This is a genomic window from Bradyrhizobium sp. USDA 4341, from assembly GCF_054063755.1.
In genome coordinates this window covers 7,399,731-7,457,401 of sequence record NZ_JBSSGO010000002.1, presented here as the reverse complement: position 1 = coordinate 7,457,401, position 57,671 = coordinate 7,399,731, and the positions used below count along the sequence as shown (strand labels likewise).

At 57.9% G+C, this 57,671-nt stretch carries 46 protein-coding genes and 3 pseudogenes (2 of these 49 cut by a window edge); 13 read left to right on the top strand and 36 right to left on the bottom strand.

What is annotated here, in order from left to right:
• Together ACVIGB_RS41245 and ACVIGB_RS41240 are read right to left on the bottom strand one after the other, a co-directional pair.
• Positions 1 to 465, bottom strand: partial view of a hypothetical protein gene (locus ACVIGB_RS41245; protein WP_456718338.1) — the 5' portion only. 354 nt of this gene lie to the left of the window's left edge; 465 of the gene's 819 nt are visible here — the first part of the coding sequence; the start codon lies at positions 463 to 465; its stop codon lies off the left edge, out of view.
• 75 nt (positions 466 to 540) lie between these two features.
• The gene (locus ACVIGB_RS41240) at positions 541 to 1,749 is read right to left on the bottom strand and encodes a recombinase family protein (RefSeq protein ID WP_456718339.1); all 1,209 of its coding nucleotides are present in this window, start codon (positions 1,747 to 1,749) and stop codon (positions 541 to 543) included.
• Positions 1,750 to 2,260: 511 nt separating this feature from the next.
• Here ACVIGB_RS41240 and ACVIGB_RS41235 point away from each other — a divergent pair.
• The 4 genes and pseudogenes from ACVIGB_RS41235 to ACVIGB_RS41220 all read left to right on the top strand — a co-directional run.
• Positions 2,261 to 2,358: pseudogene (locus ACVIGB_RS41235) on the top strand (ATP-binding protein); the annotation flags it as partial.
• Positions 2,359 to 2,620: 262 nt separating this feature from the next.
• A complete protein-coding gene (locus ACVIGB_RS41230; protein ID WP_456718340.1) occupies positions 2,621 to 3,964 on the top strand; it encodes a hypothetical protein in 1,344 nt (447 codons plus the stop codon).
• A 24-nt stretch (positions 3,965 to 3,988) separates the two neighbouring features.
• Positions 3,989 to 5,164, top strand: a complete 1,176-nt coding sequence (locus ACVIGB_RS41225; RefSeq protein WP_456718341.1) for a trypsin-like serine protease — start codon at positions 3,989 to 3,991, stop codon at positions 5,162 to 5,164.
• Positions 5,131 to 7,089, top strand: a complete 1,959-nt coding sequence (locus ACVIGB_RS41220; RefSeq protein ID WP_456718342.1) for a caspase family protein — start codon at positions 5,131 to 5,133, stop codon at positions 7,087 to 7,089. Before ACVIGB_RS41225 ends, ACVIGB_RS41220 begins: the two co-directional genes overlap by 34 nt.
• A 117-nt stretch (positions 7,090 to 7,206) precedes the next feature.
• On the opposite strand, the gene ACVIGB_RS41215 is transcribed toward ACVIGB_RS41220, so the two are convergent.
• The 4 genes from ACVIGB_RS41215 to ACVIGB_RS41200 all read right to left on the bottom strand — a co-directional run bounded on the left by ACVIGB_RS41215 (position 7,207) and on the right by ACVIGB_RS41200 (position 10,341).
• Positions 7,207 to 7,611: a hypothetical protein gene (locus ACVIGB_RS41215; protein ID WP_456718343.1), complete on the bottom strand. Its 405-nt coding sequence runs from the start codon at positions 7,609 to 7,611 to the stop codon at positions 7,207 to 7,209.
• A gap of 605 nt (positions 7,612 to 8,216) precedes the next feature.
• Positions 8,217 to 8,807: a Cap15 family cyclic dinucleotide receptor domain-containing protein gene (locus ACVIGB_RS41210; protein ID WP_456718344.1), complete on the bottom strand. Its 591-nt coding sequence runs from the start codon at positions 8,805 to 8,807 to the stop codon at positions 8,217 to 8,219.
• Positions 8,804 to 9,259 (bottom strand): hypothetical protein, encoded by a 456-nt coding sequence (locus ACVIGB_RS41205; protein WP_456718345.1) that lies wholly within the window; start codon positions 9,257 to 9,259, stop codon positions 8,804 to 8,806. The genes ACVIGB_RS41210 and ACVIGB_RS41205 overlap by 4 nt, the downstream gene beginning before the upstream one ends.
• Positions 9,260 to 9,336: 77 nt before the next feature.
• Positions 9,337 to 10,341: a CBASS cGAMP-activated phospholipase gene (locus ACVIGB_RS41200; RefSeq protein WP_456718346.1), complete on the bottom strand. Its 1,005-nt coding sequence runs from the start codon at positions 10,339 to 10,341 to the stop codon at positions 9,337 to 9,339.
• A gap of 136 nt (positions 10,342 to 10,477) precedes the next feature.
• Here ACVIGB_RS41200 and ACVIGB_RS41195 point away from each other — a divergent pair, with 136 nt between their 5' ends.
• From ACVIGB_RS41195 to ACVIGB_RS41185, 3 genes are read left to right on the top strand one after another with little or no spacing between them, the layout of a single operon-like run.
• Complete coding sequence (locus ACVIGB_RS41195) at positions 10,478 to 11,641, top strand: CBASS cGAMP synthase (RefSeq protein ID WP_456718347.1); 1,164 nt, start codon at positions 10,478 to 10,480, stop codon at positions 11,639 to 11,641.
• Positions 11,634 to 13,322 (top strand): ThiF family adenylyltransferase, encoded by a 1,689-nt coding sequence (locus ACVIGB_RS41190; protein WP_456718348.1) that lies wholly within the window; start codon positions 11,634 to 11,636, stop codon positions 13,320 to 13,322. Before ACVIGB_RS41195 ends, ACVIGB_RS41190 begins: the two co-directional genes overlap by 8 nt.
• Entirely contained in the window at positions 13,319 to 13,783 is a 465-nt protein-coding gene (locus ACVIGB_RS41185) for a Mov34/MPN/PAD-1 family protein (protein ID WP_456749299.1), read from the top strand. The genes ACVIGB_RS41190 and ACVIGB_RS41185 overlap by 4 nt, the downstream gene beginning before the upstream one ends.
• Positions 13,784 to 14,184: 401 nt before the next feature.
• Here the strand turns inward: ACVIGB_RS41185 and ACVIGB_RS41180 are convergent, their stop codons facing one another.
• From ACVIGB_RS41180 to ACVIGB_RS41160, 5 genes are all read right to left on the bottom strand, one after another.
• Positions 14,185 to 14,310, bottom strand: a complete 126-nt coding sequence (locus ACVIGB_RS41180; RefSeq protein ID WP_456718350.1) for a hypothetical protein — start codon at positions 14,308 to 14,310, stop codon at positions 14,185 to 14,187.
• Between the two features lie 40 nt (positions 14,311 to 14,350).
• Positions 14,351 to 14,803: a hypothetical protein gene (locus ACVIGB_RS41175; RefSeq protein WP_456718351.1), complete on the bottom strand. Its 453-nt coding sequence runs from the start codon at positions 14,801 to 14,803 to the stop codon at positions 14,351 to 14,353.
• A 27-nt stretch (positions 14,804 to 14,830) separates the two neighbouring features.
• Entirely contained in the window at positions 14,831 to 15,208 is a 378-nt protein-coding gene (locus ACVIGB_RS41170; RefSeq protein WP_456749298.1) for a hypothetical protein, read from the bottom strand.
• A gap of 492 nt (positions 15,209 to 15,700) precedes the next feature.
• The gene (locus ACVIGB_RS41165; RefSeq protein WP_456718353.1) at positions 15,701 to 16,438 is read right to left on the bottom strand and encodes a hypothetical protein; all 738 of its coding nucleotides are present in this window, start codon (positions 16,436 to 16,438) and stop codon (positions 15,701 to 15,703) included.
• 393 nt (positions 16,439 to 16,831) lie between these two features.
• Positions 16,832 to 17,755: an ArdC family protein gene (locus tag ACVIGB_RS41160; RefSeq protein WP_456718354.1), complete on the bottom strand. Its 924-nt coding sequence runs from the start codon at positions 17,753 to 17,755 to the stop codon at positions 16,832 to 16,834.
• Positions 17,756 to 18,156: 401 nt separating this feature from the next.
• Here ACVIGB_RS41160 and ACVIGB_RS41155 point away from each other — a divergent pair, with 401 nt between their 5' ends.
• On the top strand, positions 18,157 to 21,678 hold the full coding sequence (locus ACVIGB_RS41155) for an NACHT domain-containing protein (RefSeq protein ID WP_456718355.1): 3,522 nt from the start codon (positions 18,157 to 18,159) through the stop codon (positions 21,676 to 21,678).
• A gap of 48 nt (positions 21,679 to 21,726) precedes the next feature.
• Here the strand turns inward: ACVIGB_RS41155 and ACVIGB_RS41150 are convergent, their stop codons facing one another.
• A complete protein-coding gene (locus tag ACVIGB_RS41150; protein WP_456718356.1) occupies positions 21,727 to 22,545 on the bottom strand; it encodes a hypothetical protein in 819 nt (272 codons plus the stop codon).
• 315 nt (positions 22,546 to 22,860) lie between these two features.
• On the bottom strand, positions 22,861 to 23,448 hold the full coding sequence (locus tag ACVIGB_RS41145; RefSeq protein ID WP_456718357.1) for a hypothetical protein: 588 nt from the start codon (positions 23,446 to 23,448) through the stop codon (positions 22,861 to 22,863).
• Between the two features lie 346 nt (positions 23,449 to 23,794).
• Between ACVIGB_RS41145 and ACVIGB_RS41140 the strand changes: the two genes are divergently transcribed.
• Entirely contained in the window at positions 23,795 to 24,154 is a 360-nt protein-coding gene (locus tag ACVIGB_RS41140; RefSeq protein ID WP_456718358.1) for a hypothetical protein, read from the top strand.
• Here ACVIGB_RS41140 and ACVIGB_RS41135 read toward each other — a convergent pair.
• The 4 genes from ACVIGB_RS41135 to ACVIGB_RS41120 all read right to left on the bottom strand — a co-directional run bounded on the left by ACVIGB_RS41135 (position 24,151) and on the right by ACVIGB_RS41120 (position 29,200).
• Complete coding sequence (locus ACVIGB_RS41135; RefSeq protein WP_456718359.1) at positions 24,151 to 26,817, bottom strand: hypothetical protein; 2,667 nt, start codon at positions 26,815 to 26,817, stop codon at positions 24,151 to 24,153. The genes ACVIGB_RS41140 and ACVIGB_RS41135 overlap by 4 nt on opposite strands.
• A 12-nt stretch (positions 26,818 to 26,829) precedes the next feature.
• Positions 26,830 to 27,747: an SIR2 family protein gene (locus ACVIGB_RS41130; protein WP_456718360.1), complete on the bottom strand. Its 918-nt coding sequence runs from the start codon at positions 27,745 to 27,747 to the stop codon at positions 26,830 to 26,832.
• 100 nt (positions 27,748 to 27,847) lie between these two features.
• Complete coding sequence (locus ACVIGB_RS41125; RefSeq protein WP_456718361.1) at positions 27,848 to 28,462, bottom strand: hypothetical protein; 615 nt, start codon at positions 28,460 to 28,462, stop codon at positions 27,848 to 27,850.
• Positions 28,463 to 28,483: 21 nt separating this feature from the next.
• Entirely contained in the window at positions 28,484 to 29,200 is a 717-nt protein-coding gene (locus ACVIGB_RS41120) for a nucleotidyl transferase AbiEii/AbiGii toxin family protein (protein WP_456718362.1), read from the bottom strand.
• On the opposite strand from ACVIGB_RS41120, the gene ACVIGB_RS41115 reads away from it, so the two are divergent.
• The gene (locus ACVIGB_RS41115) at positions 29,194 to 29,418 is read left to right on the top strand and encodes a hypothetical protein (protein WP_456718363.1); all 225 of its coding nucleotides are present in this window, start codon (positions 29,194 to 29,196) and stop codon (positions 29,416 to 29,418) included. The genes ACVIGB_RS41120 and ACVIGB_RS41115 overlap by 7 nt on opposite strands.
• Here the strand turns inward: ACVIGB_RS41115 and ACVIGB_RS41110 are convergent.
• From ACVIGB_RS41110 to ACVIGB_RS41085, 6 genes are all read right to left on the bottom strand, one after another.
• A complete protein-coding gene (locus tag ACVIGB_RS41110) occupies positions 29,382 to 30,692 on the bottom strand; it encodes a tyrosine-type recombinase/integrase (RefSeq protein ID WP_456718364.1) in 1,311 nt (436 codons plus the stop codon). The two genes, ACVIGB_RS41115 and ACVIGB_RS41110, sit on opposite strands and share 37 nt — an antisense overlap.
• Positions 30,693 to 30,952: 260 nt before the next feature.
• Positions 30,953 to 32,365 (bottom strand): pyruvate kinase, encoded by a 1,413-nt coding sequence (pyk, locus tag ACVIGB_RS41105; RefSeq protein WP_456724954.1) that lies wholly within the window; start codon positions 32,363 to 32,365, stop codon positions 30,953 to 30,955.
• A gap of 57 nt (positions 32,366 to 32,422) precedes the next feature.
• Positions 32,423 to 32,953, bottom strand: a complete 531-nt coding sequence (locus tag ACVIGB_RS41100; protein ID WP_456718365.1) for an Lrp/AsnC family transcriptional regulator — start codon at positions 32,951 to 32,953, stop codon at positions 32,423 to 32,425.
• A gap of 350 nt (positions 32,954 to 33,303) precedes the next feature.
• The gene (locus tag ACVIGB_RS41095; protein ID WP_456718366.1) at positions 33,304 to 35,082 is read right to left on the bottom strand and encodes an FAD-dependent oxidoreductase; all 1,779 of its coding nucleotides are present in this window, start codon (positions 35,080 to 35,082) and stop codon (positions 33,304 to 33,306) included.
• 30 nt (positions 35,083 to 35,112) lie between these two features.
• Complete coding sequence (locus ACVIGB_RS41090; protein WP_456718367.1) at positions 35,113 to 35,943, bottom strand: phosphoenolpyruvate hydrolase family protein; 831 nt, start codon at positions 35,941 to 35,943, stop codon at positions 35,113 to 35,115.
• Positions 35,930 to 37,180 (bottom strand): Tm-1-like ATP-binding domain-containing protein, encoded by a 1,251-nt coding sequence (locus ACVIGB_RS41085; protein WP_456718368.1) that lies wholly within the window; start codon positions 37,178 to 37,180, stop codon positions 35,930 to 35,932. The genes ACVIGB_RS41090 and ACVIGB_RS41085 overlap by 14 nt, the downstream gene beginning before the upstream one ends.
• A 166-nt stretch (positions 37,181 to 37,346) precedes the next feature.
• Here ACVIGB_RS41085 and ACVIGB_RS41080 point away from each other — a divergent pair, with 166 nt between their 5' ends.
• Positions 37,347 to 37,901, top strand: coding sequence for a hypothetical protein (locus ACVIGB_RS41080; protein WP_456718369.1), 555 nt, complete (start codon positions 37,347 to 37,349; stop codon positions 37,899 to 37,901).
• Positions 37,902 to 39,296: 1,395 nt separating this feature from the next.
• Here the strand turns inward: ACVIGB_RS41080 and ACVIGB_RS41075 are convergent.
• From ACVIGB_RS41075 to ACVIGB_RS41050, 6 genes are all read right to left on the bottom strand, one after another.
• Complete coding sequence (locus tag ACVIGB_RS41075) at positions 39,297 to 40,265, bottom strand: ABC transporter permease (protein ID WP_456718370.1); 969 nt, start codon at positions 40,263 to 40,265, stop codon at positions 39,297 to 39,299.
• A 40-nt stretch (positions 40,266 to 40,305) separates the two neighbouring features.
• On the bottom strand, positions 40,306 to 41,847 hold the full coding sequence (locus ACVIGB_RS41070) for a sugar ABC transporter ATP-binding protein (protein WP_456718371.1): 1,542 nt from the start codon (positions 41,845 to 41,847) through the stop codon (positions 40,306 to 40,308).
• Positions 41,844 to 42,806 (bottom strand): ABC transporter permease, encoded by a 963-nt coding sequence (locus tag ACVIGB_RS41065; protein WP_456718372.1) that lies wholly within the window; start codon positions 42,804 to 42,806, stop codon positions 41,844 to 41,846. Before ACVIGB_RS41065 ends, ACVIGB_RS41070 begins: the two co-directional genes overlap by 4 nt.
• A gap of 66 nt (positions 42,807 to 42,872) precedes the next feature.
• Complete coding sequence (locus ACVIGB_RS41060; RefSeq protein ID WP_456718373.1) at positions 42,873 to 44,048, bottom strand: sugar ABC transporter substrate-binding protein; 1,176 nt, start codon at positions 44,046 to 44,048, stop codon at positions 42,873 to 42,875.
• Between the two features lie 212 nt (positions 44,049 to 44,260).
• Entirely contained in the window at positions 44,261 to 45,775 is a 1,515-nt protein-coding gene (locus ACVIGB_RS41055; protein WP_456718374.1) for an amidase, read from the bottom strand.
• 558 nt (positions 45,776 to 46,333) lie between these two features.
• Positions 46,334 to 46,741, bottom strand: coding sequence for an SgcJ/EcaC family oxidoreductase (locus ACVIGB_RS41050; protein ID WP_456718375.1), 408 nt, complete (start codon positions 46,739 to 46,741; stop codon positions 46,334 to 46,336).
• 1,499 nt (positions 46,742 to 48,240) lie between these two features.
• On the opposite strand from ACVIGB_RS41050, the gene nodU reads away from it, so the two are divergent.
• Complete coding sequence (gene nodU / locus ACVIGB_RS41045; protein ID WP_456718376.1) at positions 48,241 to 50,019, top strand: nodulation protein NodU; 1,779 nt, start codon at positions 48,241 to 48,243, stop codon at positions 50,017 to 50,019.
• A 113-nt stretch (positions 50,020 to 50,132) separates the two neighbouring features.
• Here the strand turns inward: nodU and ACVIGB_RS41040 are convergent, their stop codons facing one another.
• The 6 genes and pseudogenes from ACVIGB_RS41040 to ACVIGB_RS41015 form a co-directional block, all read right to left on the bottom strand.
• On the bottom strand, positions 50,133 to 51,893 hold the full coding sequence (locus tag ACVIGB_RS41040; protein WP_456718377.1) for a phosphoenolpyruvate hydrolase family protein: 1,761 nt from the start codon (positions 51,891 to 51,893) through the stop codon (positions 50,133 to 50,135).
• A 49-nt stretch (positions 51,894 to 51,942) separates the two neighbouring features.
• Positions 51,943 to 52,931, bottom strand: a pseudogene (locus ACVIGB_RS41035) (ABC transporter ATP-binding protein).
• Positions 52,931 to 53,758 (bottom strand): HAD-IIA family hydrolase, encoded by an 828-nt coding sequence (locus tag ACVIGB_RS41030; RefSeq protein ID WP_456718378.1) that lies wholly within the window; start codon positions 53,756 to 53,758, stop codon positions 52,931 to 52,933. The pseudogene ACVIGB_RS41035 and the gene ACVIGB_RS41030 overlap by 1 nt, the downstream one beginning before the upstream one ends.
• Positions 53,751 to 54,521 (bottom strand): SDR family NAD(P)-dependent oxidoreductase, encoded by a 771-nt coding sequence (locus tag ACVIGB_RS41025; protein ID WP_456718379.1) that lies wholly within the window; start codon positions 54,519 to 54,521, stop codon positions 53,751 to 53,753. Before ACVIGB_RS41025 ends, ACVIGB_RS41030 begins: the two co-directional genes overlap by 8 nt.
• Positions 54,518 to 55,459, bottom strand: coding sequence for a ribokinase (locus tag ACVIGB_RS41020; protein ID WP_456718380.1), 942 nt, complete (start codon positions 55,457 to 55,459; stop codon positions 54,518 to 54,520). Before ACVIGB_RS41020 ends, ACVIGB_RS41025 begins: the two co-directional genes overlap by 4 nt.
• Before the next feature lie 16 nt (positions 55,460 to 55,475).
• On the bottom strand, positions 55,476 to 55,724 hold the full coding sequence (locus tag ACVIGB_RS41015) for a hypothetical protein (protein ID WP_456718381.1): 249 nt from the start codon (positions 55,722 to 55,724) through the stop codon (positions 55,476 to 55,478).
• A 1,147-nt stretch (positions 55,725 to 56,871) separates the two neighbouring features.
• On the opposite strand from ACVIGB_RS41015, the pseudogene ACVIGB_RS41010 reads away from it, so the two are divergent.
• Positions 56,872 to 57,344, top strand: a pseudogene (locus ACVIGB_RS41010) (IS1 family transposase); the annotation flags it as partial.
• A gap of 33 nt (positions 57,345 to 57,377) precedes the next feature.
• On the opposite strand, the gene ACVIGB_RS41005 reads toward ACVIGB_RS41010, so the two are convergent.
• Positions 57,378 to 57,671: the final stretch of a YecA/YgfB family protein gene (locus ACVIGB_RS41005; protein ID WP_166213761.1), read on the bottom strand. It continues 297 nt past the right edge of the window; only the last 294 of its 591 coding nucleotides appear in the window; its start codon lies off the right edge, out of view — the gene reads right to left on this strand; the stop codon is at positions 57,378 to 57,380.

Sequence of the window (57,671 nt, the reverse complement as noted above, 5' to 3'; positions counted from 1 at the left end):
ATCCATTTTGTGTTCAGCATTCAGCTCGACGATCCGTCGCCGCAACCGATCAATGTCGATGTAATCGCGGTAGGTGTGGACGCGCCGTTGTACGCGATGCTCGCTGGTTGCACCGGTCTGCCAGACGATCTTGAGCCACACCTGACCTCGGGTCCGCTTCTGATCAAGAACGACTTCGCGGATCACAAATCGCAGAATGCGCTTGCGATCGGCTGCCGACGTGGTGGCCGCGTTCCAAATCCGCGGCAGGTTCTCGCCGAGCGCTTGTAGCCCTGCGCATTCCGCCGGGCCAATCAGAAGCGGCTCTTGCACGAGCCAACGCGCATGCTGCTGCTCGATCGCCTCGACGACACGCAGCTTGTCTTCCCAAGCCCGCTCAAGTGAGCGCGCCACAAGACGGTTCTCGGGCTCTACGGCGTCATACTGACGCCGAGCGCGCTCGGCCTCGTAGCGGGCGCGCTCCACGCGAAGCGCCCACTGGCGCTCGAGCTGACGGCTCTCCTGCTCCAGTTGGCCCGCGGCTGCGAGTGCGATCTCAATCTAATCCGGCACCAGGGCGTCGAGGACTATCCGCTCGACCAGCGCGTCAACCGCCAAGGCCCGGACTTCCTGGCACATTGCACTGCCTTGCTGGTCCCGATCCGAGCGGCAGCAATAGACCGGATAGTCGGCATTCGGGCCCGTGTAGCGCATGCTCATGCGCCGTCCGCAACGGCCGCAGATCGCAATTCCTTGTAACAGGGCTGCCCCCTTGCGCGGTACGCCAGAATGTCCTGCCTCATAGCGGAAGATGTTATCTGCCAGTCGCCCCTGGTTGGCCATGAACTCCTCCCAGCTGATATAGCCTGGGTGAGCGGCGTGGAGGCAAACCGCCCAATCCCCGATCGCCACCTTGACCGTTCCCGTCAGCGATCCCGGCCGGCATCGACTCGGATCCTTTTGCCGGCGGCCATAAACATACGCCCCAGCATAGGCCGGGTTTTGAAGAATACTAAGGACGCGTGCACTATCTGGCGCACGCCAGACGATCTCGTGTGGAGATGGCCCAAGCAGCGGTCGAAGCGGCAAGGACAATCCGTTCCCGTCCAAGTAACGCATCACACGGCGAGCGCTTTGCAGTTCCCGGAATTTGGCAAACACGAGATGAAGACGGGCCTGCACCTCCTCGTCGGGATTGAGAACAATTGTGCCCGCTCGATCGTAGACGAGCCCGGCTGGTAGGGGCAGCCGCAGTTCGCCCCGCGCCGCCTTCTGGCGTTCCCCTTGGTGCAGGCGCATCCGAAGCTGATGCAACTCCGCCTCGCTCATGATGCCGGACAAGCCCAACAGCAGGCGGTCGTGGTAGGCGCGCGGATCGTAAAGCCGCTCACCATCCGCAATCAGCACGCCGAATACCGAGCACAGTTCGAGAAGTTGATGCCAGTCCCGGTTATTGCGGGCCAAGCGAGAAGCATCGAGACTCACCACAAGGCCGGCGTTGCCAAGGCCGATCTCAGCAATGAGCTTCTGGAAACCATGACGATCCACGCCGCCAGCACCGGATTTGCCGAGATCCTCGTCAATGACCTGGACGCGCTCCGGCGGCCAGCCCAGACCGATGGCGCGATCGACGAGGCGGTACTGCAGCTCCGTGCTCTCCTGATGCTGGCGCACCTGGTTCACGGATGACTGCCGCACGTAGACATAGGCCAACTTGGCTCGGTGTGCGGTCGTGAGCCGCTCGTCAGCGGTGTTCGAGCTGATCAGCACGACCCAGTTCCCTTCCGGGCGTGCCGGGGATCGCTTGCATTCGCCGCATCAGCGCGGCAATCGTTTGAGCAATCTGGGTTTGCGTCGTGGTCGACAGATTTGGCCACAGGCGCGGAATGCCAGCCGTCGGACGGCCGGGTGGATTTGCCAACGTCGGCAGGGGTCGATACGCAACGCGACCTGGAAACGGTCGGTGGGTCATCGCGAATCACCTTCTCGTCGAGAAGGCTCAGACTCGCGCTCAAATGTTGCATCAATGGGATCAGCGTACGTGCACTGACGCGCGGCAGATCGGCTGCGTCCGGGCGGGAAGTGATCGCCGCCTCGGCAAGGTCCGTCGACGCGATCCGAACCGCCCGCCGCCGTCCGTCCGGCAGCGCGACGACGACGTAGGCGGGACCGCGTCCCGACCGCTCCTTCAGCACCTCAAGCCGGTGCCCAAATAGGAAATGATGCGGGTCAGTGATCGTGACGCGAGATACGACCCGCTCGAGAATAGGGGTACTCTGTCGTGTTCGGTGACGCCAAGATGACCACCGCGCTGCTCGACCGGTTGACCCACACCACTGCGACATCGTCGAGACCGGCAACGACAGTTGGCGATTTCAAAAGCCGAGACGACGACGATCTCATCACCCGCACTCGTCTCGCCTCCGCCATCCCGGCCAGCTCCGACGAGATGAGCGCTACCGCCAAACCCCGCCGCCCGAGGGGGCAAAATTGGACGCCGATGAGGGGCGCAAATTTAGACGCCGACTGATGTTGATGCCGGCACTATCGAAAAGCTATCGACAGGGTCCGTTCCTGAAGCTAGAGTGAATTCGGGACTACAATTTGTCGTAGTGTTGCGTGCTCTTCGGGGGGGAGTTGCATGCGTTCTGCTTTTTTGCGCGTTCGTTTTTTCATTCCGTTTTTCGCTCTGCTCGCCGGGTGCTCGACCGTCCCACAGCTTGAAGAAGCCACGGGAACTACCCAGAGCGACGTGCTGATGAACAAGGTCGTTACAAGGGTGCGCTGCGAGGTCGCGGACGCGTTCGACGACATCATCGATACGCCTCGGTACCGCTGGTTGGCCGATTGGACGGCGAAGGTCGATCTGACGTTGCAGGCCAACAACGCAGGCGGCATCGCGCCTGGCGTCACGTACACACACTTCTATAAGAACGCATTCAATTACGGTGCCGGATCGACAAGCCTCACGAGCAATTCGATTGCTGCGGTCAATCAGTTCTTCACGTTCGGCGCTGGGGCAAATCTCGGCGAGCAGGCGGTTCGCGCCGAAGTCATCAGCTTTACGCTCTCCTTGAAGGAGCTCAAGCGCTGGCGCCTACGCGTCGCGAAGTACGAGCAAGTGCACCCAGAGGAGCGGATCTGCATTGGGGCCGACGGAACCGGTCTGACAGGTAATCTGGGCCTGCAGGAGTGGATTGCCTCGGCCCTCGCCCCGGTCGGACCGGACGTCTTCGCCTTGCATGCGGGCTATCACCCGAGCCCGGTGAGCACGGTCAAGCCGAGCTCCGCTCCCGGGCCCGGCAAGACCGGGGCGCCGTTCGCCGGTGGTGGCAAGATGACTTACGCCGAGGCCATCGATCGTCTCAAGGCTGCAAGCGCTGCGGCACGAGCTGCCGCTGACGCGTCGGCGGCGGCCGCGAAGAGGATTGCGTCATACCCGGCACAAATCAACCGGGCGGTCTACGCATCCTGGCCCGTGCTCGAGGCCGATATCAAGCGGCAAATCAACAGCAATGTCGCTTCACTGAAGGTCTACGCGGCAGATGCAGCCTCTGCTGCCGCGATCGCCAAACAACGCGCGGACGACGTGCAAAAGGAGTATGAGGTCGTTCTTTACGCCACCCCCAAACCAGACCAGGTTCCCGAGCAGCAGGTCGTTCCTACGGAAGACAAGAAGAACGAGGCTGTCGCGCAACAGCAATACGTCAACGATCTTGAGACGGAAGCAAACAAGATCCTAGCTGGATTGAAGCGGATCGACCCGCCGCTCGATTCCCTGCTGCATTCGGTCTCCTTCGTCTTGACTTACGGAGCGAGCGCAACGCCGAACTGGACCTTGCTGCAATGGAAGGGGCCCTCTCCATCGGGAGCCTCGACCTTCGCCGCGGCGGGTCAACGAACCCATGTTCTCAATATCGCCTTGGGTCCGAACGCTGGTGAGCAGAACCGCCTTATCCAGAACCAGACCGTCGCGTCGCACTGAGGTACATTCTGTCGGGGCTCGGTGATGAAAATTCCAAAGGTCGCCGCAACTGCAGTGCTAATCGCCTCGGCTTTGACTTCACTGGCGTGCGCTCAGAGCCAACCGGACGATATCGGCAAGCGTATACGCGATGCAGCGACCCTCTCCGGGCCCCCCGGTTCGCCGGGGTATTCGGCTGCGCTTCGGCAGAAAATATACGAAGCAGGGACCGCCCTTCGTAACGGTTCGAACGAGTATGATCCCAATCGCACCGTCCCCGGCAAGGACAAACCTTACGATAGCAACAACGCGTCCGCACAAAAGATCGACCGTGATCAGCGGTACTCGATATGGCTGGAATCAACGGCCGATCATCCGCTTGCATCGCTCAATATCGGGGGTTGCTCGGCGATGAACATCCGCGTGATTGGAGGAGAATCGGTCACCGATCCTCGCTGCCTTGCCGAAGTGTCGCTGATCTACAGCTCTCCAACGCAGGACTTTTGCTCCGGTGTCCTGGCCGGCGATCAGCATACGGTCCTGACGGCGGCGCACTGTCTGTGTCTAGGTACGATCGAGTACGTGGTGTTCGGCCCGAAAATGGGCGACGTGAGGAACTACCAGGCGGCCGTCGCTCGCCAGAAGGGCCATGACGGCGTCAAGTGCCCTGGAAACGGGGTGACACAGGCAGACTCATCTGCTTCTTTGGCCGGACGAGACATCGCCGTCGTCAACCTGGCAATTGATGTTCCAAAAGAGGTCGCTCAGGCTGTTCAGCTTCCAGCAGACGGGTTTGCCCAGCAGCAATTTTCATCGGGTAACAAGAATATCCTGGTCGTTGGGTTCGGTTTCACGTCATCGAGTGCGGATCGACCGATCCTGCTTCAGGATCCCAAACAGAAAACCCTCGCGCTCTCGCCGATTCTGAGCCCCGATTGTAGCGGAAGCAATGATGGAAAACCGGACGCCGAACTCTACGGGTGTGCTTCAGGGCGCGAGATTTTGACAGTCGATCCACGACCGGTTGGCCCCTGTTTTGGAGATAGTGGCGGCGGAGGATACATGCTCGTCAACCAGCAGGGAGCATCTCAAAAGCGTGCGGCTCTCGTCGGCATCACCTCCAGATCAACCGGATCTGGCTGCGGCGAAGGCGCCATCTATACCTCCTTCACCTCGGAGATACTGTCATGGGTCAAAAGCGCGGCCGCCGCCGATCACTGACGACCAAGTCATGGCTGCTCGGCGGCGTTCTGATCGCATCGATCCTAACTCCACTCCCCGCAATGGCAGATGCGCCTCCCACCGGGGACGTCCCGCTCTGCAAAGACGTCATGGGCCAGGAGGCGACAGTCCCCGATATGAAGAAGATGGTCGAGGCTGCTCCGGGCGGCAGTGCTCGACGCCTCGCCATTGTGGTCGGCAACGACTACCCGGACCGCCAACAGCCCAACGGGGCGTTGGGACGCTCTATCTATGCCGTTCCCAAACTAACGAACGCAATCAAGGACGCGACCGCGATCGCCGCGTTGATGCTCAAGCTGAAATTTAAGGTCGCGTGCTTTCTCAACGTCTCAGCGAAGTTCCACGACAGGGTCATAACGGCCTCGACGACCGTGCGTGACTCCATCAACGCGCTTACGTTTTACTACTTCGCCGGTCACGGTTACGCCATGGGAGCGGAGTCATTCAGTGTTGGCGACGGCGCCGAGGACGATTCTAGGGAATCCCTGAGGCAAGGATCGCTTAGCCAGTCGTCAATCCTGGCTGGCCTGAGTTCGAGGGGCGCGCCAGTCATTGCCATCCTCGACATGTGCCGGTCTCAATTGTCCATTGTCGACGCCGACGGCCGACGCGCCGTGAACGAAAAGCCGCTGGACGGGTATCTGCCGATTTCCAAAGTGCCGGGTCTGCTGGTGCACTACTCGACGTCTCCGAACGATTATGCCGCTGATTTGCCGGCTCAGCCGAACGGCCTCTATGCCAAGGTCTTCCTGGATCAGACCCCTAGCCAACCCGGCGTGTCCGCCGAGCAGCTGTTGAACGATTTCGTTGGAAAGAAGCTTGCCGATGGCCTGCAGATCGACGGCAAGACCTATCAGCAGTTTCCAAACCTGGTCGCCTATCCCGACGATTGGCGAAAAATCCAGATTTTCGATGGCGCCACGGCCTCGAACTTGGACTCCGTGATGGGGGCCGTGATCGCACTGGAAGCAATGGTCGAAAGTGGTCCAGCAGCCGTTGCGATAGCCTGCAGAATGGCCATTCAGCTAAGGGACGATTGGAAAGCGGCTGCGGACCCAGCCGGCGCGCAAACGACAGTGGCGCAGCTTGAACAGCGGATCGAGAAGCTGCTGCAAACGATGAAAGACAAAGGTTCGCCCTGCCCGGACATTCTGTCGCTGAAGGAGGCATCGGCCCCTATCACGCTCCCTCCCCTTGCGCATATTGCGAAGACGTCAATTCCGATCTCGGCGGCTGGATCGCCTCCGAATTATGTTGGCGAGGATCACGCCAAACCTGGAACCTGGCTAACTACGAACTCTGTGGCATTGCCAATCGATGTGACACAGGCAGGAACGTTCGCGACGATCTCCAAGTTTCCCGTACAGCTCGACAGTGGGTTCGTCTCGTCGTCGAAGGTGCAAAAGCCTGTTTCGAAATCCGATATCTACTTCACCCCCATCGACGGCGATACGGCCAAGCTCGTCGATACCAAGGATCAAGTTGTGGTCCGCTTTCGTCCCGGCGCCGCAGAAATCATCGAGCCCGCAAAGCTGGTCAGTGCCATCAAGAAGACGCTGAAGCCGACCACCAAGCTCGTGTTCATTCTTTTGCCGACAAACGACGCACGCGAGAGGAATTATCTGGATCGTCTCCGGCTTGGCTCGCTCCGCATGTTGAGGGTCGTTGCCGCGCTCGCCAAGGCGGGTGTTACTTATGGTCAGATCGTCACGCCGACCAGCGATCAGGCACCGATCGAGGTCGCCACGCTGCAAGCCGACGAAGCACTGATCAAGGTCGTTGGATCATCACCTCTGTCGTTCGAGGGGTTCACCATCGAGTCTCTCAGCCCAGCCAGAGTCACCGGCGGGACCAAGCAGAAGCTCGATCTATACGAAGGCACAACGAAGTTCTTGAAGGAATAACGCTCGAGCGCCGTTGGTTCACACTGAACTATTCCCAAGCCGCCACCGCTCCGTTTTGGGGGACCCGCACGCGGACGCTTCAAGATTGGCATGACCTTGCGTTGCAAAGACGACTAGCTAGGACGCCGGAACGATCATACCCTGCTCGAGTTCATTTTCGAGCTCTTCTGGCACCGCCGCTTTCGCAAGAAGTCCGTCGTGGAGCTGACGTTTCAACCTGATCGCGCGAATATCTGATGCATATGCCTTGTGCATCATATCCAACGCCTTTACGGCCCTGACTGTTCGATCCGCACCTTCTGCCTGCCGCTCCACTTCCTGGGCCCCTTCCAAGGCTTCTCCGTCAAGTCCGAGCTCCGGATCGTCCGCTCCGTGCGTCGCATTAAAGTCTCGCATGCACTTGCTGAGACGAGCAAGCTCGGTAACCAGCTGCTCGTTCGCGCCCCTCATCTGGTCGCCGTCCCGGATTCTCATATAGTGTTGCACCAGCAGAGTTCGAAGACTGTCGATTTGCTGAGACACATCCCAGACCCACTCTTTCCAGACTGGGGGTCTTCCTCAGGCTCCCAATTGAACCGCGACAATTCCTCCCTCGCCTTCCCAATAGCGGCAAGCTCTTGCACAAAACCACTCTCGAGAGCCTTCTTGCGGGCGGTATATACCTGTTGCAAAGTGGCCGAGGTTTGGAGCGATGTGAGTTTTTAACTGCCTCAACACCGGCTGCCCCCCAAAGCCAAGCCACGAAGACCGCAGCTGCCATCGCGATCAGCGTTTGGTAGCGGGACAACCACCATTCTGCGCATCCGAATGGAGCATCTTTTAAAACGCTGCAAGCGTCGTTGAAGGTCGCGCCATAACAAAAACCGAGAATTGACGACAAGATACTTGCCGCCACCAGCAAACTAATCGTGCTACGCTTGTCCATAACGACCTTCAGAAACTGATCACTGACCGTGCCGTGGCGTCCGCCACGAGTGCGGCCCGCAATTGGCTACCGTTGGTATGGCACGCAATAGTTTGCAACTCGTCAAAAAGCGCGAAGTCGAAAAGTGCTATGATCGTGCGAACAGGCGTCTCGACGAACAATTTGCTCGTAAGATTACCATGAAGGCGATGTCGACGATTGCTCAGCGGCTCAGATCGAAATGCCCGGTTCCCTGACGACTCGTGAAATAGTTTCCGCTTAATCGATCCGGACCTGCGTTCGAAATCTTCAGGATGGCCGATCCCTCATATGATGATCCGGCGTCGACTTTGTTGTATTTCGGAATCACGCGGTAAACGTAGTAAAGGATTGGTCTGCCCGACTCTGGATCCTTCTTGGGCAGAGCAATCAGAGTTTGCGAGTCCGAGTCGCGGGAGAACACCTCCATGCTGATGCGAAGGAGATCCTGCCTGATATGCGCTCTAGCTACGACGAAGCCGCTCCGCTCCGCATTCTGCCAATGAATATTCATCGTCCAATCGCCGTTCAGATCGGGAAAGACAAGCCGATTAAGCTTGGGAAACATCGCCCAGATTCGCTTCCAGCCGACATAAATTAGGAACAGCAACAGGACATTTAGTGCGGTCGCGCCGGAGAACGCGATACCGACGCTCGACCAAACGGTAGGCTGGTCCCCCCATTTCCAGACCAGCGCAACGATCGCAGCAACGCAGGCGGCGTAAGATACCGCGATGATTGCAATAATGCGGGCAAGAGGAAGAACGCTGATCATTCGTGTTCCTCAAAGAAGACCTCGCGGCCCCGCTCGAAAACCGCGATCCCGAAATCCTCGCTCGCAATCCCTGATAGGCTTACAGCCGGAATGGACGATCCAAAGAGAGCAGCCAAATATCTTCCGCCAAACCGCTTCGAACGATCAATCACGGCATCGTCTGCAACAGGGGGCGAGAAGTATTGCGCAACCCCGGTCAGCTGCCATGTTTGGGAAATGATGTGGAAACCGTCATGATACGCGCTGCTACGTGATGCGATCGCAACTAGCTGGCTTACAAGATCACTCTTTTCAAAATTCGGTTCGGACTTTGAGAGCGGAACGATCGGCAATTTTTCGGGCGAATTGGAGACGATGAGGCCGATGCCGGAGAAATCATACGTTCGCCGCGCCATCACGCTCCGGAGCGTGTCCTTCATGCGTTCAACTAGAAATACCTGATCAGATCTCATGAACTCTTTCGACGTTTGCAGCAAATAGGGTTGATCTTCCGAGGCGTTTTCGACGTAGCAACGGTTAGTCTCACGCCCTACTGAAGCGCGCCCGGAAATTGGGGTGGATCGGGCTCATGCGTCAGAAATTGTCGAAGTCTTGGATCGGCGGCGACCTTCTGAAAGCTGCCTTCGGCCAGGCCGAGCAGTGTCCCCTGCGCATCCGCGTGCGCAACATCCAGCGCCAAATCTGCCTGTTGTTCTTCCGATTGTGTCGCATCTATCCGAAGATATCGCTCGCCTAGTTGGTGGCGAAGCATGTAGTCGACGAGCTGTTGCTGCGAGGAAAAAATCGTTCTCAACAAGCGCCCTTTCAACATCCATTTGGCGCTGCCCAGATCACGACCGAGGGATCGCTTGAGTGAAAATCCGGTCGACGTGGTACCGATGCTCAGGATAGATATCTGACGCAGGTCCTGCTTCAAGAAATGCGTCGCTTCGTGGAGAGCGCATTGATCGGGTGCGTTGGCGACCAGCCCTCCGTCGGCATAATGGGCGTTCTCGATCGCGGCCAGCGGGAAATAGGTCGGGGCGGCGCTCGTTGCCATGACCACGTCAACCAGTCGCCGCTTGGAATCCAGCGTGAAATCCGGATGGTGACCGGTCTTGAACATCTGGACGCTCCCTTTCGTCATGTTGACGGCGGGAACGATCAGGCGGCGTTTGCATGCAGCTAACGTCGTTTGCTCGCCAATAATCTCGGTCACGACGCTCCGCAATGCCTTCCCATCGTATTTCGAACCAAATAGCGATCGCCCGAAATCGAGCCACCCGGTCTTTGGCCGCGGACGACTGGAAAAGATCTCTTGACCTCGTTGAATGAAGAGGTCGCGCATCTGACGAGCCGGTACGTCGAGCGAAACGCCCGCCGCAAGTATGCCGCCCACGGACGTACCGGCAATCAGGTCGAAGCAGCTTCCAATGGATCTGCCGGCCCTTTCTTCCAGCCGAGCCAATATCTCGGCAGCATACAGCCCTATATAACCACCTCCGCTCAAGGCAAGTATCTGAAACGACTTCTTTTTTGTGGATTCCGTTGCCAATTCGTTCTCCAAGCCCCTCAGCGGCGCTATTATATGATGAGAGCCATCGATTCGTGCCGCTGGATGTAAGCCGTCCCCGACGCCCGGATCGCCGAACCGTCGGTGGCGAGCGACCTGCAAATAGAAAGGTAGCACTGTGGCAAACGTCGATAAGCTGCTCCATGGCGCCCAGGGGGGCGTCGACCTCCTTTTTAAGCTCGAACTGCTGGCTGACGAGCAGGGCAAGCTACAGAACGCGAAGCGAAAGATTCGCGACCATCTCAGGGTGGTTATCGTGAGCGAGACCAAACGTCAGTTCGGAAGACAGATCACCCCGCGCTTCTTCACGCAGGGCAGCGAGGCTTACAAACTGCTCAACCGGCGTGCATGGATGCCGCCGCAGCAGGTTGACGTTGATGACGGCCTCTATCTGCCGATGACCTTCGTCAAGGGCAATGGACCTGCCGAAGCGGCGACACTTTACTTCGCCATTGTCGATGCCGCTTTAAAGGTGCTGATCAAGCGCGAGAAGTGGAAGGGCTTCGAGGAGAAGGACACCTGCGCACGCGTCATCATTGATGATTGCCTCCATGTTGACGTCCCCTTGTACGCCATTCCCGATGACCAGTTCGGAAGGCTGACCAAGGCCGCAATGGACCGGGCTATTGCCGACTCTGAAGACAATATGGACTTCATGAGCTCGCGGAAAATGCGGATCGACAGCTGGGATCAGATCGATTCCGACAAAGTTTTGCTCGCGCACCGCAAGGAAAACTGGAAGCCGTCCGATCCGCGCAAGATCCATGACTGGTTTCTCAATGCTATCGACTTCTATGGCGAACTCTTGCGGCGCGAATGCCGGTATCTGAAGGCTTGGCGGGATCATCACAAGCTCGATCATGTCTCGTCAATCATACTGATGGCTTGCGCCTTCTACGCTTTCGAAGACGTTGGCCATCTGCGCGTCCCTCGCCGCGACGATCTCGCGCTCCTCGAGGTAACTTCGCGTCTGGCCGACATGTTCGCCGGTGAGATTCTCAATCCAGCCGACACCACTGAAGTTCTCGGGTCATCCTGGACCCGCGAGCAACGTCAGCAGGCCATCAAGGCTGCCAACGCGATGCACGAGCAATTGGATGACGCGATCAACCATTGCTACCTGCCAGAGGTCGCCGTGAACCATCTGAAAGCCGTCTTTGGCGATCGAATTCCCAATCGTCCTGATCTTGTCAAGGCTCACGCCGCTGCAGCTGCGGCCGTCGTAGCTACTCCGGCCATCATCTCGCCGGCGCCGTCTGTAGGACGGTCGACCAGTGGATGAGCGGGACGTCCTCCGAACCATCGATGCCGCGCTAAGACAGGAGGGCTTCAAGAAGGATTGGAGCCAGAGCGCGCATCCATACTACGTCGGCCGAATCGACCGACATGGTCTGGAGGCCGAGGTGTCGATCGAGGTGCCTGACCTTGATTTCGTCGATCCGCCGGTCATCAAACTGCTGTCGCGCGGCAAAGCGGAAGGTAAGCGTACGCCGCATTTGCTCGGGCCAGACAACATGGTCTGCTATGTCGCAAGAAACGCCATGGTGTTCGATCGGTACGACCCCGGGGGGACCGTTCTGCAATGTCTGAAGCTGGCAGAGAAGGTTCTAGGCGATGGGCTTCGTGGCCGTTCCGATCTCGACTACGTCGACGAATTTAGCCAGTACTGGGCTGCCGGCCCTTTAATCTTGGTGGATCTGCCAGAGGGTTTTCGAGGCGAGGGTGAGATATTCTTTGTCGGGCTGTCGCGGACGGCCAACGATAAGCTGGTGCTGGCGCCGAAGGACGGGCTCGCCCCTTACTTCAAGGCGCTCCATGCGGCTAACCGCGGCATCAAGGTTGCTCCGGAAACTACACCTTGCCGGATCGTCCGGGTAGATATCGATTTGGGCGCAGATGGGGGTGGAGCCCTGCCCCGCAATCTTCGAGGCCTTGCCGCATTCCTCGACCGGATTGGCATAGCACATGAATTGGAGCCCGCGCTGGGGCTGGGAACCGGTCTGACGCGTTGGATAGCGATCTGCGCACCCAATGCCATCTGTCTCGCCGATATCCAGATCCCCAAACGCTTTGATCGCCCCGAATTCATGAAATCCCGGAAGTCGGCTCTGCCGAAGATCCTGCTCGACCACACCGAGGATGTGGCGGTCGAACGCCATCTGGGTTCTCCGATCGATGAACGCTTTCTCTACCAGCGTAATCTTGGGGCTGTGCCGAGCCTCGCTGGAAAGAACATTGTTCTGATCGGTTGCGGCACCATCGGTGGCTTTCTCGCCTATAATCTCGCGCAAAGCGGCGCCGGGTCGCTGGGAGGATGTCTCACACTGATTGATTCCGACAAATTATCGCCGGCCAATGTCGGACGGCATATTCTCGGAATCTCGTTTTTGGGCCAGAACAAGGCTGACGGTTGTGCCGAATACATTCGCGGACAGCTTCCGCACCTTGCAATCGAAAGTCGTGCTCTGGACGCGACCGCGATCCTGGCGTTATTGTCGGGCGACTTGATCATCGACGCAACGGGTGAAGAGCCGTTCTCGATTGCCTTGAACCATCATGCCATCTCGCGGCGACCGAACTTTCCGCCGGTTCTTCACGCCTGGATCGCCGGCAACGGCGGTGCGGCCCAGGCTTTGCTCTGCGACGGACCGGAGCACGGGTGCTTCAAGTGCCAAAAGCCAAAGCTTGCTAGCGAACCGCGCTATAGGGTCCTGCGTCCAGACTCTGACAACGATCTGCAACGCAATCCTGCCTGCGGCGACGGCCTCTATGCACCGTTCCCGGTCTCGGCATCGATGTCGGCGGCGGCCTTGGCGCTCGACCTCGTTCTCGCATGGAACAGCGGCGATCCGAGGCATCGCTACCGAACCCGTGTGCTCGATCCGGATCGCAGCTTCCAGATCAAGGACATGAACCTGACACCCGCTCCAGAGTGCCCGGCTTGCCAGACACGGGCTCAATGATCTTCCGCGCCGGCATGCGACTCGTCGTCGTCCACGAGCAAGTGACGGTGAGGATCGATCGCTACCTGCGCATTCCCGAGAACGCAACAGAGGCCGGAGGGATCCTGATCGGCTGCTATAGAGGCCCGCATATCGAGATCACCGACTGTTCGTTGCCTCTGAGGCGCGACCGCCGCGCACGACTGCGGTTTGATCGAGACGATCCCGGACATCAGGGTCTCGCCAACAGGCGATGGACCGAGAGCGGGCGCACTCACACATTTGTTGGGGAGTGGCATACACATCCCAGGTTTTCGTCGACGCCATCCGGGATCGATCTGAAGACGTGGCGAGAGGTCACGCGGAACAACCGCTCTGGGAGCTCGGTCTTCCTCATCAGAGGCGGCGATGGCTGGTGGGCGACCATTGGCGCAGGGAGGATCTTGACAAGGATGTCGATCGTTCCTCCCGACGACGAATGACTGTCGTGGCGAACCTGATTGTTTGCTGACGAAAGCCTCGACGATCTCATCGGCGCAACGCGGACGCAGCCAATCTTGCGCACGTTCTGCAGCGAAAGCAGCTGGCACTCCCCAGGATTCGAATGCCGGCCGCGAGCGATTTGTCGAACAAGGACTCGCTAACGCAGACGCAGGATTCGAGCTCCGTTGTACGGGGGTTGTATGGAAATTCAAGAAGACGCTGAAATTTCGTCGCGGGAAGCGAGCAAACAATTGATTCTTATATGGCAATTTTGATGGAGTGGGTGAAGTGCTCGAACAGACCACGCGAAGCGCCATGGTTGCCGAGAAAAGATATCGATTTTCGCTATCGCAATCAAATATTTATTTTGGTGCAAACCGGGATTGGCGCGCAAGCGCGCTCACGTTGCGCCGGTTGTATTAGTTAGTAATGCACCATAGCCAATAGCCGTATTGATCGAACCAGATGTAACCGCCTTTAATGCCTGAACACCAATGGCCGTGTTGTTGACGGCGGTGGTGGTCATGCTGGCGCTGCTCATCGCCTGCGTACCGATGGCAATGTTGTTATAATAGACCGAACCCGCAGGCAAGCGCGCCGTAACCGATGGCTATGGAGCAGCCAACACAATTTGTATCTGCGACAGGGTTACTATGCCCATTCACGCCGCCGAGATAAAGCGTGCCGCTGGTTGCCTGACTGGTCCCGATATAGAGATTGCCATAGCCGATCGTTAGGTTCGGGTTGCTGTAGGTCAGACCACTGTCGCCCGCCAGCGCACCACCGCTGTTATACTGAACCTGAGTATTCGACCCGCCAGCGGATGCTGTGGTGCCCTGCGCCTGCCAGACGTTCGAGACGCATTTCAGGATGTTGCCGTTGGCATCGGGCCAGCCATACTGCATGTTGGCGCCGTCGCATGCGGCGCCTGCCGTTCCAACGGAATAGCCGGGCCGGCTGGCGAATTGCGCGAATGCAGGGCGACGAACTGCAAACAACCGTGCATGCGAGAACAACACCGAGCGCGCGTTGGAGTTCAGACCAACTCATTCAGCCTTGTCGAGGCTGACATTTCGCCAGCTCGTTCCGTCGCAAAATTGCAGATGTTTGTCAGCGAAGCGGAGCGAACCGGCATTCCTCTCGGCGCATCCTACGCCGGATGACCCTACCTTGACCTCGCCCTGATAAACATCCAGATGCGCCGCCGGATTTGCGGTACCGATGCCGACGCAGCAATGGTTGGCCCCAGAGAAGATCATTCCGCCGAGCGGGTCACTCTTTGACGCAGCGGTCTTTGGCTGATCGGCGGCAGCGGCTCCATGTGCGATTAGGGCCAGGAGGAGAGAAAAGATACAAACGCAACGCTTCACAAAAACTCCCTTCCGGAAAGCTTCGGAAAGAACACCGGGAAGAGAACCTTCCACTGGCGAGCACGGGAGTTCAGAAATCGTGACAGCACGATTGCGACGGCCTTTGGCCGCGAGGCTTGGACATCCAAGGACATTGCCTGCGCAATATCCTCGCCGCCGCCTCCCGGCCCATAGGGTCGAAAGGCAGCGTTGTATCGGCAACGCAAGACACCGGCTATCAAGAGGTTCTGACACCCCGAAGGCAGGCTTTCTCTGCCCTCGCGTTGAGACTGCCACGGTGGTTGGGGCGGTCAATCAAGTTGTGTTTGTGCCCGCCAAATCGCTACTTGAACACAGACCAGTCGCCGATAACCCGAATCGAACACGTTCATTTCTCCGCAGCAGACAGAATTGCGGTCTGGCAAAGCGCGGGCGGAAAGGCATCCTATCGCTCCCGACCTTGCTCTGCCTGCATGGCCGCGGTCGCCGCACGAATCCGAACGGTGCAGATCACAAACGCAAAGGGCCCCGGCAATCGCCGAGGCCCTGTCTTCCTGTTCCCGATGCTTAGTTTGCTTTCGCACCGGCGGATGCGTCTGCCGATTTCTGATCCGCCTTGCACTGACCTCCGGGGACAGGCTGCGCCGTCATTGCGACCTGACCGTCCGAATTGGCAATCCACTCTTCCAGGTTCTTCTGAAAGTAAGGTTGGCGCTCCGGCTTACCGACCACCACCCAGAAATGGGTGAGCTTGCATCTTTGGTTACCATCGTGCGCCTGCGCCTGCATCCGGCCGATAAAGGTACCCGGCGTATTCATCCCGTCGGCGCTAAACGTACCGCCACCGAACTCGCCATCAAGGTGCCCGAAGACCACGGTCATGTAGTTGGCGCTCCTCGCCCCTTCGGTCCTGAACTGGACCGGCGTCTGATCGTCATCCGGGTCCGGCACAGAAGCGCAGACCTTCGGATCGGTGATCTCGACCATGCGGCCGAGCACCGAGCTCGACCAGGGCGCCACCAGAAGCTTGTAGCAACCTGCCACCACGAATTTGCCGTCGGCTGCCTGCTTGTACATCTCGACGCGCTGATACTGGCCAGTGTGCTCCAGGATCGCTGGGATTAGGCGCGTCTTGACCGGTTCTTCGAGCACGGGGGAAAGGACGGCACCTGCCACCAAGGTAACGGTACCAATGGCGACGGTTTCGTAGAGCGCACCACGCAGCTTCGACCATTCGGGAAACCAGCGTCCGCCACCATGCGACGCACTACCGATGTTGTTGGTAGCATCCTCGACCGTAGTCATCTGAATCCTCGTTGGAAGGAGAAAGGGGCACCCCGGCGCGTTATGCGCCGGGGTGTCGTGTTTCACCGGCATGTAGGGGCTTCAGCAAAGACGGGTGCACAACCGGCCCGTGGCCAGGACGCGCATGGGATCCTCCCTCTTCTGGACGGCGATGCCGGGAAAATGGATACGCATCAGTGTCCATCACGAACATCGACACGCCCCGCATCTGTCCCTGGAGGAATTGGGGACGCGCCCGTGACTCGCCAGAACCCCAATGCAAGAAAAATCCCGGCGTGACGCTCTTGAAACGCCACAATCAGGTTCATAACAGTCCTTGCCAATTAATGCAGATGCATCCTTTGCCAGAACGAGACAAAGCAAATGCCGGACGGTCCGCGCCGGTTGAATGTTTCACGCAGCGCATCGAGCTGCCATGGGCTTGTCCCCACAGCCTTCCGTTGCCAGTTGAACACCCTGCAGAAAATCCGCCGCGCGCTGCGCATGCGACGCGGCGGTGAAGATCGCGCGCTTGTCGCCCTTCAGCACTTTGATCCATGAGCCGATATAGGCGGCATGGTCATCGCGGATGCCGGGCGTAAGGTCGAGATCGGCACAGACAAACGCCGATCCAAGCTCGGCGACCAGCTCCTCCATTGCGTAGCCTTCGTCGCCGAACCGCTTGCGTCCGAAATCCCGATCAAGGCGCGACGGATGGCGAGTCCAGTGGATACTCTCGTGCGCAAGGGTCGCATAGTAGCTTTCGGCATCGCGGAAGCTTTCGAAAGGGGGCATCTGCACGAAGTCATGCGCGATATTGTAATAGGCCATGTTGCCGCCGTGCCGGATGGTGGCACCTTTCGCCGCAAAGAACGCTTCAGCTTGCTCAATGCGCTCAATGGAGTCCACGCGCGGCGCCGGTTTGCCATAGAAGTGTTCGGGCAAACCCTCGATCTGCTCGACATTGAAGACGGTGTAGCCCTTAAGGAACGGGATCGCGCGTTCGGATTCCTCTCCGGTCGCGGCATCGGTTTCCGTGCGTATCATCCTGTCGGCATAGACGACGAGGCTGCCCTGCTCGCCCTTGCGCACATTGGCCTTGAGTTCGGAAGCTTGCCGGTAGGTCATCCAGATGGGTGCTGCGTAGCCGCGTTCGATGGCGGCGGACCACAGCATCAGAACGTTGATGCCGTTATAGGCGATACCGTTTGCCCGAAGGGGCCGCGTGATGCGTCCGGCGGTGTGTTCGGCATTCCATGGCTTGCACCAAGGCCTGACGCCTTTCTCGAGCTCTGCCACGATCTGGTTGGTGATCTTCTGATAGAGATCGGTTTTCATCTGCCCTCTCCTAGTTTGCCGGTTGCGCATGCAACCGGAACTAGGCCCGCGCCAATGAGCGGGGTTGGCCGTCACAGGCCGGAAAGCGAGCGGGGCTGGTGCGGGCCGGAGGAGAGCGCAGCGAGCCGACTACACGGCCCGCCGCTTTCCGCCCCCACGCTTTTCGTGGGGGCTTGGCCTTGACGGCCTGGGGGCCGCAGGCCCCCGAATTCCTGACTAACCACCAGTCGCGTGGTGAGCTTCTGCCATCAGAACAAACTTCATCTTGCAAATCAGATGCAGCTCGATACGTATCTTCGACTCGATTGAGATAAGGCTCTTTCGCCGTTTTGCCGATCTAGAGAAACTGGGCTAAACAACGGGTTGCGGTCTATCGCCGTTGAACCAGAAGAAGTGATGCCATGGCAGAACCGGGCGGCCCAACAACACAGGACGGCATTTTTTATCAGAATACCGTGGCCGCAAGATTTCTGGCTGATCTCCTCGATTTGGGACGGCTGGCTCCGCGCGAGCGGGTAATCGAGGTTCGGGTAGAGGCGCCGGCAGATGTGGACGACATCGTCGTCCGCTACGCAGATAACCATCGCGATTGGATTCAGGCCAAGACACGCGTTCAGCCAGCTACTGATGCGTGGAATAATCTCTGGAACGATTTGGCGACACAGATGGCTCGTGCGGATTTCTTCGGAGAGGACCGCCTTGTTATCGTCTTTGGAGAGGCAGACGAGACTGCGAGGGCACTGCGCGATTTGTGCGAGCGTGCCGCGACGGCACCGGACTCAACCGAATGGACTGAGCGCATGGCCGATCGGCACAAGAAAGTCCTTGCAGCGGTCGAGCGTACCTTGTCAGGTGGAGTGGAAGCTTTGGAGCTGTTCCGCCGCACGACGGTGGAGATCGCTCCTCTCGAAGAAATCGAGCGCGCTTTTGAGCGGCGTCGATTGGGTACCGCCTTCGCTCTTCCTTCTCGATTTCTGTCGATATTGCGCGACGTTGCGGGCGGCGCAGCACGCCGCAGGGCGCTATTTCTTGCCACTCCGCTTCGGACCAGGCTGTCGACGGAGTTTGGTGTGGACGTTGCCGAACCGGCTGAGTGGGGCCTGCCAGCCTACCGGTCGACAATCGAGCGTGTGTCGCGGATTGAGATACCGGGGACAGGCATCTCCGGAAGTTGCGAAGAGCTCTTTGTGTGGCCGCGCGCCCGTGATCTTGAACGTGCGACTCCCTCGGACTTTGAGGATGAGGAGCCGACCTGGGAATCCACGGTTGAACGGTCGAACGTCGACCTGCGATCCTTTCCGTCCGAGTTGATCGATCGCTGCATCGTGGTTGCCGGCCCCGGTTACGGCAAATCGGCCTTGTTGAACGCTGTGGCCACGCGTCTCGTCAGCACTCCCTATGTACCGGTATTCGTGCCGCTTGCGACTTTCGCGGCCAGCGATGTTAGCGTGCTGGAGTTCCTCGCCGACGAAATCAATCGAGAGCTCAACGTCCGGGTTGACTGGTCCCGTCTTGCTGAGCAGGGATCTGCCGTTCTCCTCTTCGACGGTCTTGATGAGATCCCCTCTAGTCGACGCCGGGCCGTGCTTAATCGCGTCGCAAACTTCTCAGCTCGATACCCGCTCGTACCTTGGCTGCTTACCGTGCGCGATCGAGCTGTTCTAACTGGTCCTGCGGAAGCCCGGTTGGTCGAACTCTTACCGCTCGACGACTCAGATATCGTTCGTTTCGCCGAAGCGATGAAAACTCGCGTGCCTGGCTTAGACGGCTGGGAGTTTGTCCGCCGTCTTGAGGCTTACCCTGATCTCGCTCGCTTGGCGAAAATCCCACTCTTTCTGGCCATGTTGCTGGCGCTTACCAAAGCTCCGAGGGCGATGCCGAATGGACGAGCGGACCTGATAGAGAGTTATCTGAAGACCTTATTCAGTCCGCACGAGCACAAGTCGGTTCAGTCAACACCGGCCGACGCATCGGCCCTGCGGCGGGTGGCCGAAGTGCTGGCCTATGATCGGCTCGAAGCTCAAGAGATTGGCGCGACCGAACGTGAGGTGATGGAGATCGCGGCACGCTTCGATGTCCCTGGGGAAACGCCGGACAGTATTCTGTCCAAGCTGCTGACTCAGGGAGTGCTTCGTCGGCAAAGCGCGTTACGCCTGCAGTTCCCCTATCCCATCGTTCAGGAGTATCTCGCCGCATGTCATCTCGTGCGTGAGGAAGCTCAGACCCTCTCGCACCGAATCCATGACGCGGTTCAGCGTCCCTGGGCTCAGGTCATACAATTCGCCCTTGAGCTTCACCAACAACCGTCTCCAATTATCCATGCGATGCTGGAGCGGGGTGATGATGCGTTTTCCACCGGCTTGCGTCTAGTCGCTCGCTGCGTTCTCAACGGCGCGAAAGTGGACGCTGGGCTGAGGGACGAGGTGGCGCGGCAGCTCGCGCTCGTCTGGGACACGTCATCATCGTGGCGGATCAGGGAGCGCATCGGGCGCATGATAGCCGATGGCTTTTCCCACCCGCTTCTTCCTGAAGTCCGAGCCTTATTAGGACATCGTTGGCTTCTCGAAAGTGGAGCGGGCGAGATCGTCGCTCGAACCGACGATCCCACCCTCACGAGGGAAGTGTTGCAAGCGTTACTCGATCGAGGGCTGGATCGATTCACACGCGTTAGGTCGTTTCAGGCCGCCATTGATCGGCTCGGCGATGAGGCGCTCAAGATGTACATCGAGAAAGCGAGAAGCCCATCCATATCGCACGATCAGCTTTCCGGGCTCTCAGACCTAGTGGGGCAGTTGGACGCGACGCGCATTACACCAAATCTCGCGCTGGACCTTGCCTGCGATGAGGCCCTTCCCGACGAACTGCGATTGGAGGCCTTTTCGGTAGCTAGAGGTCCGCTTGATCAGCGGGCCTGGCCTATCATCGACCGCGCTCTTCAATCGAGCGACTACGGTGATCGCTGGGCGGCCGTAAAGGCCATATCACGAAGTGCAGATCCGCGGGAAAGGTTGCTCGATATTCTTCGCGATCATGGCCGCAGCCCCGAGCTGCATGACGAGATCGCGGGACGGCTGTCATACGCCTTTAAGGACGAGAAGGAGCGGCTGGACTTTATCCGCGCCTGCGGCCGCGACACAACCATTCCGCATTCCCTGCAAGGCATCATGATGGCGTTCTCGGCACGGTATGGCGATGAGCAATCATTCCGGCAGTTGGTTGCGGACTTGGGAACGCTGGACCTTCGCTTGGCCGGTATAACCGTCGCGCTCTTCGGACATTATCCAATCCGCGAGCTTGGCGAAGCCGCTGCGAACGCCGTTCGGGCTCGCGTCCAGTCGGCTGAGCAAGCAGCCTCGTTCGCGGGCAACGCTGTTATTGGAATGACGTCGATCTACGAAATGGATAGCCTGCTTGGAGGCGCACTCCAACCCGCGCCGCCCCATCCCGCGTTGGACGTGTGGACCGATCTCGTCGATGGCTGGATGGACCGAAACGATGCGAGCGAGATACAGCGTATTAGAATTGCGGGTGCTGCTCTCAGATTGGGCTCGGTACGCGCGATTGATAGGCTCGAAAGCATGATTCATGCGTTGGGCGATCCGGACGACGCCCGTCTTGATGACGAGGATAAGGATGGGCATACGATCCGCAGCGCTCTCGATGAGTTGCGCCGCAAGAGAAGGCTTTTGCCACTGTCGCTCGCTGAAGGGTTCGCGCGCGCTCAGCGATCCAATGTCCCATACGGCGGAGTAGGTGCCATCGCAGCCCACGGTGACCGCGCCGCGCTGGACTTGCTCATTGCACTTCACAACCAGCCTCCTAAGGCCGACATGCAAAGCAGTTTTTTCGACGCAATCGAGCCGCTGGCCGGCCGTCTTGGGGTCACGATCGTAAGAGTTGGCCGGAGCCTTCAGGTGGCATGAATTTCTTGGAGTAAGTCCAATCCGCGTGAGGCGCCATTCTTGCGAAGCCTAACCTGCTTGCCTTGTGTTTTGCAGGACCGCCGACACTTCCATAAAGCTGACCAGCTTTGTATCGATGCCGTGAAAAACAGCGGCGAAGTCCGGGACAAACGTGCCCCGCTTGGTGAGATTATGACGTGCCTGTCTGCCGATCGCGTGCATGATGAAATCGGCAACTTCGAGGCCGGGTTCGCCCTCTCGCTTGCGCATGAAATAGCACTCGACTGGCACCGGGTTGCCATTCTCCTCGATCGAGAAGTTCTGAAAGGCCTCCTCGATCAGGGGATCGGCGCGTTCCGACGATTCGAAGATCACCGCGATTGAACGGAAGCGGGTCCACCTCGCGATGTCGATGATGCGTTGTTTGAGCACCAACGCGATGGTTGGCAGAGGGCCAGTGTTGTCGGCAAAGGCGGTATTGGCAGACACGATAGCGCCAAACCGTGCAAAACGGCCCTGACGGAAGAACGCGGCAGCCGTGAGAATCTGCTCCCGGGTCGCGCTCCGACCAAAGTCGCTGGCATGAAGCGGGGTGTCGGGCGAACCGGTCGCTTGCCGCCTTACCTCACGCCACGGCATCCGAACGATAGGATCAAGATCTTGCGCGAGTACGGCGCAGCCGCCAAGGCCATAGACAGGCTGGTCCGGGATAAGGGCTTCGTGACCGGTATCGTCGGCAAACACGGCCAGACAGTCATTCGGAAGCTTCAGCTCCATCGGTGCAACTTTTTCCATGACTCCGTTGGTTGCCCCGAAAGATAGCACCTCGCTATCGAGCGCGGCGGACAGGACGGCACTCCTCCACTTCGTTCCGGTCTGACGATGCATCCGCCTCCTCCGGCGCAACGGCCTCCCGCGAAGGCCGCGATTGGCGCGGTCAAGCGATGGAGGAGAAAATGCAGCCATGGACGATCGGCGAACTGATGCATCTGACGCGGGACGAGCTTTGCAGGCTTGCCGCCGAGCTTGAATGGTCGCTGCCGGCGTTTGAGGCCGATACGACAGCGCGGCTCAGCGCTTGCGGGTCTCGACAACATCCGCCGCACCATGACCCGGCGCGGCTTTCACCATTGACCGGACGCAAAGAAAACCCCCGCTGGTTGCGCCAGCAGGGGCCATCTCTACTCCCAAGTCGTTCGGCTGCTAGGTGCGGAACCCTTCCATCCTCCGCGATCCGTTACGGCCTCTCCCAGGACGCCGGGACGGACGCTTTGCCGCCGGAGCGGTCTCAACCTTGCTCTTCAGGATCTCGGCGATGACCGTCTCAGGGTCTGTCAGGAGAAGCTTGCTCTGCTCGTTGCCCGCAAGGTCGCGCCACTTCAGCCGGGTCTTGTAGGGCTTCGTCGGGTTGAAGCCTTCTGTGGGCTCGAACATTCCGACCCGAAAGACGATCGCCTGATTCACAGCCACAGTGTCTTCCGTAAAGAGATGGAGACCGTGCTCGGTTGCGAACTCCTGCGGCGATTGTTCGGTGAGAACGATATCGCGATTGAGCAGGATCAGCCGCGACTTGAATTCTTTCTCGGGCTTGAACTCCGGGTTGGCTGTCGGGTCGAAGGGTTCGACGCACGCGACTTGTTCGAGAGGCACAAGTCGTTTTCCGATTGTAAGGACTTTCATGGAGATCTCCTTTCTTGGTTGAGGAGACTCTGGTCTACCGAAAACACTCAGTCTTCCCGATAGAAAGGGTTGGGAATCGAGCTGAAAAGGATTGGAATCATTGGTAGTCATTCGCCGAAACGCGATCCGTCTTCCGGATGCTGCTCAAATGGCGGAACGTAATCCTGCAATCGAATGATGAGCGAGCACACACGCGTGTGCATATCGTAAAAGTTGGAAACCTTTTGCAGTGCGACACTTTACGTTTGACTTAAGACCTACCAAAAAAAGACAATGAGCGCGTTCCCTCGGCGCGCTTGTCGAAGCTCAAGGCGTGCCAGGATAGTGGGATTACCCGTTTTTGGCAGGTCAAATAAAGAGGCCAGCACAGCGAGGTTCGAGCGAACTCTCCCATCTATTGACCCGGGAATGTCCTTGGTAGCCGCCGGGGACGGATCAACAGCAATTGGGAGGATACATGAAGCCGAACGCCGCCAGCTCAGATCAATTCGCTGACGACATACTGGAAGGTGCTGCCGCAATCGCAGAATACCTCTTTGGGTCACGGGAGCTTCGGCGCAAAGTGTATTATCTGGCCGAGACGTCAAAACTGCCCGTCTTTAGGTTAGGATCGGTGCTCTGCGCGCGGAAGTCGGTTCTGGCAGGTTTCATCAAAGGCCAAGAGAAGCAGCCGATCCGATTGCTTCACCTTCGGGCGCAGATCGCTGCACTCACCGGGACCGTACGCCAGCTTGAGCAGGCGGGCTTCGATACGGCGGAAACGAGACACCTCGTTGCAAAGCGTCGGGCGGAGCTGAAAGCCATGTCGCGCCGCTAAAGCGTCATCGCTTGCATCTTCAGCTTTTGAAAGGCCTTGGTTTCTACAAGGCGGGGCGCGTTTTCCACCAATTTCTCCAAAGCCTTGTTCATACCGTACAGGCTTTGATTGGCTGCATCGCCGGCAACCGCGCTAAGCAGATTAAGCATCTGCTCGGGCGCGACCTTGTAGATTTCAGGATCAGCTTCGGAGATGGAGAAGACGCTCGAATGCGCCCTTGCCTCCTCGGGGCGAATAAACGGGATGACGATCGGCGCGGCTTCACCAAAGGCGTCGCCAGTTGCCAGCAGTAGCTGAACCAACTTGAACGTGACCCGCGGCGACTGTAGCTCTGCATCGAGTGGCCAGGCCCCTGCGAAGACCGGACCGATGATGTCTCGCCAGACCGATATCTTCTCGTCAGGCTGCGCGGCCTCCATTTCAACGGCCAATTGATGCGCAAACGACCACCGCCCCTCGTTGTCGGTCGTTCGCAAGACGGAGCGCACTTCGGTAGCCGTCAAGGGATACTCGGCCTTCCTCGCCTGATTAACAACCAGTATGATCGCAAGCCAGTCGGAAAACGCCCGGATGTCCTCTCTGCCCACCTCTTGCCGCGAAAAGAGTTCGAGAAAGGGCTTCTTGGTGAGCGAAAATAGCCGGGCGGAGCCAATGTGGTTGGCATACTTGCGTGCGGACCACATTGCGAGTGCATCCAGCGAGGTCCATTCATACGATGGAAGAATGTTGGCTGCCGTCCATGTCGGCGCCCGCTCGAATAGAAATGCAACCCCGGCGGAAAAGCGCACGCGCGCGAGACGTGCAAAGAAATCGTTCCCTCTCAGCAGCCTGACATAACGGTCGCGCAGCGCCTTTCCAAGTTCAACGCCTTTCTTCGGTTTTGGTGTTTTCTTCAGGAGCACCGCTGCCAAGTTGCCGGCCGGATCGTTCAAGGCTGTCGTGAAAATATCAACGTCCGGCCTTTCCGAAGGCCGCGGAGCCCGGCGTTCGATGAGGTCCCACAGCTTCCAAAGGACCGCAGATTTCAACTTTTCCGAGACTTGGTCCATCCAAAATGCAGCGCCGCTGGCCGTTTCAGCGAACGGCGAATCTTCTGGCCATGACGCTAGCAAGCTCGCCATTCGGTTAAGGAGTGCGACATCGGAAATCTTGTTCGCCGCCCACAAGAGCGGCCGCCAAGCCCATTCCTGCCAACGATCGACTTCAGACGCGGCCTCGACGCCCAGAAACGCCTCTTCCGGCTGTCCTTGGCAAAAGCTCTGCCAGGCGTCACCATCCATGAAGTCGGCCTCGGCCGCCGCCTTCCTGGCGGCTGCGAGCAACTCGTTGCTTGGCAATCCTTGAAGCTTCTCCGTCTTCCCCTCAAGACGACTTCCTTCCCCATGCCAAATGGCGAACCCCGCCCTCTCCGGATCATTGGCAATCCAATTCGGATGCCTCTGCCTGATTTCCATCAGCACTTTGGCGGCTTCCGGTCCCAACGGGACATTGCTGCGTTCCAGGTCGAGCAGTAGGGCAAAGCGATGCCGGTCCATCGGCTCGGCCAAGTCCACGCCGTCCTTGAACCAATTTGCGGGAGGCCCTTCGACAATGCGTTTCTCGATCCGCGCGCGCTTCTCGCTTGAAAATTCCGGCCATCGTGCACGAACGAGCCGGTGCACCTCGACCTGCGAGTTTGTCAGAAACAGTTCGCCTTGCGGTACTTCCAGCAAGACGTCCGCTGCGAGATCTGGCGAGACTTTGGGCTCGGCCGCTGCATACAGGGCCAGCCGATGAAGGAGGCGAAACGAACTTCGCTTCCACACATCGAGAGCATGAAGGGCTTTGTCCAGGTCGTTCTGGATAAGTTTCGTCCATAACTCGGCAAGCACTCGAACAATCGGAAGGAAACCTTCGTGGTGAGCGTTTTGCGGATGTGCAGCCACCGAGGGAACGTCAATATCGGTAAGACTGAGTCCAATGGGCCCCTCCACTCCGACCTCGATTGCATCAGCCAGCGTGACGCTGAGCGCCGTTGTCAGCCCATCAACAAGAAACCCCTCCGCTTCGGTGCCCGCATCCTTTGGCCACGCCGCAAAGAAGTCCTTTTCGGTAATGCCGTCCTCGACGCCGTATTTGATGGACATGAGATCAGTCGGCTTCTCAATCGGCCGATCAGCGTCGTCATACCACCCATAGCGCTTTTCGACGAAAAGCTTCGGCGTAAGCAGATTGGTAATTCGGGAAAGAACCTCTGCCGAGACGTCACCGTGCTTTAGTCGCGGCAGCAGCCTAAACCATTGGCCATAGATTCTCCCCTGATGATCGTTTTCGATATGCCTGATTATGAGCTGCCAGCACTTTGCGAGGAACGGATCGAGGTTGTTCCGATGGGCTTCGAGCCGATACTTAAGGATGCGGGCCGCTTCGGCATCGAAGAAGCGAAGGTTATTAACCACCTCGCGCACAGCCTCGAGGTCCGCAAAATTCCTTTCGATCCACGCCGGCAAGACGGCGTCATTCTGAAAGACCTTCATCTCGGCCAACAGGGGCAGCCATGCGAGAGAAGGATTGATCTCCGTTAGATTGGTGAGCGCATCGTCTCCTGTAAGAAAAAAACGCAGCCGGTCGCGTTCGAATTCCGATACGTCGGCGGGCGTTATTTTCTTGGTGGCTTCTACCATCGGGATGGATGCTCAGGGTTTAGGTCGAAGAATCTCTTCAAGGCCCTGCCGGTTGTATCCAGCAGGGTTTTTCGCGTACCGAGCCCACTCGGCAAGTGTCGCATAGATATCCGGGTAATCTGCAAATTCGAGCGGCTTAATCCCCTTCGCCTTCCATAGCGATGCTGAGCCAGAGGAGCTTTTCTCGATCGCATATATGTCCTTGAGGTCGCGAAACCGATCCCGGTCGGCGTCCAGCGTTTCGAGCAACAGCCGCAACGCAGCGTCTTCGGCGCGATAGCCGACCAGAATGAGTGTGTTGAGACGCATCCGGTCTTCTATGTACCGTGACGCCCATCCGTCCCTGAGATAGGCGTCACCGAAATCGGCGCTTGTCAGGATCAGGTCTGACCGTTTCAAGCCGAGATCGGCGTCCTCAAGCCGGCCATGAAGATGGAGTATGCCAAAATCATCCGCGCCGCCTGGACGCGGGATTGATTTACCTGCGTGACTTTCAAAGGAGAGTGTTTCCTCTGCGGCCGCGCGCTCAAACAGGGTGTCAAAGTTCGTAGTGATCAGCCGAACCTGCCCGGTGCGGTCTCGTGATAGTTGAAGCAGGGACTTGTGGTGAGCGAGGTTAGCGCTACCGGGAGGCCTCAAGATCTGAGCAACCGCGACGCGAACGCGAGACTCCGTCCCATGCAACAAGGTTCGCTTTTCAAGAGAGCGAAGTACCCGGTCATACTCCTCCTTGTCATAAGCGATCACTTCGGCAGGCTCGTGGTTGCGACTTTCTCCAATGGTCGCATAGACGTCATCGGTCAACTTCTTAAAAGTGGGGAGCCCGACACCGAAGGAGACGCCCGCCCCGCAAAGGAAGATCACGTCACCATCGCTCACGGAACGAATGAGATCGTGCGGAATATCAGCGCTGTTCGGGAGAAATTTCATTTCGAGTATTGCTAGACCAATCTCTTGTCACTCTACCGTTGCGCGCGATTCCGAACAAGGCATCAAGATGGGTTGCGGCGGAAATACACGCGTGCGCGCCCTAGCGTATCCAAGGCAGCATTGTGAAGAATATGCCGGTCGTACGCTCCAAAAGGCCAAGATCACAATTGTGCATGCGCCAGACGAAATCCGGCATTTCCGGGCACTCCTGCGGAGCCGATTCAAATAGTCTTTTGTGAAAGTCAGGCTCGTCGGCACGAAGTTCGGGCTCCTCGATCGCACGCATGATTTTTGCGACCTGAGTAGAATGGAAAACCGACGTGCCGACGGTAGAGATCAGCGCGCCAAGCACAACCCTATCGCCGACTGTCATTGTCGTTGTGAAGCCGTGACGTTGTAACCTATTTCGTTCCGAGGGATCCGCTCCTTCAAAGCCGCGGCCTGCGATGATCGGCATTGACCCGCGCGACGCTGCACGCGTCTCGGCCACCGCCTGCGCTAAGGTTCCATCATCAAAACTCTTATGGTCACCGACCATAAGGAAGAATGCAGAATTTCGATCGAACGATACATAGAGCAGCTCTTTGGTTCGACGAGCCCAGCCGCTCGAAAGGATCTTGTCGCTCAGACGCAGGTGATGAAATCCATATGCATTTAACGCATAATCCTTGTCACCCCACTCAACACCCGGGCGTTTTCCGTTGCTAGGGGACAATGAGAACGGAGGCTGAGCGGGTTACCGTGCCAGTACCTTTTCAAGGTCGGTGACAAGCCGGTCCCGTTTGTCTTTCGATAACTTGTCGAGGTTCTGCTGGCGCCACCTGACGGCCGGCAAATCAGCCGCGCCCGGCACGCCAAGAAGGTCCCAATCGGGCTGACCGCGCTCGAACGACACGAGGAATTTTCGGTGAGCTTCGGGCATTTTGCCAACGATCGCGTCAACGAGTGCTTTGCGCGCCGCTATCGGCTCATCCTTTGGAACGGGCTTATCGGTCATACCCTCGAACCCGTGCATGAATTCGTCGGTTATGTCCTTTTGAGGTGAAGCGAGAACCTCGGACATTGGGCGGTCGTGGCTCAAGAGATAGACGACGAAGGCCTTGCGGATTTCATCTGTAATGCCTTCGTTGGCGAGCAGATCACGCACATCGAATAGATCGCGCGGATGCTGGCGGTCCAAGGCGGCGACGATTTTTCCGGCATAGAGGTCGGCGAAAGAGACGGTGCGCGCCTCCGCAAACCCAAACTCGTTTTCGACGGCGGGACGTACGGAGATCAAGACAGGCTCGAAGACGCAGCCGCGCAGGACCGGCGTGACTTCAATCTTGATCTGGACGTTCTGGGAACGAACGACGAGTTTAACGATGGCACCCTCTTTTTGCGTCTCATGTACCTGCGCACCAGGTATCTTTTCTTTGATCTTGGCGACTATCCGAGCACGCCGCCATGTCACCAGACACCTGCCCTCCGCTTACGATGATCGAGCGCATTGAACGCGCACTCGTGCTGCTCGCCTACTTCATAGAGCAGGATGGTGACTTCTGGGTCCCGATGTACGAAAAATTTGAGGCAGAACTTCAGGAACTCAAGGACAGAGAAGACACCAAGGCGCGTGCCCGCCGCCGGCTTATGGCCTATAGCGCGGCCGGGGGTTTGAAGGCGATCCGCTGAAGATACTTCAGCTTCAGTTCGAGCGATGGGCCCTTTCCATACTTCGGCTTATAGGTCTTGTGGCCCATCAGACTATCGATGAGACTGTCCGGAGCCTCAGCCGCAACCAGCCTATCCTTGAAGCTGTGGCGCAGGGAATAAACCGTGTGGTCCTTGGTGGGACGAAGCTCATTCTCAAGCAGAAACTTATTCAACGCGGAAGAGAGGTTTGAGGATTTGTCGCGATAGCGCGGAAAGCCCTGCGGCCGCTTTTTCATCGCGGCGAGAGCTGCGCCGACGAGCGGAATCTCGCGCTCGGAGTCTGCGGTCTTTAACCGGCGCCCCTCGGGCAGGATCTTCACGTGCGGTATGGGCCCCTTGAGAACAATCGCGTTCTCGCCCAGGTTCACCACCTCCGACGGCCGCATGCCTGTGTCAGCCACCACATACAGAACGAGACGGGCATCTTCATTCAGGCCATCTAGAGCACCCTTCGCCAAAAGTCGCTTTTGAATGAAGTCGGTCTCATACGGCACGCGTGGACGCTCAATCTCACCTTTCAGGCGAAGACCGCTGAAGACGTCGGGAATGTTGAGACGACGGCGTATGCTGACTTCCTTCAACATGCGGCTTAGCTGGCCGATATCCTTGTTGGCGGTCTTGGGCTCGCTTTCTTCATCGATCACGCGGCTGCGCCACCATTCGCAGTAATCAATACCGTCTTCTTGAGTGATTTCGTTGACCGGTTTGTCGCCGACGATCTTAACAAACCGCTCGACGGCTCGCGAACGGCCGTTGCGCCAGATGCGGAGCTGATCAGGCGAAAGGTCCCTCACCTCGTCTCGTGTCATGGCTTCGTATTCGGTGAAGAGAGAGGACAGCATGAAGGCCGGTTTCTTTTCGGCCCCGAACATAGCTGCGCGGGTGTCGGTATCATCCGCCAAACCCTTCGCGACGAGGGCCTCCAAGCGCTGTAAGCGAGCCTCCAGCGGCTGGCGCAATATTTCCTCGTGCTCGATGTACTCGAACCCAAGTGAGCGCGTGCGCTGCCGAGCAAACTCATAGCTGCTGAGCTGATCGCTTCGGTGGCCGTTAGCCAGTCCCTTCCAGAAGATCTCGAGTTGCTCATTGAGTTGCTGTGCGACTCTCACAGCACGACGCCCGGCGCGATCATCGGCGATCTTGATGCGCGTTGAGTGCTTGATGACACGGCGACGATCGAGCTTCGCGAACTCAACTGGTACGCGACGAACGAATTGCCAAGTGCCATGACGGCGCGTGAGAAAGTCGGGCATTTTTTCGAGAACGTGTTGGACGAAATGTTGGACGTTTCTTGAGTATAGACGTGTCAAACGCCGCCCGAAAAGGCTATGTATTTCGGTTATTTATGGAATCTTTGGGAAAGTTTGGGAAAGGCTGGAGTGGGTGAAGGGAATAGCTTGGAAGGCTGATGCTGCCCTCGAACCCTATCAGCTCCTGGTCACACATAAATTTCAAGCATGGTCCATATGGCAATCTGCGTCGCTTCCGGCAGTTCGATGCGAAGGACATTGCCTTAACATACGACAACGCGAAGGTTGTTGGTCGCGCCTCTAAGTCCGAACGGCACTCCAGAGACAACCACAGCCAAGTCGCTCGATCGAATATAGCCTTCCTGGTGGGCGGCCGCCGAGGCGATCCGCGTCATCTCCTCATAACCGGAAGGGTCGCAGGACACGGCACTATGTACGCCCCACAACAAGCTCATGCGCCGCGCCACCTTCTCATCCGGAGTAAGGGCAAGGATCGGCACCGGCGGCCGGCTCCGCGAAATCCGAACGGCCGTTGTTCCGCCGGCCGTAAAACCGATGATGACCTTGGCGCCAACCGTCGCCGCAAGATCTGCGCCTCCGGCTGCGACAGCGTGGGCAGGGGTATCCTCCACGTCAGGTCGAGAAGCCTCAATAAGGGACCGATAGAGGTGGTGCCGTTCCGTGCTTTTGATGATGCGATCCATCATGGCGACCGCTTCGACCGGGTAGGCCCCGCTTGCCGATTCAGCAGACAGCATTACTGCATCGGCTCCATCATAAATGGCAGTTGCGACATCCGACGTTTCCGCGCGCGTCGGCGTCGGCCGAGCCACCATGGAATCCAACATTTGCGTTGCGACGATGACGGGTTTGCCGGCAAGCCGACAGGCGCGCACGAGCTCCTTCTGCCGGCCAGGCACCTCCTCAGGTGGGATTTCGACGCCAAGATCACCACGCGCCACCATAACGCCGTCGGACAAGCCAATGATGTCGTCAATGCGATCGAGCGCCCTCGGCGTCTCGATTTTCGCAATCAGACCTGCGGCCTCGCCGATCAGGGCGCGCGCCTCGATCAAGTCGTACGGTTTCTGAACAAAGGACAAGGCGACCCAATCGACCCCAAGATTAATGCCGAAGGCCAGGTCGGCCCGATCCTTCTTGGTGAGCGGAGATAGATCGAGCATCGCCCCGGGTACGTTGACCCCCTTGTGGTCCGAGATCGCGCCTCCGACGACCACCTGCGCAACGATTTCTCCGTGTCCTGGCTCGGTGACCTTCAGGCGCACCCGGCCATCGTCAATGAGAAGTTCTTGTCCGGGATGGACAGCTGCGAAAATCTCCGGGTGAGGCAAAGGTATCGATTGCTTCTGCCCTTTCGTACCCTCGGTCACAAAGCGCACCGTTTCACCAGCGCGCAAAATCAGGCCGCCTTCTTCAAGGGAGCCGATGCGGAGCTTTGGACCTTGGAGATCCTGCAGAATGCCTATCGGACGGCCGAATTCCCGCTCGAGTCCACGGATGCACGCATAGGCCCTGGCATGGTCTTGATGGCTTCCGTGACTGAAGTTCAGCCGAAAGATATCTGCTCCGGAAAGGTAGAGAGCACGGATCTTTTCAGAGCCGGCGCTCGCCGGGCCGATGGTTGCCACGATCTTGGCGTGACGCGAGCGGCGCAACGTATTCCTCCAATGAACGAGTTCCATCAATCTAGGGACCAGGTCCAACGCAACGATTTAAAGACCGCGTTCGATGGCAGTTGAGGAGTTGGTGTCCTCTTCATCGGTCGCTCGACACCATGCGATGGACGTGATTGGTAAGGTGAATCCTGCCTTGAACCGATCCATGACAATCATTGTTTCAAGGCGTTTTATGTCTGAGCTTTCGTCTGTCAGACGCCTGGCAAACTGCTCGTAATCTTCCATATCGTTGACTGTGACGAGCAAGACGATGTCAGCCAAACCTGTAACGTAGAACGCGCTCATCACCTCCGGCATCTTGCGAATTTTACGCTTTAGGCGATCAACGGTGTCGGCCCGAGCGCGCTCCAAGGAAATGAGAACCACGGCCGTCACATTTCGTCCAATTGCTTTTGGAGAAATGATAGAAACGTCCGCTTCTATTATTCCCCTCGATCTAAGCCGCTTCAGCCGACGCTGAACTCCGGATGCAGACAGGCCGACTTTCCCACCGAGTTGCTCGCTACAGAGGCGATTATCTCGTTGGAGGAGGTCAAGAAGACGAAAATCGATCTTGTCGAGTTGCATCACTGCCTCGCGGCCAGCGGATTGCGATCGGCCCGGGAAAGCAGACGACTGCGCAGCTCGTCCCGACATCTTCGGTTCGTCACTGCGCAGCCGACCTGTTGGACGATCAATTACTGTCATATGCCCTGGAACACCTATCTAAGCTCTGCTCCTTGCAAGACATCGAAGAGCTGCGGTGATCCTCGCCTTCCCCGCAGTACGTTCGAACGCGACCGCTACCTCGTCAATCTGGCGGGCCGGTCCCCACCTCTGCCAAGAGCTTATGATGGGAAACGGACCGACCTCCCATCCCGTCAATCCGCGCGGTCGGCTCCAAACACATGATCCCTGCCAAGCCGGTGCGTTGACAGTCAAGCTCCGGAAGCGACCGCTTTTTGCTCCTGATCAGTGGACAGCACCATTGCGTTGACAGTGCGATATGCGAAGACGATGGCGGGACCGATTGTTATGCCTGCGCCGGGATAGATTCCGCGCATCGGCGAAGTCATGTCATTGCCGCAGGCGTAAAGACCCATGATTGCGTTGCCTTGTGCATCAAGAACGTTTCCGTAACTGTCGGTCGCCAGTCCGCTCGCCGTGCCAAGCGTTGCCGGAACGATCGGCAACGCGATGAACGGTCCGTTTTTGATTGGCCCAAGGTTTGGATTTGTTCCCATAGTCGGATCGCCGAGCGTGCGATTGAAAGCCGATTCCCCGCGCTTAAAGAAGGGATCCCGTCCTTGGGCGGCATGCACGTTGTGTTCTTCGATCGTCTTTTGCAGCACAACGGAATCCAGTTCCAGCTGCTTTGCGAGCTCGGCAATCGTGCGGCCTGCCTTGATGTAGCCGAGGCGGACGTATTTTCCGATGCTCAACGTCCAGGGCCATGGCAGCAAGTGTCCCATGCCTCTCAATCGTACAAACTGGTGATCGCAGATAAAGTAGAACCGCTTATCTGCTGGATATCCGTTCTCAAACATTGCCAGGCAAATATCGTGGTACGAATTCGATTCGTTGACGAAACGTCTGCCATTTGGGCCAACTGCAATGACCCCAGGCCGGCCGCGATCGAGCCAGCCGTACGGGACAATTTGCGAGCCGCTCGCGCGTTTCAAGATCGACACCGGGGTCCAGAAACCGGCGGAAGCAACATCTTTGTCGATGGCGGCTCCGAGTGCGGTTGCAAGTCCGATGCCGTCGCCCTTGACGTCGGCGTGGGCCAACGTAAGATCATGCTGGTGTGCACCACTGAGGTCGGCCCTCAACTGCGCATTCCCCGCAAAGCCACCAGATGCGAGAATAACGCCACGCGAGGCACGCACGCGAGTGTCCAGATTGAACCGCCTGACAACGGCACCCGTGACGCGCCCGCCCTCCTTGCTGAGTTCGAGGGCTGGAGAAGATGGCCAGATTTCTACATCATACTTGCGCAAGCTCACGAGCAGCCGCGCGATCAAGGCATTTCCTCCGCTGAGCTCAGTACCACGCCTGAAACTCAGCCGATCCCGTGCATAGCGGCTCAGGCGAGTTAAAACGTGCTTGAACGAGGCAACAGATTGGAACGGGTTGAGGAAGCTTCTGACCTCACTTGATGAGATCATCATGCCCCCGAGCAGAACCCGAATGGGGTCGCCAATCAGATCAAAGTCCTTGCCTAGAAGCCGCCCATCATAAGGAGCAGGGCTCAAGGCACGGCCCCTGTCAACGCCGCCAATTTGGCTCGAGTGATAATCGGGCGTAGCGGCCAGCGTGAACTTGACATCCGTCCCGTTCTCGAGCGCTGCCAACGCCGGCGGACCGTCCTGAAGAAAGGCGTCGATGAATTCAGCGCGGTAGTATTTACCAAGTTCATGCTGCAGGTAGGTGCTGGCATTGTTGATGGAATCATTGATGTTTGCAGTACGCGCCTGAGCAGAACGAGGAACCCAGATCATGCCATTCGACAAGGCTGTCGTGCCGCCAAGTCGCGGAGATTTCTCGCATACTATTACGCGAAGGCCGGCTTTTGCCGCAAACAGCGCAGCTGACAAGCCCGCGGCACCGCTGCCGATCACGAGGACATCTGTTTCCCGGTCCTGACCCGGTCTAGCCACCTCTTTGGAGACGAAAGCGATCGAATCAGGTTTAGCCCGATTATTTTGCGTGTTCATGCGGCCTCGCTGCACGTGTTGCAGTGAACGTCAATGAGTTTGCGGAAGTGGAGCAGCTTTGAATTCCGCCACCGCTGCTTTCACCGCGCGCTCAATTGGAATTCTCTCGATTGACGATGCACCAACAAAGCCGACACACTGGGTCGTCCGATAGACTTCGATCGTATCTTCAGGTTCGGCAATTGCCCCACCATGGCAAAGCGAGAGCACGTCCTGCCGAACGCTTCGCGCCGCTGCGTTGATCTCGTTGATGCGTCGGACCGCATCCTTTATGGATTGCCCGTCCTCGTGACCCACGAGCCCGCCCCGCGTTGCGCCAACATGTGGGACGATGCAGTCGGCACCTGCACTTGCCATCGCCTTGGCGTCCTGCGGGCTTGCGACATAGGCAAGCGAGAAGATATTCCTTTTACGCGCGCAAGCGATCAGTTCGACCTCACGTTCAAAGCCGAGCCCGACGCGGCCGCGGCGCTCCCGCCAATTCTCACCCATCGTGGAGATCGTCGGATAGTTGATGACGCCGGAAAACCCAGCAGCCCAGAATTTGTCCAAGAGAGCATCGAGGTCGAGCCGGAGAGGATCCCAAGCCTCGATACCGCCAACCACCGGAACCGTAGAGACCACGTTACGGATTTCCGCCGCGAGTTCCAATGTCCGTGCGTTGGAATCACCAATCCGGCTGGTCGGAAGCCCCATCAGACGCGACAGGCCGGTCGAGTAGACGACCAGCATGTCGGCACCTCCAAGGACGGCGCATTTGGCGACCAGGCCACAGCTACTTCCTGCCGCGAGAATTGCTTTTCGCTCCGCCACCTGCCCTTCAATCCTGGAAAGAATTTCACTTCGCTCAAACATCCGCATCGGATGAATCTCCTTGCGTGAGTTGTTCCAGAACCCAGGCCGCGGCTGCCTCGGCGAACTCGCCATCGTTGATGTGACAGTTCAGGTCGCGGACCATCACGTGCGCGGGGAGATCTGCCTTGACCGCAGCTAGCCAAGCCTTGTCGGCCTCGGGATCGTGGAAAATGCCGCCTTGGCGGTCGTAATCGGACACGCCTTTCGCCGGCCAAAGGACAATAGTTGGCCCTTTTGCTCGCGCGAGCCGTTCGGCCGTGAGACGGCCAATGCTCGCATTCTCACACGCAGTTGTGCGCATGAGCGTGGTGTAAGGCGTATGGGCATGAAATCGGCGTCCGCGAAACCGATCAGGAACGCTCGATGGCAGGCCAAAATTGACCATATCGACCGCGCCAGGCGCAATCACTTGCGGTATCCCTTGCTTCGACGCTGCTTTCAGTCGATCCGGGCCGGCGCTCGCGGTGCCTCCGACGATTTCGTCTGCGAGCTCCGTGGTAGTCAAATCAATGACGGCGTCGAATTCACCAGCCGCGATCAGTTGCTCCATTTTGCGGCCGCCCGCCCCGTTCGCTGGAAAGACGATCGCGTCTAGCCCACCGTCGGCAAGCCGCGCTGCGCACTGATTTACCGCAGGCGTTGTCACGCCGAAGGCGGTGATCGCGACGATCTTCTTGTCTCGTCCAGTCTTGATGGGGGCATAGCGCATGGCGGCAATGGCTCGGCCCGCGTTATCGAGCACTCTTCTGGTAAAGGCGTTGATGCCGAAGAGATCGACCAGCGTCGGATAAAGGATAATGTCATTGTGGGTGGCCAATTCAGCGAGTAGTGCCGGCCTCGCGCTGCTTACGAGCAGCTTTGGAAAGCCATAGGGCAGGTCAGACACAACCTCGGCGAAAACTGCGCTTCCCTTGCCGCCCGCAACTCCGACAATCGCGCTGATCGTTGCCGATCCGAGAAGATCGCCAACCTTTGCGCGCGCGCTTTCCGCAATCTGCTTCAGCAGTTCGGCGGGCGCCTTTGTATCGGCCTGTTTGTCGCCGTCATCTCTCTTCGTACTGACGTCAATGAGGATGGTCTTGCGACCACACGCCTCGATGAGGTCCGCAAGGTAAGACGCCTCGCGGCCCTTGGTATCCAGCGTGGCAACGATCGCAACAGCGTCCGTGATGAATCCGGTCGGCTGTCCAGAAAGCTTACCATCCCGGCCCGACCTTTGGTCGTCCGTGCAATGGTGCGACACGATCTTCCTCCCAGACCATTCCTTACAATGGACGGTCTAGACCCGGCCTTACCCGCGTATAAGATCGGTGAGGCGACCAAATGGGTAAGATTGGGTAGAAGCGATGAGGGCGAGAGCTACTGGCAAGCTTGCCATACACATGTCGGCCATAGCTAAAGGATCACAATTGCAGGTCTACGCCCCGTCTTTGCGTAGCCTTCCAAACGGCTCCCTGCTGGTCATGGCGACCTTGCCGATCCTAGACTGGAACGAGTGTCTTTTGCGAGACCTGCGAAGCCTCAACAAAGCAACGTCCGCGCCTCATGTCTATGCGGCGATATTGATGATCGACCCCTTTGCGTGCTGGGAGGACATTGCCGAATCGTTGAAAGATGCCGGCATCACCGGAGTTGCCAATTTCCCGCCCGCATCTTTGATCGAGCGGTCGGCAGCGGGCGTACCTATTGATGCGGCACAGGAGCTCGAACTTCGGCGGATGGAATGGTTCACGAGCCTTGGATTCAAGGCGCTGTTCGCCATCGCCAGCGATTCTGAAATTACCGCGGCGGAGAAGCGACTTGGTGCCCATCTGGAGGGGCTCATCCATCTACCAGAGGAAGCTCTTACACGGACGATGAGCGAGGAGATGGAGCTAGTAAGCCTTGGCCTGCATGGATCGACATTACCGATGTTCGCGCTTTTGGACGGAAGCGCATCGAAACGGCAAACCTCAGCGACGTGACGAGCCGGACCGCTACTCTATGATTCGCAAGCTTTTTCATTTTTTGCAGAGGATTTTCTTAGAAGCCCGTTAGGACTGGCCATCTTTCCGCAAGATTCATACTTGCTGAGTAAACGCATTGTCCGGCTTAGCCGGTGCGGACGGGATCAATGGGGGGCTCCAAGACGCCTGCTACGCGCCGGAAGCACAGACGGCTCGAGATCGGAGCGTTGGCTCATGATGCGTTTCCACGGAATCGCATCATAATCTCATCTCTTTGTTTGAGCATGATTTTTTCGGAAAGCCGGTTTCCACTTTTCGGGATCATGCACCTTTGCGACCGGGTTCAGGCACTCGGCATCAAGACAGTACGCTTTCCAAAGGATGATCTCGCTAGCCTGTTTCAAGGCTCGGGAGGGCCGGATACATTTGTCACATGCCGTCCGGCGCCGCTCGCCGTGAACACATCGGCCCAATAACTGTTCGTCGCCCGCCCTTTTCGCTCACTGCGGTCGTGTAAGGCGGATTTTCAGGGTGACTACTTGCCGTGGGCCGTCGATCTTGCCGGCAATTACCTCGCCATCACTGCCGCAAAAATAGCGGCATGGTGCCGATCAAAAAAACACCGCTGCCGGATTTCTCCGGCAGCGGCTCAAGTCTCGGGAGAAAGCAGACGAACCGGTCTGCCAGCGGACCCAAGAGATCTCACCCCGGAGATCAGACCCAAGAGGTCAGAGCGGATTTTGGTTACCGATTGCTATTATCCAGACGATGGCCCGAGCGATCACTGCCGCGAGACCCGCATTTGGGTAACGTTGGGTAACCGCCGTATAAGACGCAACTCTCGTCCCGGTCTAATGCGACAGCTACTTAGCCACGTCCTGAAAGCACAAGCTTGCGGAGTCGCACGGGGAGAATAACAAGGCTCGCCGGCACTCCGCTCCCGCGCGGCTGTCAAAGCGCAGCGGGCACTTCGCCGCCAGGAGACCGGGTCAGCTTTTCCCAATCCAAAGGGGACTCGCGGCAAACACGCGCTCGAACAGCAACCGGCGATGTTTCGAGGAGATATCTCAAAGGGCCGACCGCTGACTTAGCTACCGACGTCAATCCCGCACTCGCATGCTCGCGGCGATGTATCGCGTCGGCAAGCTCATCTCATAGGGCCGCATTTAAGATGACACCGAGCCGGCAGCAAGTTGGACAGGCATTTCGACTGACGCATCCAGAAACGGAGCGCTCGACGCGCTATTCGATTCCGCCGCCGCCAGGGCGCCGACGGGCATTATCGGCTGTCCGGATCTTCTTACCAACAACGCGAGCAGTTAAGCCGATACCTTTTCTGCACCACGCGCGTCCATATCAAGCGCGTTGGACGCTGGCGGTTCTCCGTTCAATATCGCTCCTGACAATGCTGGACTATTTAATAAAGGCTAGCCGAGATCGATCCAGAGTTATTGTAACAGACAGAACGACGATGAGCCCCGTCACCATGATTTGCAGGTATGTATGCACGCCCGCGATATTGAGACCATTTTGCAGTACGGCGATGACCAGAACGCCGGTCAGGGTGCGATGGACTCCCCCCGCCCCTCCAGATAGCGCAGTTCCGCCCATGACGACCGCGGCGATCGCCTGAAGCAACAGATCATCACCCATACGCGAAGTTCCGGTTGATGTTCGCGCGACGAGCAGCAAGCCCGCAACGCCGCAAAGCATTCCGCTGACAACAAAAGCGATCGCTTTGGTACGAAGGACGTCAATACCCGAAAGTCGCGCGGTTAGGCCGCCCCCCCCGATCGCAAACAGGGCTCTTCCGAAGTGGCTTCTCGCACCGACAAAAGAAGCCACAGCAAAAATGAGGAGCGCCCAAACTCCGGAGTTCGGAATACGGCCGATCATGGAGCCTGAAGCAATCCATGTGAGGTTCGGGCTTTGGAAAAACACATTGCCACCCCCGCTGATCCACGTCGAAATGCCGCCAAGAATAGTCATTGAGCCCAATGTGGCGACGAAGGACGGAAGCCGGAGACGAAGAACGAGCGTAGCATTTACAAGACCACAAAGCGCTCCCATGCCTGCTGCAGCGAAGGCTACCTCGGTTGCACCGACATCGAAGTCACGGATCAGAACCGCAGATGAAATGGCCACGAGCGTCACAATGGCTCCGACGGAAAGATCGAGCGCTCCCATAAGAATTACAAATGTAATGCCTGTTGAGACGATCAGCAGGATCGAGGACTGCCGCATCAGGTTGAAAAGATTTATCCAACTTAGAAAGCGCGGGTTGATCAGCGCGAATACCGTGACCATTGCCATCAGCAGCAACAATGGCCCGAGCGCATTTATGATGACACGGCGACGGTCATAAAACTGGGCGATCTGCAATTTTCCTTCCGCAGCTGATCTCGACCCAGCCGTTTGCGGCTCATACCATGTGTTGGACAAGTTCCTGCTCCGTTGGCTTATTGTCGGCAGGCGCGCTGCACTCGAACTGAAGTTCTCCCTCTCGCATCACGAGGATGCGGTTTGACATTCCAATCAGCTCAGGCAGATCGTCTGTAACCAGAAGAATAGCCACCCCCTCCTCAGCCAAGTCCCTCAGAACGCTGTAGATCTCTTGCTTGGCGCCGACGTCGACCCCCCGCGTGGGATTGTCGAGGACGAGCACTTGAACCTTTCGGGCCAGCCATTTGGCGATCACCACCTTCTGTTGATTACCGCCGGAAAGAAACTGGCAAAGCTGTGTTGGCCCTTTGCATCTCACACGCAAGCGATTGATGTACTTTTCGGCCAGGCGCCTTTCTCGGGAGCGGGAAAGGAACCCAGAGAGGCTCGAGACGAGCGGAAGCGAGGCCAACGACATATTTGCCTGAACCGACATGTAAGGCACGATGCCTTCGCTCTTGCGTTCCTTGGGTACGAAACCCACCCCGCGCTTGATCGCCGCTTTTCCACGTCCGCGAAGCGGCAAGGCTTCGCGGTCCAATTCCACCGTGCCGTTTGGGGGGAAGGGCTCAAAACCGACGACGGCCCTGGCAACAGCCTCTTTGCCGCATCCGACGAGACCTCCAATTCCAAGGATCTCACCTTTGCGAATCTCAAAACTGACATTCTTGACGTTTGGGCCGCTTAGACCATGAGCTGAAATCGCGATTGGCGCGCCGCCCACGCTTCGCTGGCGCTTTTCCATGAAGTATTCGTCGTCTCGTATTCGTCCAACCATCGCCCGATGAAGGCTTTGTTCGGAGATCTCTTCTCCTGCGAATTCGCCAACATTTCGTCCATCCTTGAACACGTAAATGCGGTCGCATAGCTCCACATATTCCACGAGACGGTGAGTAATAAGCATGAATGACGCGCGACGACGGTATCGACGAATTGATTCAAAGAGAATCTTGATCTCTCGCTCGCCGATTGCCGCAGTCGGTTCGTCGAGCAGGATGATTGGGTGATCGATATGAAAATGCTCGGCCAACGCGAAAGCTTTGGCAATCTCGATCATCTGCCGATCATGGAAGGCGTAATCACCCGTGCGGCGGCGCGGATCGATGTAGCCAAGACCGAGATTTTGGAGGTGTCTTTCGCTCACGGCTATCATCGCATCTCTGTCGACGATGCCTAGCCGACTGGTAAAGTAGGGTTCTAACGAGAGGAATATATTTTCGTAGACAGCCAGGCTTGGAATAAGAGCCTGTTCCTGGAAGACCATCGAAATTCCGGCCTCAACAGCATGGGTATAGCTTAGAGGGCTGAAGCTCTTGCCAAACAGTCTCATACTTCCGGCGCTCGGTGCATGGATGCCGGCAATCATTTTGAGTGTGGTTGATTTGCCTGCCCCATTTTCGCCGGCAATACCAACAATCTCATTGGGAAACACATCGAGATCGATGCCTTCAACCACGGCAATGCCATTGAAGCGCTTCGAGGCGTTACGCATTGAGTAGATCGGCGCGGCCACGCCATTCATTTCACGTCCTCCGCGCTCGCTCGCCGCGTGTTCAGAAGAACGGCCAGCAGAATGACGGTTCCTTGAATGATTGTTTGCAGATAGGGCGGCAAAGCGAGAATGTTCATGACGTCTGAAAAAGTCGTTATGAAAAGGACCCCGATGATCGTCAGGCGCACGTTGCCAGAGCCACCTGTAATCGCGGTTCCACCAACGACCACCGCGGTGATCGTATCGAGAGTCATATAACTGCCCATTGTGACAGTGGCGGATCCTAGACGCGCCGCCAACAGGACTCCGGCAAGACCGGCAAGAAGGCCTGACAATGCGAACGCCTGGACTTTTATCGTATTGACCCTCACTCCCATGAGGACAGCAATTTGCTCGTCGCTACCGATCGCGAGCGTCATTCGCCCAAAACGCGTGCGATCACCTATGAGGACTGCAGCACCATAGATCACTGCCGAAATCAGCACCGCATTGGGGACCACATTCGCCAGTGCGCCTTGGGCCATATCGATTACGGCTGGGTTCGATACGGACAATGACCGGCCATCTGAAATGAAGAGCACTGCCCCTGAAATGGTTGTTGCGGTTCCAAGCGTTACCAGAATCGAGGGAATTCTGAGGTGGACATAAACCAGCCCATTGATCGCACCAAACACCAAGCCGACCACGCATGCGATGGGAACCGACCATAGACCCAGGTCTGGTGATAGGCGCGCGACCAACATCCCGCAAAAGCTAGCAACAGCTCCGATGGACAGGTCGATCGAGCCCATCAGGATTACAAAGGTCGCGCCGATGGATGCGAGCAAAAGGACAGAACTCGATAGTTCAATAGCCCTGATATTTGCGAGCGTTCCGAACGACGGAGCCCCGAGACCAAATGCTGCAATCGCAAGCATGAAGACGAAGATGGTTATTGCCCGCCGCCCTAACTCGCCATCCCTGCAACCGGCCCGCGACGCTTGTAGCATTTTTGCGATCCATCAAAAGCAAGGTAAACATGATGCCCCTCTCGATGGAGAGGGGCATCAACGGCGTCACTCGGGGATACGCTGGTGATAGTGGTTATTATACTCCGCCTTGAGCTGATCGACGCAACCTTCGTCGACGGCATCTTGATAAGCCTTCGGGAACTTATATCCGGCCGGCGTACGAGCTCCCCAATACGTCTTCACATCGATCGGCCACACATAGTTTTGAGCATCCCAATCGTCGGGATGAAGAACCCGCGACATCTTTCTCCAATCAAACGGAAGCTTCTCGCCGGCGAGAAATGCTTGATACTTGTCTACATTTTGAGCGGTTATCAGCGTGGCTCCCGTATACATCATGCGCTCGCATGGGCCCGGCTTAAATCCTTTGGCAACATCGTATGCACGCACCAGTGCAAAACCCGCCTGCCACTGCGGGGTAAAGCCCATTGTCGCAAGAATGCGACCTTCCTTTACCAGCTTGAGGGTCTCTCGATTGCCATCTAGGCCGACGATCGGAATACGCATACCAGCATCTTCGACGGCTTGCATCGCGCCCAGTGCGATCGAGTCGTTTTGCCCGAAGACAGCGTCAATCTTGGAGTGCGCCACCAACAGGTCTTCCATGACTTTGCGAGCGTCAACCTGATTCCATTTTCCAGGCTGGCGGGCGATGAGCTTGATATCGGGGTATTCGGCTAGAGCTTTATCGAAGCCCGCAGTTCTGGAGATGTCCGCATCAACCCCTGGAAAACCAGTAATGTGCGCGACGTTGCCTTTTCCGCCGATCTTGTCAAAAAGCAACTTTGCGATTCTATAGCTGTTTTCGACGTCATCGGGCGAGAAGAACGTCGCAAAAGCGTAGTTATCTAACCCCGCGTCCAAAGGATGGAAGCCAGGCAACGACTCCCAAACAGCAACATGCACCGCACCGACTTTCTTGGCCATCTCGACGATGGGCTTTATGTTCGCCGCAACGAGATTCTCGCCGAACGTGATCCTGACACCAGCGCCGAATTGGGCCTCATAGATTTCGATTTGCTTTGCCGCATCACCTTTGCCCGAAAGGATGCGATAGTTCAGACCGAGGGCTTTTGCGGCTTGTTCGGCACCTTGCGACCAGTTGTTGAAATACTCATTTTCTAGTGTCGACACTTCGGATAGGACGTCCTCGGCGATCGCGTTGCCGGCAGCTCCCAGGAATGCGACGGTCGCAAGAAAGCAAGTCGATATTCTACGCATTGATGCACCCTCCTCGTATTGGTTCGCTGTAGATGATTGGCCTTTCTTTCAATCCGTCTGCTAGCCAAGCCATTGCGTATTGGCGACCGACGAATTCGACTCTCATAGCGGGTTTGCCTAACGTCGGAACGGGCCATCCCGGCGACGCGCAGAGCTCCACAACATGCCGCGGACACCACGATGGTCTGTTGTCGTCAACGACATTGCCCTGGTCACATCTTCTTCCAGTCTCCGATCCGTTCGAACGCGTGCGCCACCTTATAGATGGTGGTCTCGTCGAAGTGGTGGCCAACAAGCATAATGCCGACGGGTAGGCCATCCAGCATTCCGCACGGCAGCGACATCGCTGGATGATGCGTGATGTTGAACGGAGCGGTGTTGGTGAACATCTCCGTCGCGCGAGTGATGTAATCCTTGCGGCTGGCATCATGGGGAGGAAGTTGCGTCGCCTTCATGGGCGTCGTCGGCAGAAGAAGGAGATCGTAGTCCTTAAGGACCCTGTCGTAAGCTGCGGTCAGGCGGCGAGAGACGTTGACGGCCTTGCCGTAGAAGCGGGGCCCGTACGTGTTGTTCACATAGGTGCCGAGCAACAGGAACAACTTGGCCTGCTCTGACAGGAGGTTCGCCTTCTGTCGCCAACCTCGATGGAAGTCCATGAGTGACAGTGAGAAGAGGTCTGATCGGCTGGTACCGAAGCCGTCACCGAACATCATGGTCTGTGTGGCGCCCTCGGTGCCGATCGGCGTCCAGATTGCCGCGCCTTGCAGGTGCATTGGTACAGATACCGTCTCCACCGAGGCCCCGAGATCCTTGAAGCGCTTGGCCGCTTCACGAACAACTGTATTGACATCGGCTTCCGCCCCCGGCTGCTCAAAACCCTCCTTCAGCACGCCGATCTTCAATCCGCTGATGCTTTGACCGAGTGCTTTGGTATATTGTTCGACTTTCGGCGCTTTGATGCGTGGATCGTACCCGTCGTCTCCAGCGATTACTTCCAATAGCAAGGCGTTGTCGGCGACCGTTGCGGTCATGGGGCCGGTGTGGTCGAGCGTCAACTCATTGGGCATGATGCCGGTATAGGGGACAAGACCCCAGGTGGGCTTCATGCCGTAGATGCCGCAAAACGACGACGGCATCCGTATCGAGCCGCCCTGGTCGCCGCCGATCGCCATATCGGCTTCGCCAAGCGCCACGACAACGGCCGAACCCGAAGACGAACCGCCCGCAGAGTAACCCATCCTATGAGGATTATGAACCGGTCCGAGCGCACCAGTGTGGCTTCCACCGGATGTACAGAAGCATTCGCAATGAACCTTACCTGCGATCTCGGCGCCCGCATCGAGCATTCGAGTGACAATGGTTGCGTCGATGTCTGGGACGAATCCTTCGAGCGTCGCCGAGCCGTTCATCATTGGCACTCCAGCCAACATGACGTTATCTTTCAGAGCGACGGTCTTGCCCTTGAGTTTTCCACTCGGCGCTCCCTCGACTCTCGCCTTGCGGTACCAAGCGTTGTGCAGATTTTCTTCCGGCGGTGGTTGATACCCCGGGGTGCGTGGATATTTTACTGGAGGCAACTCATCCGGAACGGCTTCGATGTATCTGTAGGCATCGAGGGATTCGTTGATAAGTCCGCGGAAGGAGACGATATCCTCGTCAGTTAGCGAAAGACCGCATTGTGAAGCGACATCTCGCAACTGCGCGGGCGTGGGCGGGACAATTGACATTGGGCGCTCCTGCAATCTCAAGGGCAGACCCACTCTGCGATGGGCTCAATTCGGCAAGGCTAGTCGACTGCAGGTTGGCCGGACCTGGCTTCGGCTGCCCCCAGTGGGTAAATCTGGGTAATTTTGCCAAGAAAGTGGCGAGGTGGAGCAGAATTTTCGCACGCGTGCCGTCTGAACTTCTTGTTCGGCGCCGGGCCGGGGCGCCGATGGACGAAGAGGAAATGCCATGCCGAATCGTAGATGCGACGCCATAACCGGCGCGGCAAAAGCCCTGCGGGCCGGCCATCGCCGCTGCCGACGTGAACGCATTGTTCAAAAAAGAAGAGCAAAGGCGCGCGCGCCAGGCGGCAGGCAAGCTCGTCCGCTACGCGTCAGAGCACCTAACAAAATGAAGAGCCGAAGAACTCGTATGGCCCGATCGTATGGCCGCCTCTCGTCTTAAAGAGGAGCAGCCCATAACTTAGGAAGTTCGTGAAAGCCCCTGAGCAAACGGCGCCTTTAGGATCCTGAACCTGCAATTGCACGGGCCGAATGCCGATTTGCGCTTGAGTTTGTTATTCAATGCTCAAACTGCGCGATGCCGCGTGGCTCGGTTGGGTTGGCAGATGAGTGATGATGCACGATCTTCCATGTGTCGTCCTGACGGCGCAGTACAAAGGAGAATCGCGCCGGCGTTGATTGCTGATGGCCTTTCGATGTCTGTGAAAAGACATAGCTGCCCGCGACCAGGACAACATCGTGCGCCAACGTGACAGAGTGCCAGACACCCATTTTCACGCTAGCGCCACCACGAAAGTAAGTGGCTATCTCTTTGGCCCCGATATAAAGCTTTGCACTCGACGTCCCCTGCAGAATCGCATCATCCGTGTACAAAGCAAGCAGACAATCCGGCGTATGCCTGTTGAAGGTCCGCTGCCAGAGCTCCAGGAACTCACGGATGTCTATCGTCAATGAGTCGCTGTTCACTATTGATCTCGATCCGAGAAGTTGATGGTCGGAACGCAGTTTTCGATGTCAGCAAGACCGGCTGCACGCAATCAAGCGCCTGACCTGCCTTCCTCACCGATGCTGAGGAGAACCCAGCGGCTTAGCGGCGGGAGCGGAGGCTGACAATATGGCGTGCACTGTCAAAAAACAGCGGGGGGGCCTCGACGCCTTCAAGCGACAATGCGTGTTCAAGGCAAAACCGCCTTCGCATCGCAATGTCCGACAAACGCGCAAGGATAGTGTCGGCCAGGAATAGTGCACAAGCCGCAGCACGATACTACTGCGCGCCGCGCGGCATTGTGAACTCGTCGGTGAACCAATCTGCCGAGCAAGCCAGATGACTAGCTCGGTCGTTGCCTACGTTGTCAAGATCGTATAGCCGCAGATCGGATAGTCGCTGTGGCTTTATTTTGTCCGGCTACAATTGTCTCAAGCCAGATGTCGGGACCGCTGGAAATGCAACAGGGTCGCGCCGTGTGGAGACTAGGCGCAGAGAGGCTCAGCTCAATCAAATTGACTGAAGGCGGGGCCTCGAGCCCCCCTCTTAAGCGGCTACCGTCAAGCATGGGTCAACCAAGGCGGCTCTGTCGCGGAGGTATTTGCGGGTTCGAACTTGCACGGCGCGCAGCCCGTGCGACGCGCTAATGTAACTCCGGGCAGCTGCCGCTTCTAAAGTCGAGTTGCGGACCTCTCGCTCCGCCGTCGCCTGTCGGAGATTCGCGCAAACGCATTTTCTCCTGAATCGTCATCGTCCCTTTCCAACCAGCTGCTTGGCGTCAAAATGCGGAGGCGATTGGCCGGAGAGATCCGCCGTACCGCAGATCTCGATTCCAACGGGGATTCTCCATCGAGAGAAGCAAAGCTGCCTCGCGCTGTCAACAATTGCGGTGCGCCACCGAAGTATCCTGAGCGTCTGCATCGTCACTGTCGGTCTCAAGACAACCCGTTCGCTACGCGACACGCGCTGGACAGCAATAGGCTAAGAAAAGCAGCGCTGGCTGTTGGCACGCTCTTTGAAGCGACCAATACGTCGCCTCCTGTGAAGAGCCATGCGAGAGTAAGAAATGCTGCCAGAATGCGCCGATCTGATGAAGCAAGTCAGTGCCTCCGTACTGACAAAGAGCAAGAGCGTTGACGCGCATGCTACACATTGACCCTGCGATCACGAAGCTCAAGGTCGCATTAGGGCGCAGAACGGCGACCCCGGCCCCGGCGCATTGCCGGGTCGCGAACGCGGCATTAGTCCGGGGCCTCCGATTTCGATCGGCGAAGTCGTGCACTACGCTCGCGCCATCAGCAATCGGATCTCTGACGACGGAATTGGCCGTGGACATGCGACCGTGACCGATGGTGATCGCGGTCTAGCCCGAGCGGCCCGAGAATCAGTCGGGACAACGGCGATTGCTCAATCGCAAGTTCTCGAAATCCAGACGTGATCCTTTAACTCATCGAATTGCCGGCATCAAAGTGGAGGCATTATGCGCATCTGCGGTATCAAGCTGACGCATGACGGAGCGATCGCCCTGATCGAGGACGGTCGGCTCGTCTTTTGTATCGAGCAGGAGAAGCGGAGCAACAATCCGCGCTATCAGACGATAGACAATCTCGATGCAGTCGTCATGGCTCTGGCAGAGCACGGTCTGGATGCGCGGGACGTTGATCAGTTCGTCCTCGACGGCTGGCTGGGGCAAGTGGAAGCTCAATACCGACTCCGCAGCGGAGTGGCTCCTGTCACGCTCAAGGGGGCGTCCTATGTTGAACCCCATCCCGAGGCCCTCCTCACATCTCGCGATGGCTTTGGCCTTAGGCTCGACGGCAGGGATTTCCCCTATAAGAGCTATCCTCACGTGGCCAGCCACGTGGCGGCCGCATACTGCACCAGCCCGTTTGCCAAAGCCGGACAGCCTGCTTTCTGCCTCGTGTGGGATGGGGGCACCTACCCACGACTCTATCATGTAGGACGCGGAGGCGCCCGGTTCATCGACAGTTTATTCCCGCTGTTTGGGCACATCTATGCCGCTGCGGGCCTTCATTTTGGGCCATACAAGCGGGCTAATCGTACCAATTGGGACCTGGGTAAACCCGGCAAGGTGGATCCAGGCGGCGCCGGCAAGCTCGATCTAGGTGTCGCCGGCAAGCTGATGGCCTATATCGCCCTCGGCTCCGTCGACGAAAACATCATCACGGTCTTTCAGGAACTCTACAAAGAGCACTTTGAAGCTGATACCAAGCGCGAGAGTTACCGTACTGATCTCGGGAGCATGGAGTTTGAGCTTACGACCATTCACGACTTCTTCGACGCAAGTGCGCCGCGGTTGAAGGCCAAGGCGGCCGAGGATGTGCTCGCATCCTTTCATTGTTTCCTCGAGCGCCTGCTCGTGCACAAAATGGCGAATGCTTTGCAACGGCAGTCGGACTTTTCCGCTAGCAATTTGTGCATAGCAGGCGGCTGCGGCCTCAATATCAAATGGAACAGTTCACTACGTTCGGCAGGACTGTTCGATGCTGTTTGGGTACCGCCATTTCCAAATGACAGTGGCTCCGCGATCGGTGCAGCCTGTTGTGCAATGGTAGCGGACAAAGGCCTCATGCCGTTGCAGTGGTCGGTCTACAGTGGTCCGGCGCTGCAAGGTAGTGATGTGCCGCCAGAATGGGATGCTTCGCCCTGCAATATGCATGAACTGGCGACTATTCTCGCCAGCGACAAGCCGGTGGTTTTTCTTGCCGGCCGCGCCGAGCTTGGACCGCGGGCATTGGGTAGCAGAAGCATTCTTGCAGCCGCAACATCGCCGGGAATGAAGGACTATCTCAATGACATCAAGCATCGCGAGCACTTCCGGCCAGTGGCGCCGATCTGCCTGGAAGATCGCGCGCCGGAAATTTTCGATCCAGGAACGCCGGATCCTTACATGCTTTTCGATCACCAGACTCGGGCAGAATGGCGGGACAAAATCCCCGCCGTTGTCCATCTCGACGGATCTGCGCGACTGCAGACGATCAGCAGGACTTCTCAACACAAAGTCGCCGAGCTTCTGGTCGAATATGAAGCGCTGACGGGCATTCCGCTGCTTTGCAATACGAGCGCCAATAACCATGGGCGTGGGTTTTTCCCTCACCTTGCAGCAGCCTGCAAGTGGGGCCGCGTAGAGCACGTATGGTGCGATGGGATGCTATGGAGGAAAACTCCTCAAGCCAGCGATGTTGCCCTCGGTGTTTCAGCCGAGATCAGCGCAGCTCGACAGCAGCAATCGGCCTAGCCAAAGAGAGAGCATCTGGTTGGTTGGGCCGCCGCTCGCCACGACAAGTATTCACGTCTCTGGAGGGGATCGCTTCGAAATCGCTTGGCTGAGCAGACTGAACGGCCGGACTGCTACTCTAGGATCCGCAGCTTCTTGATTTTGTTGTAGAGGGTTTTTCGAGAAAGCCCGAGAGAACGCGCCGTCTTTCCGCGATGAAGCCTGTTTCGCTTCAAGCCTTCGATGATCCACTCCCGCTCCGAGAATGCATTTTTCGGCTTAGTCGGTGCGGGCGTATTCAACAGTGGCCTCAGGATGCCTGCGCTGATATGCGCATCCGGAAGCGTCACCAGCTGGTTCACGATCTGGCGCAATTCCCTGAGGTTGCCGGGCCAATCATGGCCAGCAAGCGCCAAAAATGCCGAATTTTCGAGCGCGAGCGTCTGGGCGTTCGAGTCCCCCTTTGCCTCGACCGTGAAATGCTGAACCAGCTGTGGAAGGTCCTCCAATCGGTCTGGCAAGGCGGGGAGCTTGATGTCGAGCCCCGAAAACAAGCCGAGCAGGCGGGGACACAACACCGTTTGAAGGGCCGCTGCGCGTGCAACCGTGGCAGTTGCGATGATTCGAGCGCCAGAGCGCACAATGGATGCGCCGTTCAAGGGCGCGAAACTGCCGGTCTCGAGGTAATCGGCGAGCCGTTCTTGCCCATCACGCGAAAGCTGATCGAGATGCAGCAGCAATACAGTCGTATCGCTTGCACTTTCCAGCAGCGACAGTTGGCGTCTTCTGTTCTGGTCGCGCTCGGCCCCGAAAAGCGCACCGACCGTATCGATGGGCGGACCGGGTCGGCATTGAAACAGCGCTGCGTTCGCGTGCTTGCGATCGCTGAAGGCGTGGACCAGGCTGGCTATCCTTCGTTTGCCCGAGCCGGGCTCGCCCCAAACGAGCACCGGACTTGAATGAGAGGCTAGACGCTTTGCGGTCTCAAGAACGCGTTTCATGATTGAGGACTGCGCGATGATGCCATGCCTGAAGCCGCTCAACTGGAGTTGGCGCTCGAGGAGGTCGACCTTCTCCCGCAACAAGTGAAGAGTTTTAAATCCCGAGGTGATCTCAAGGACCGACATCTCCAGCGGGACGCGATCGAGCGAGGAGCCCCCGATAAAACCCTTGACGCCCGTCTCGCTGCAGATATCCAAGAGTTCGTCCGGCTTCGTTATCGGCCCGCCGCCAAGGAGGCAGATCACGTTTCGGTCGACGGATTGAGCCACACGCGCGACTGCGCTCGTGCGCGCGGCAAGCTCCGACAAGCTGATCGATGGGTCAGATGCGCTTTCAACGCCACGGTTGAGATTGAAATTGATGCAGATGGCCTGAGTACCGGCTTCAACCATGCGCCTTGCTTCGGACTGGGTCCGAGTATAGGCGATAGTCATCAGGCCACGTTTTGCCGCCTTCACCAGCAGCTCTATTTCGCGGGGGTAACCCAGGCCGGACTTCTCAAGCAATGATCTCCTGTAGTCATCAATGTGGATGACGGAGGGAAAGTTAGTGACTCCCGCAAAACCCCATTTGCTGATCCGGTCGAGCCAACGATCAATGTCGAGTTGCGGATCAAAGGTACACGCACCGAAGAATACCGGCAATTTCGTGCTGGGCAGGATCTCGGACCGACCGAAGCCGGCCACGAAATCGTTGGTATTGCGGATTGGAAGGATGGAAGCGGGCGAAGAGCCGCCCATCGCGCGGAATCGACCGGCATTGAGCGCCAGGACGAAATCTGCTCCTGCTCGCTCGGCCGCTCTTGCGGCCATGCCTGATCCGATGCCCGCCCCCAGCACAAAGGAACGGGAGTTCCGGAAGAACTGCTTGATACCGTCTCCCTTCACCTCCACCCGCCCGTGTCTAACGACCGAGTTTGCTGCCGGCCAGCACCAGATAAAATTAGCTCCATTTTCCAGGCGCTTGCAACCGTCGCGGGGCTTTTCCGTACATCATGAACAGATGGCAGTCCGCCGGCGAGGCCGCAAGGCGAACGTTGCCGGATCTATTGAGCAGCTCGGGGACTGGCGCTTTTGCCACGACAGACTCTTTCCGGCGCTGCCGTAAATGTGGGTGACGCTGCCGAGACGCTCGACCAGGTCAAGCTCGAGATCGATTACGATGTCGCTCTTGGAAGGTGGCAAGGAATCATGGGGCCGTATGCCAAGCGCGATCGGCTGCCCGACCAGCGAGTTGTCCGGTTTCACGGGAACCGAGATCACCACACTCGAATTCAGCCGAACGTTCATGCCCGATTCATCCTGCGAACCGATGAATCCCGCGACGAACTGGGACGCCGGATTGTGGTGGAGATCATGTGGGCTACCCACCTGCTCGATCATGCCATCCTTGAGCACGCCGATTTTGTCCACCATGGTCATTGCTTCGATTTGATCGTGCGTCACATAAATCATCGTATTGCCAAGCTGCTTGTGAAGTTTGGCGATCTGAACGCACGACCGATTGCAACGCGCTGCCGTTGCCCGCCGGAGAGTCGGCGAGGCTTGCGATCCAACAGATGGTCGATTTGCAGCAGCGACGCAGTTCTCGCAACCCTGCCGTCAATCTCTGTTCTACCAAGTTTCGCCATACGCAGAGGAAAGGCGAGATTCTTGCTGACGGTCATATGAGGATAGAGAGCATAGCTCTGAAGGACCATCCCGAGGTTACGATCAGCCGCGTCAACATCGTTGAAGACTTCATTATCGATCAGCAACCGCGCACCGCCAATTCGCTTCAGCCCGCCAATCATGCGCAGCAGCGTCGACTTCCCGGACCCGGATGGCCCGACGAACACGACGAATTCACCATGGTCGATGTCAGGTCGATATTCCGCAGGATCTCGATCGCCCCGCAGGCCTGCTGACGCCTTGGAGACGAACATCGGCCATCACGCTCTCCTCTGTCGCGGGGATCCAACCAGCGCCGTTGCGACCTCAATCTCTGCCAGGCTCGATACGATGAAATCTGGTCGCGCGAGTGCGGGATCCTCTCGGCGCGGAACGCCGGTCGTGACCAGCACAGTCGGAAGACCAGCTCCCTTACCGGCCTGAATATCCGTTGCAATCTGGTCGCCAATCATCAGTGTGGCGCTGCGCACCGTCCCGAGGCGGGAAAGCGCAGTTTCGATCATGTGCGGTTCGGGCTTCCCAACGATCAGGGGCTTGGTCCGGGTGGCTGCGGCCACCGCGGTAATCATTGCTCCTGCCCCCGGCTCGAATCCATTGGCGGTCGGCAAGAGGAGATCAGGGTTGGTTCCGATAAAGGCGGCCCCTTTTAAGATCGCCTCAACGGCGATCCGCATCTTCTCATGTGTGATGTGGCGATCGAGACCCATTACGACGATCTCGGGCTCTCGGTCAGTAACGTCCAGCCCGACCGCGGCGACCGCGTTCGAGAGCGAGGCCGCGCCGATAACATATACCCGTTTCGCGCCCGGGTAATTCGTTCGCGCGAGCTCTGCGGCCGCAATCGCGCTGGTAACTACTTCGTTCGGTCCTATCGCAAGTCCAAACGCTTCCAGCTTGTGGACGACGTCCTCCGGCGTGTGCGTCGAATTGTTTGTCACGAAGCAGAACGGCAGTCCGGCCGCCTGCCATCGACCAAACGCTTCTATCGCATCGGCGATTGCGGCATCTCCACGATAGAGGACGCCATCGAGGTCCGAAATGACCCCCGCGATAGGCGGCCAATTGAGATGAGAGCTTGGGCTAACCATTCATCAGCATCCCGCCGTTCACATGAACGATCTGCCCTGTCATGTAGGAAGCTGCAGGACTGGCAAGGAACACGGCAAGCCCTGCGATATCGTCGGGCACTCCAACACGTCCCAACGGAATACGGCCGCTGTGGCGCGCTTCGGTCTCCTCCCGCGGGCGACCGTGCATGGGAGTATCAATAATGCCGGGAGCGATCGCGTTCACATTGATGCTAAGGGGCGCACATTCGTAGGCAAGCAGTTTGGTCACGTCGTGAACGATTGCCTTCGAAAGACAATAGTCGCTTCCGCCAGCCTGATAGTTGAACACTGCGCCTTGCGAGGACAACGAGGAGCCGACATTGACAATACGGCCGCCCCTGTTTCTCATGAAGCGCTCAATAACAAGTTTTGAACAGCGCAGGACAGCGACCGAGTTGATCTGGATCGTACGTTCAATTTTCTCGGAGTTTCCACCGAGCAGCGCCTGGGCGGATTTAATGCCTGCATTATTGACCAGCACGTCCAGCCGACCAAAGTGTTTGGCAATGTCTTCCAGGACCCGCCCGATGTCTTCCTCGCGCGCGACGTCCATCGCCATGGGAAGTATGCCGTTGCCATAGGGCAGCCTTGGCAGAGTGTCTCTGAGGTTCTCTAAGTTAGCATCGGTGGCGACGACGTTCGCGCCCCCCTGGCGAAACGCATTGGCAATGGCAGAGCCAATACCGCCGCCGGCGCCGGTGACGAGCACCGTTCGGTCGGAAACTGAGAACTGTTCGGTCATTCCAACTCCAAGATCGTTTGAGACTGAAGAAACTCGTCAACTGCCTGAGCCGTCGGCATTGAGCTTTGAGCGCCGCGCCGTGTTACGCACAAGGCTGCAACGGCTAGCGCCTTTCTAACCGCTTCCTTAAGAGGCAGCCGTTGAGCGAGCGATGCCGCGAATGCTCCATTGAAAGCATCTCCCGCGGCCGTGGTATCGACCACCTTGACCGGAAAAGCTCGCAGAGAAAAGGAGCCCGTACCGTCGGCATAGTAAGCTCCTTGCGCTCCGAGGGTGATCAGCGCGGCGACCGGCCCGAGATCAAGCAGCTTTTCCGCCGCGCGTGCAGCGCTCTCGAAGTCGCAAACCTCAATGCCGGTTAACTCGAAGGCTTCCGTCTGGTTCGGCGTGACGAAATCAACGTTTCTCCATGCAGTCGATGGAAGACCTGGCCTCACCGGAGCTGGATTGAAAATAAGATCGAAGCCTTTCTCACGCTTCATCTCGAACAGTCGGTTGAGTGCGACGATCGGCATACCCATTTCCGCGACGACGATTGCATCGCGCTCTATGAATTTGGTTGCGCTCTCGATCATGTCAGGCCCCACCTTCGAATTGGCGCCTGGGTCTATGACGATCATGTTGGAGCCGTCGTCAGCGACCATTACCACGGCCAAGCCCGAGACTTCGCCTGCACAGACCGTAATTGCCTCAGTGCGAACGCCCGCTTCCATAAGCGATTTTAAAAGCGACTGACCGGCATCATCATCACCGAGATGCGTGTAGAAGTGTGGTTTTAGGCCGAGCCGGGCGGCCGCAACGGCTTGGTTGGCGCCCTTTCCTCCGGGGTTACGGGTCAACGCACCCATCAGGCTTTCACCCGGCGTTGGGAGCCGCTCGACATTGAAGCACAGATCGAGATTCGTCGTTCCAAAGAACATCAATGGCCTGGCATTCATTTTAACGCACCGAAGGTTAGGCCGCGTTCGAGGTGATGCCCGTCAGCTTCTCGAATTCCGGCAACTGGGCTGCCACCGCGTCGGCATACGGGTGAATGTCATAAGCCCAGACAATCGACGGGCCTTCAAACTGACGCCGGTTGATCTCGTCCGCCTTGACTTGGGTGAATCCTATGACCGTTCCAGCCAAAGGCGCAACGCAGCTGAGAACGTTAAGGGCAAGCCCCATGTGATAACCGCGAAAGGCGGCGAGCTTCCTTGTCATCATTCCCTCCTCTGGGCTCGTTGGCCCAAAAACCCACGCGCCTCTTCGTCAAAGGCCGAGGCGCAGGGATGCTAATCCGTCATTTTTTCGCCCTGAGCGGCTTTTCAGACCAACGTTGGGTAACATTGGGTAATATCCAAGTTCACGCTCGCTGCGGACGATCGCCCCGACTAGACGAGCGGCATCACGGTCGCATTCCGTGAAACACGTCTCACGCCGAAGCTGAGCCACCAGACCATGTGAGACCATCGACCTCGGTATGATATTTCGCGGCGCCGAGCATCCCGGCCATTGCATGGAAAGACGCTAATTCCCGCTTTGCAGTATTGCGGCATATCACCGGCGGCACTCGCGCCTTGCGTTGTATGCGGCCAGGCCTCCTTTTGACGACGTGCTCGTCCGCAAGGCTTTTGCTTATTCTACTGATCGAAAGGCGACGGTTGACACATCCTTCCTTGGCTCTTTGCCATTTGAAGGCAACGGTGCGCTAAGTCAAAGCTCGCCGGTACCTGCACGAAATCTCACGAACTCGCCGGGATTAACGCCCGCCAAGGTATCGGCGCCTGGATCACCATCATGCTTTTATCGCAGAAGTTTGCCGAGCCCGGTTTAGGTCCGGCGGGTCGGATATTATCTACTTCGTGCGAACGCAGAGAACGCGTTGCGCTGATTTTCATCACGCTCACAACGCAGGATCTGCCATCATACGGGAAATGAATCTTCCATGCTCGAAGACTCGAACAATCGCCCCGCTAGCGATTGCTCGCGAGCACGATCAGGTCTGTGTCTGATCAGTTGATTCTGATGTCGTCATTTGGCGTACAAACGCGAGGAGACTGCGCTGGATCCCAGAGCATATAGGTCGCAGCTTCGCCGTAGCATGCTGACTTTGGGCGCAATTCCGCGTCCGTGGTGACGGATCGAAAGCCGAAGCGTTCCCATCGCGGCACGTGGCGTAGACCGAGACCAACGCGAGAACTGCCCCGACGAGCGCGCGAGTCGCTTGAGCGTCACGATATAAGCCGGCCACTATACCACCCGCGGGCGAAGGGCACAGGGCCACGCCGTGCACGTAAAGGCGGTCCGCATCGTCAGGCAGCTTGCAAGGACGCATGACAATCTCTTTTTGCTACGCATAATGGTCAGTATGATCAGGCTAACCAGACAAGCCCGTGCCCGAATTCTTCATCTACTGTGCGAAGGGCAATCAATTCGCGCTATCACACGTTTGACGGGCGCCTAGCAAGAACACGGTTGCAATGTTGTTGGTAGATACAGGCCACGCCTGCGCGGCTTATCAGCACAAGACCCTCGGGAACATGCCGTACAAGCCCGTCCAGATGGATGAAATCTGGAACTTCGTTTAGCCAAGGCCGCGCACGTTAAGAAGGCTGTTGCCACTTTCGGGGCCCGGGGCCGCTGGCGACAAGTGGACATGAACGGCGATCTGCGCCGACACCAAGCTGATTGTGAGCTGATTGCTTGGCGCTCGCGATCAGGACGCCGCTCTGACGTTCGTCCACGATCTGGAGGGCCCTAGCCAATCGCGTCAAGCTTACCAGCGATGCTCACAGGCCGTACTTGTACGCCGTTGAGGCGGCATTCGCGGACCAGGTTGACCGTAACCGGTATGAGCTCCCACGTCTGCGGAGATCAGCGGGCGCGTGGGTAGCGGATCGGCATCCAATATTGGCGCATGGCCTCGACGACCGCTGGAATATCGGCGTAGGCGTTACGCAGAAAGTCGGCAGTCTCGCGGCCGCTTCGGGGGGATCCGAGCATCGGCTGCCCCTGATCGTCGCGACAGTGCAGCAGAATGGGCAGAAGCAGGCCGTGATTGACATTGCTGGTGTCCAGCATCGGCGCCCACGCCGACAGCCTGAGCCGCATCGCGGCATGGAAACCCTGGCACCAGGGACGCGGATCGACGTCGCCATTGGGGTTGCG

What these genes read in the sequence shown, in the direction of transcription:
- ACVIGB_RS41230 (WP_456718340.1), top strand. Translation starts at nt 2,621, where the DNA reads ATGCGTTCTGCTTTTTTGCGCGTTCGTTTTTTCATTCCGTTTTTCGCT.
- ACVIGB_RS41225 (WP_456718341.1), top strand. Translation starts at nt 3,989, where the DNA reads ATGAAAATTCCAAAGGTCGCCGCAACTGCAGTGCTAATCGCCTCGGCT.
- ACVIGB_RS41220 (WP_456718342.1), top strand. Translation starts at nt 5,131, where the DNA reads ATGGGTCAAAAGCGCGGCCGCCGCCGATCACTGACGACCAAGTCATGG.
- ACVIGB_RS41210 (WP_456718344.1), bottom strand. Translation starts at nt 8,807, where the DNA reads ATGATCAGCGTTCTTCCTCTTGCCCGCATTATTGCAATCATCGCGGTA.
- ACVIGB_RS41205 (WP_456718345.1), bottom strand. Translation starts at nt 9,259, where the DNA reads ATGAGATCTGATCAGGTATTTCTAGTTGAACGCATGAAGGACACGCTC.
- ACVIGB_RS41185 (WP_456749299.1), top strand. Translation starts at nt 13,319, where the DNA reads ATGATCTTCCGCGCCGGCATGCGACTCGTCGTCGTCCACGAGCAAGTG.
- ACVIGB_RS41180 (WP_456718350.1), bottom strand. Translation starts at nt 14,310, where the DNA reads ATGACCACCACCGCCGTCAACAACACGGCCATTGGTGTTCAGGCATTA.
- ACVIGB_RS41165 (WP_456718353.1), bottom strand. Translation starts at nt 16,438, where the DNA reads ATGACTACGGTCGAGGATGCTACCAACAACATCGGTAGTGCGTCGCAT.
- ACVIGB_RS41160 (WP_456718354.1), bottom strand. Translation starts at nt 17,755, where the DNA reads ATGAAAACCGATCTCTATCAGAAGATCACCAACCAGATCGTGGCAGAG.
- ACVIGB_RS41155 (WP_456718355.1), top strand. Translation starts at nt 18,157, where the DNA reads ATGGCAGAACCGGGCGGCCCAACAACACAGGACGGCATTTTTTATCAG.
- ACVIGB_RS41150 (WP_456718356.1), bottom strand. Translation starts at nt 22,545, where the DNA reads ATGCATCGTCAGACCGGAACGAAGTGGAGGAGTGCCGTCCTGTCCGCC.
- ACVIGB_RS41145 (WP_456718357.1), bottom strand. Translation starts at nt 23,448, where the DNA reads ATGACTACCAATGATTCCAATCCTTTTCAGCTCGATTCCCAACCCTTT.
- ACVIGB_RS41140 (WP_456718358.1), top strand. Translation starts at nt 23,795, where the DNA reads ATGAAGCCGAACGCCGCCAGCTCAGATCAATTCGCTGACGACATACTG.
- ACVIGB_RS41135 (WP_456718359.1), bottom strand. Translation starts at nt 26,817, where the DNA reads ATGGTAGAAGCCACCAAGAAAATAACGCCCGCCGACGTATCGGAATTC.
- ACVIGB_RS41130 (WP_456718360.1), bottom strand. Translation starts at nt 27,747, where the DNA reads ATGAAATTTCTCCCGAACAGCGCTGATATTCCGCACGATCTCATTCGT.
- ACVIGB_RS41115 (WP_456718363.1), top strand. Translation starts at nt 29,194, where the DNA reads ATGTCACCAGACACCTGCCCTCCGCTTACGATGATCGAGCGCATTGAA.
- ACVIGB_RS41110 (WP_456718364.1), bottom strand. Translation starts at nt 30,692, where the DNA reads ATGCCCGACTTTCTCACGCGCCGTCATGGCACTTGGCAATTCGTTCGT.
- ACVIGB_RS41100 (WP_456718365.1), bottom strand. Translation starts at nt 32,953, where the DNA reads ATGCAACTCGACAAGATCGATTTTCGTCTTCTTGACCTCCTCCAACGA.
- ACVIGB_RS41095 (WP_456718366.1), bottom strand. Translation starts at nt 35,082, where the DNA reads ATGAACACGCAAAATAATCGGGCTAAACCTGATTCGATCGCTTTCGTC.
- ACVIGB_RS41090 (WP_456718367.1), bottom strand. Translation starts at nt 35,943, where the DNA reads ATGCGGATGTTTGAGCGAAGTGAAATTCTTTCCAGGATTGAAGGGCAG.
- ACVIGB_RS41070 (WP_456718371.1), bottom strand. Translation starts at nt 41,847, where the DNA reads ATGAATGGCGTGGCCGCGCCGATCTACTCAATGCGTAACGCCTCGAAG.
- ACVIGB_RS41065 (WP_456718372.1), bottom strand. Translation starts at nt 42,806, where the DNA reads ATGCTACAAGCGTCGCGGGCCGGTTGCAGGGATGGCGAGTTAGGGCGG.
- ACVIGB_RS41060 (WP_456718373.1), bottom strand. Translation starts at nt 44,048, where the DNA reads ATGCGTAGAATATCGACTTGCTTTCTTGCGACCGTCGCATTCCTGGGA.
- ACVIGB_RS41055 (WP_456718374.1), bottom strand. Translation starts at nt 45,775, where the DNA reads ATGTCAATTGTCCCGCCCACGCCCGCGCAGTTGCGAGATGTCGCTTCA.
- nodU (WP_456718376.1), top strand. Translation starts at nt 48,241, where the DNA reads ATGCGCATCTGCGGTATCAAGCTGACGCATGACGGAGCGATCGCCCTG.
- ACVIGB_RS41030 (WP_456718378.1), bottom strand. Translation starts at nt 53,758, where the DNA reads ATGGTTAGCCCAAGCTCTCATCTCAATTGGCCGCCTATCGCGGGGGTC.
- ACVIGB_RS41025 (WP_456718379.1), bottom strand. Translation starts at nt 54,521, where the DNA reads ATGACCGAACAGTTCTCAGTTTCCGACCGAACGGTGCTCGTCACCGGC.
- ACVIGB_RS41020 (WP_456718380.1), bottom strand. Translation starts at nt 55,459, where the DNA reads ATGAATGCCAGGCCATTGATGTTCTTTGGAACGACGAATCTCGATCTG.
- ACVIGB_RS41015 (WP_456718381.1), bottom strand. Translation starts at nt 55,724, where the DNA reads ATGACAAGGAAGCTCGCCGCCTTTCGCGGTTATCACATGGGGCTTGCC.